The 55,678-nt window shown below is 56.3% G+C and carries 57 protein-coding genes and 1 tRNA gene (1 of these 58 running past the window's edge); 34 read left to right on the forward strand and 24 right to left on the reverse strand.

The genetic code is table 11. The features are described 5' to 3' along the window. Nucleotides 1-931, reverse strand: partial view of a uroporphyrinogen decarboxylase gene (hemE, locus tag HEQ34_RS02685; protein ID WP_296197009.1) — the 5' portion only. 101 nt of this gene lie to the left of the window's left edge; only the first 931 of its 1,032 coding nucleotides appear in the window; the start codon lies at nt 929-931; the stop codon falls past the left edge of the window. Nucleotides 932-1,233: 302 nt separating this feature from the next. Here hemE and HEQ34_RS02690 point away from each other — a divergent pair, with 302 nt between their 5' ends. From HEQ34_RS02690 to HEQ34_RS02735, 10 genes are all read left to right on the forward strand, one after another. Further along, a complete protein-coding gene (locus HEQ34_RS02690; protein WP_296197012.1) occupies nt 1,234-2,067 on the forward strand; it encodes a pyruvate, water dikinase regulatory protein in 834 nt (277 codons plus the stop codon). Further along, entirely contained in the window at nt 2,064-2,660 is a 597-nt protein-coding gene (locus HEQ34_RS02695) for a nucleoside triphosphate pyrophosphatase (RefSeq protein ID WP_296197014.1), read from the forward strand. Before HEQ34_RS02690 ends, HEQ34_RS02695 begins: the two co-directional genes overlap by 4 nt. Then, complete coding sequence (gene aroE / locus HEQ34_RS02700; protein WP_296197015.1) at nt 2,657-3,466, forward strand: shikimate dehydrogenase; 810 nt, start codon at nt 2,657-2,659, stop codon at nt 3,464-3,466. Before HEQ34_RS02695 ends, aroE begins: the two co-directional genes overlap by 4 nt. Next, a complete protein-coding gene (gene coaE / locus HEQ34_RS02705) occupies nt 3,463-4,062 on the forward strand; it encodes a dephospho-CoA kinase (RefSeq protein WP_296197018.1) in 600 nt (199 codons plus the stop codon). Before aroE ends, coaE begins: the two co-directional genes overlap by 4 nt. Nucleotides 4,063-4,093: 31 nt before the next feature. After that, nucleotides 4,094-4,801 (forward strand): DNA polymerase III subunit epsilon, encoded by a 708-nt coding sequence (dnaQ, locus tag HEQ34_RS02710; RefSeq protein ID WP_296197019.1) that lies wholly within the window; start codon nt 4,094-4,096, stop codon nt 4,799-4,801. An 18-nt stretch (nt 4,802-4,819) separates the two neighbouring features. Next, nucleotides 4,820-5,395 carry a ribosome-associated translation inhibitor RaiA gene (raiA, locus tag HEQ34_RS02715; RefSeq protein WP_296197021.1) on the forward strand — a complete coding sequence of 192 codons (576 nt, stop codon included), beginning with the start codon at nt 4,820-4,822 and terminating at the stop codon, nt 5,393-5,395. 88 nt (nt 5,396-5,483) lie between these two features. Continuing rightward, nucleotides 5,484-5,951, forward strand: a complete 468-nt coding sequence (locus tag HEQ34_RS02720) for a PTS sugar transporter subunit IIA (protein WP_296197023.1) — start codon at nt 5,484-5,486, stop codon at nt 5,949-5,951. Then, nucleotides 5,948-6,289: a DUF1491 family protein gene (locus HEQ34_RS02725; protein ID WP_296197030.1), complete on the forward strand. Its 342-nt coding sequence runs from the start codon at nt 5,948-5,950 to the stop codon at nt 6,287-6,289. The genes HEQ34_RS02720 and HEQ34_RS02725 overlap by 4 nt, the downstream gene beginning before the upstream one ends. Nucleotides 6,290-6,456: 167 nt before the next feature. Continuing rightward, nucleotides 6,457-7,170 (forward strand): cell wall hydrolase, encoded by a 714-nt coding sequence (locus HEQ34_RS02730; protein WP_296197032.1) that lies wholly within the window; start codon nt 6,457-6,459, stop codon nt 7,168-7,170. A 77-nt stretch (nt 7,171-7,247) separates the two neighbouring features. Then, the gene (locus HEQ34_RS02735) at nt 7,248-7,736 is read left to right on the forward strand and encodes an MmcB family DNA repair protein (RefSeq protein WP_366934838.1); all 489 of its coding nucleotides are present in this window, start codon (nt 7,248-7,250) and stop codon (nt 7,734-7,736) included. Nucleotides 7,737-7,745: 9 nt separating this feature from the next. Here the strand turns inward: HEQ34_RS02735 and HEQ34_RS02740 are convergent, their stop codons facing one another. The 3 genes from HEQ34_RS02740 to HEQ34_RS02750 all read right to left on the reverse strand — a co-directional run bounded on the left by HEQ34_RS02740 (nt 7,746) and on the right by HEQ34_RS02750 (nt 11,644). Beyond that, nucleotides 7,746-9,683, reverse strand: coding sequence for a DUF3604 domain-containing protein (locus HEQ34_RS02740; RefSeq protein WP_296197037.1), 1,938 nt, complete (start codon nt 9,681-9,683; stop codon nt 7,746-7,748). A gap of 66 nt (nt 9,684-9,749) precedes the next feature. Next, nucleotides 9,750-10,544, reverse strand: a complete 795-nt coding sequence (locus tag HEQ34_RS02745) for a sterol desaturase family protein (protein ID WP_296197038.1) — start codon at nt 10,542-10,544, stop codon at nt 9,750-9,752. A gap of 5 nt (nt 10,545-10,549) precedes the next feature. Continuing rightward, on the reverse strand, nt 10,550-11,644 hold the full coding sequence (locus HEQ34_RS02750; protein ID WP_296197167.1) for an alkene reductase: 1,095 nt from the start codon (nt 11,642-11,644) through the stop codon (nt 10,550-10,552). Nucleotides 11,645-11,717: 73 nt separating this feature from the next. Here HEQ34_RS02750 and HEQ34_RS02755 point away from each other — a divergent pair, with 73 nt between their 5' ends. The 7 genes from HEQ34_RS02755 to HEQ34_RS02785 are packed head-to-tail and all read left to right on the forward strand — an operon-like array spanning nt 11,718 to nt 18,162. Further along, nucleotides 11,718-12,590, forward strand: coding sequence for a DMT family transporter (locus HEQ34_RS02755; RefSeq protein WP_296197040.1), 873 nt, complete (start codon nt 11,718-11,720; stop codon nt 12,588-12,590). A 38-nt stretch (nt 12,591-12,628) separates the two neighbouring features. Further along, a complete protein-coding gene (locus HEQ34_RS02760; RefSeq protein WP_296197042.1) occupies nt 12,629-13,297 on the forward strand; it encodes a COQ9 family protein in 669 nt (222 codons plus the stop codon). A gap of 47 nt (nt 13,298-13,344) precedes the next feature. Next, the gene (locus HEQ34_RS02765) at nt 13,345-13,587 is read left to right on the forward strand and encodes a FeoA family protein (protein WP_296197045.1); all 243 of its coding nucleotides are present in this window, start codon (nt 13,345-13,347) and stop codon (nt 13,585-13,587) included. After that, the gene (locus HEQ34_RS02770; protein WP_296197048.1) at nt 13,584-15,437 is read left to right on the forward strand and encodes a ferrous iron transporter B; all 1,854 of its coding nucleotides are present in this window, start codon (nt 13,584-13,586) and stop codon (nt 15,435-15,437) included. Before HEQ34_RS02765 ends, HEQ34_RS02770 begins: the two co-directional genes overlap by 4 nt. 36 nt (nt 15,438-15,473) lie before the next feature. Continuing rightward, the gene (gene ssb, locus HEQ34_RS02775; RefSeq protein ID WP_296197050.1) at nt 15,474-16,001 is read left to right on the forward strand and encodes a single-stranded DNA-binding protein; all 528 of its coding nucleotides are present in this window, start codon (nt 15,474-15,476) and stop codon (nt 15,999-16,001) included. Nucleotides 16,002-16,031: 30 nt separating this feature from the next. Beyond that, nucleotides 16,032-16,709 carry a TVP38/TMEM64 family protein gene (locus tag HEQ34_RS02780; RefSeq protein ID WP_296197053.1) on the forward strand — a complete coding sequence of 226 codons (678 nt, stop codon included), beginning with the start codon at nt 16,032-16,034 and terminating at the stop codon, nt 16,707-16,709. Next, a complete protein-coding gene (locus tag HEQ34_RS02785) occupies nt 16,702-18,162 on the forward strand; it encodes an FAD-dependent oxidoreductase (RefSeq protein WP_296197055.1) in 1,461 nt (486 codons plus the stop codon). Before HEQ34_RS02780 ends, HEQ34_RS02785 begins: the two co-directional genes overlap by 8 nt. 2 nt (nt 18,163-18,164) lie before the next feature. Here HEQ34_RS02785 and HEQ34_RS02790 read toward each other — a convergent pair whose 3' ends face one another. From HEQ34_RS02790 to HEQ34_RS02800, 3 genes are read right to left on the reverse strand one after another with little or no spacing between them, the layout of a single operon-like run. Next, a complete protein-coding gene (locus HEQ34_RS02790) occupies nt 18,165-18,767 on the reverse strand; it encodes a CDP-alcohol phosphatidyltransferase family protein (protein WP_296197057.1) in 603 nt (200 codons plus the stop codon). 12 nt (nt 18,768-18,779) lie between these two features. Then, on the reverse strand, nt 18,780-19,310 hold the full coding sequence (locus HEQ34_RS02795) for a YceD family protein (protein WP_296197059.1): 531 nt from the start codon (nt 19,308-19,310) through the stop codon (nt 18,780-18,782). Then, complete coding sequence (locus HEQ34_RS02800; RefSeq protein WP_296197062.1) at nt 19,304-19,852, reverse strand: ubiquinol-cytochrome C chaperone family protein; 549 nt, start codon at nt 19,850-19,852, stop codon at nt 19,304-19,306. The genes HEQ34_RS02795 and HEQ34_RS02800 overlap by 7 nt, the downstream gene beginning before the upstream one ends. 88 nt (nt 19,853-19,940) lie before the next feature. On the opposite strand from HEQ34_RS02800, the gene bamE reads away from it, so the two are divergent. Beyond that, nucleotides 19,941-20,414: an outer membrane protein assembly factor BamE gene (bamE, locus tag HEQ34_RS02805; protein ID WP_296197064.1), complete on the forward strand. Its 474-nt coding sequence runs from the start codon at nt 19,941-19,943 to the stop codon at nt 20,412-20,414. Between the two features lie 304 nt (nt 20,415-20,718). Here bamE and HEQ34_RS02810 read toward each other — a convergent pair whose 3' ends face one another. Beyond that, nucleotides 20,719-22,980 (reverse strand): NADP-dependent malic enzyme, encoded by a 2,262-nt coding sequence (locus HEQ34_RS02810; RefSeq protein WP_296197068.1) that lies wholly within the window; start codon nt 22,978-22,980, stop codon nt 20,719-20,721. A gap of 101 nt (nt 22,981-23,081) precedes the next feature. On the opposite strand from HEQ34_RS02810, the gene mutS reads away from it, so the two are divergent. Continuing rightward, the gene (gene mutS / locus HEQ34_RS02815) at nt 23,082-25,685 is read left to right on the forward strand and encodes a DNA mismatch repair protein MutS (RefSeq protein WP_296197071.1); all 2,604 of its coding nucleotides are present in this window, start codon (nt 23,082-23,084) and stop codon (nt 25,683-25,685) included. A gap of 4 nt (nt 25,686-25,689) precedes the next feature. On the opposite strand, the gene HEQ34_RS02820 is transcribed toward mutS, so the two are convergent. Continuing rightward, complete coding sequence (locus HEQ34_RS02820; protein ID WP_296197075.1) at nt 25,690-26,955, reverse strand: NupC/NupG family nucleoside CNT transporter; 1,266 nt, start codon at nt 26,953-26,955, stop codon at nt 25,690-25,692. 85 nt (nt 26,956-27,040) lie between these two features. Between HEQ34_RS02820 and HEQ34_RS02825 the strand changes: the two genes are divergently transcribed. From HEQ34_RS02825 to HEQ34_RS02850, 6 genes are all read left to right on the forward strand, one after another. Continuing rightward, nucleotides 27,041-27,724, forward strand: a complete 684-nt coding sequence (locus HEQ34_RS02825) for a queuosine precursor transporter (RefSeq protein WP_296197077.1) — start codon at nt 27,041-27,043, stop codon at nt 27,722-27,724. Continuing rightward, complete coding sequence (gene argB, locus HEQ34_RS02830) at nt 27,714-28,604, forward strand: acetylglutamate kinase (RefSeq protein ID WP_296197079.1); 891 nt, start codon at nt 27,714-27,716, stop codon at nt 28,602-28,604. The genes HEQ34_RS02825 and argB overlap by 11 nt, the downstream gene beginning before the upstream one ends. A gap of 83 nt (nt 28,605-28,687) precedes the next feature. Continuing rightward, on the forward strand, nt 28,688-28,990 hold the full coding sequence (locus tag HEQ34_RS02835) for a YggT family protein (protein WP_296197082.1): 303 nt from the start codon (nt 28,688-28,690) through the stop codon (nt 28,988-28,990). After that, on the forward strand, nt 28,987-29,883 hold the full coding sequence (gene folD, locus HEQ34_RS02840; protein WP_296197087.1) for a bifunctional methylenetetrahydrofolate dehydrogenase/methenyltetrahydrofolate cyclohydrolase FolD: 897 nt from the start codon (nt 28,987-28,989) through the stop codon (nt 29,881-29,883). The genes HEQ34_RS02835 and folD overlap by 4 nt, the downstream gene beginning before the upstream one ends. Before the next feature lie 4 nt (nt 29,884-29,887). Next, entirely contained in the window at nt 29,888-30,571 is a 684-nt protein-coding gene (locus tag HEQ34_RS02845; protein ID WP_296197089.1) for a hypothetical protein, read from the forward strand. Beyond that, complete coding sequence (locus tag HEQ34_RS02850; protein ID WP_296197170.1) at nt 30,571-31,194, forward strand: MarC family protein; 624 nt, start codon at nt 30,571-30,573, stop codon at nt 31,192-31,194. Before HEQ34_RS02845 ends, HEQ34_RS02850 begins: the two co-directional genes overlap by 1 nt. Here HEQ34_RS02850 and HEQ34_RS02855 read toward each other — a convergent pair whose 3' ends face one another. Beyond that, nucleotides 31,195-31,812, reverse strand: a complete 618-nt coding sequence (locus HEQ34_RS02855; protein ID WP_296197173.1) for an LON peptidase substrate-binding domain-containing protein — start codon at nt 31,810-31,812, stop codon at nt 31,195-31,197. Continuing rightward, on the reverse strand, nt 31,809-32,717 hold the full coding sequence (locus tag HEQ34_RS02860; RefSeq protein WP_296197177.1) for a tetratricopeptide repeat protein: 909 nt from the start codon (nt 32,715-32,717) through the stop codon (nt 31,809-31,811). The genes HEQ34_RS02855 and HEQ34_RS02860 overlap by 4 nt, the downstream gene beginning before the upstream one ends. A 185-nt stretch (nt 32,718-32,902) precedes the next feature. On the opposite strand from HEQ34_RS02860, the gene HEQ34_RS02865 reads away from it, so the two are divergent. After that, nucleotides 32,903-32,977, forward strand: a tRNA-Gly gene (locus tag HEQ34_RS02865). A gap of 176 nt (nt 32,978-33,153) precedes the next feature. After that, a complete protein-coding gene (rhuM, locus tag HEQ34_RS02870) occupies nt 33,154-34,140 on the forward strand; it encodes a RhuM family protein (protein WP_296197093.1) in 987 nt (328 codons plus the stop codon). A gap of 65 nt (nt 34,141-34,205) precedes the next feature. Here the strand turns inward: rhuM and HEQ34_RS02875 are convergent. Beyond that, a protein-coding gene (locus HEQ34_RS02875) for an IS630 family transposase (RefSeq protein ID WP_296196779.1) occupies nt 34,206-35,269 on the reverse strand; the annotation gives its coding sequence in 2 pieces (ribosomal slippage) (nt 34,206-34,775 and nt 34,778-35,269; 1,062 coding nt in all). A 204-nt stretch (nt 35,270-35,473) separates the two neighbouring features. On the opposite strand from HEQ34_RS02875, the gene HEQ34_RS02880 reads away from it, so the two are divergent. Next, nucleotides 35,474-35,617 (forward strand): hypothetical protein, encoded by a 144-nt coding sequence (locus HEQ34_RS02880; protein ID WP_296197096.1) that lies wholly within the window; start codon nt 35,474-35,476, stop codon nt 35,615-35,617. 61 nt (nt 35,618-35,678) lie between these two features. Here the strand turns inward: HEQ34_RS02880 and HEQ34_RS02885 are convergent, their stop codons facing one another. Then, nucleotides 35,679-36,728, reverse strand: a complete 1,050-nt coding sequence (locus tag HEQ34_RS02885) for a fatty acid desaturase (protein WP_296197180.1) — start codon at nt 36,726-36,728, stop codon at nt 35,679-35,681. Nucleotides 36,729-37,008: 280 nt separating this feature from the next. Here HEQ34_RS02885 and HEQ34_RS02890 point away from each other — a divergent pair, with 280 nt between their 5' ends. Beyond that, complete coding sequence (locus tag HEQ34_RS02890; RefSeq protein ID WP_296197098.1) at nt 37,009-38,967, forward strand: beta-galactosidase; 1,959 nt, start codon at nt 37,009-37,011, stop codon at nt 38,965-38,967. On the opposite strand, the gene HEQ34_RS02895 is transcribed toward HEQ34_RS02890, so the two are convergent. Next, entirely contained in the window at nt 38,964-40,526 is a 1,563-nt protein-coding gene (locus HEQ34_RS02895; protein ID WP_296197101.1) for a peptide chain release factor 3, read from the reverse strand. The genes HEQ34_RS02890 and HEQ34_RS02895 overlap by 4 nt on opposite strands. Before the next feature lie 24 nt (nt 40,527-40,550). Then, entirely contained in the window at nt 40,551-41,174 is a 624-nt protein-coding gene (locus HEQ34_RS02900; protein WP_296197106.1) for a TetR/AcrR family transcriptional regulator, read from the reverse strand. A gap of 103 nt (nt 41,175-41,277) precedes the next feature. On the opposite strand from HEQ34_RS02900, the gene HEQ34_RS02905 reads away from it, so the two are divergent. After that, the gene (locus HEQ34_RS02905; RefSeq protein ID WP_296197108.1) at nt 41,278-43,638 is read left to right on the forward strand and encodes a TonB-dependent receptor; all 2,361 of its coding nucleotides are present in this window, start codon (nt 41,278-41,280) and stop codon (nt 43,636-43,638) included. A 52-nt stretch (nt 43,639-43,690) separates the two neighbouring features. Here HEQ34_RS02905 and pheT read toward each other — a convergent pair whose 3' ends face one another. The 8 genes from pheT to HEQ34_RS02945 all read right to left on the reverse strand — a co-directional run bounded on the left by pheT (nt 43,691) and on the right by HEQ34_RS02945 (nt 51,109). Beyond that, nucleotides 43,691-46,090, reverse strand: a complete 2,400-nt coding sequence (gene pheT, locus HEQ34_RS02910; protein WP_296197111.1) for a phenylalanine--tRNA ligase subunit beta — start codon at nt 46,088-46,090, stop codon at nt 43,691-43,693. A gap of 64 nt (nt 46,091-46,154) precedes the next feature. Then, on the reverse strand, nt 46,155-47,237 hold the full coding sequence (pheS, locus tag HEQ34_RS02915; protein WP_296197113.1) for a phenylalanine--tRNA ligase subunit alpha: 1,083 nt from the start codon (nt 47,235-47,237) through the stop codon (nt 46,155-46,157). Between the two features lie 51 nt (nt 47,238-47,288). Further along, entirely contained in the window at nt 47,289-47,612 is a 324-nt protein-coding gene (locus HEQ34_RS02920) for a GIY-YIG nuclease family protein (RefSeq protein ID WP_296197114.1), read from the reverse strand. A 135-nt stretch (nt 47,613-47,747) separates the two neighbouring features. Next, a complete protein-coding gene (gene rplT / locus HEQ34_RS02925) occupies nt 47,748-48,113 on the reverse strand; it encodes a 50S ribosomal protein L20 (RefSeq protein ID WP_296197116.1) in 366 nt (121 codons plus the stop codon). 98 nt (nt 48,114-48,211) lie between these two features. Next, nucleotides 48,212-48,412 carry a 50S ribosomal protein L35 gene (gene rpmI / locus HEQ34_RS02930; protein WP_125231188.1) on the reverse strand — a complete coding sequence of 67 codons (201 nt, stop codon included), beginning with the start codon at nt 48,410-48,412 and terminating at the stop codon, nt 48,212-48,214. 107 nt (nt 48,413-48,519) lie between these two features. Continuing rightward, nucleotides 48,520-49,407: an AraC family transcriptional regulator gene (locus HEQ34_RS02935; protein WP_296197118.1), complete on the reverse strand. Its 888-nt coding sequence runs from the start codon at nt 49,405-49,407 to the stop codon at nt 48,520-48,522. Beyond that, a complete protein-coding gene (locus HEQ34_RS02940; RefSeq protein ID WP_296197120.1) occupies nt 49,395-50,174 on the reverse strand; it encodes an inositol monophosphatase family protein in 780 nt (259 codons plus the stop codon). Before HEQ34_RS02940 ends, HEQ34_RS02935 begins: the two co-directional genes overlap by 13 nt. Further along, a complete protein-coding gene (locus tag HEQ34_RS02945) occupies nt 50,174-51,109 on the reverse strand; it encodes a ribose-phosphate pyrophosphokinase (protein ID WP_296197125.1) in 936 nt (311 codons plus the stop codon). Before HEQ34_RS02945 ends, HEQ34_RS02940 begins: the two co-directional genes overlap by 1 nt. 97 nt (nt 51,110-51,206) lie before the next feature. On the opposite strand from HEQ34_RS02945, the gene HEQ34_RS02950 reads away from it, so the two are divergent. The 4 genes from HEQ34_RS02950 to HEQ34_RS02965 are packed head-to-tail and all read left to right on the forward strand — an operon-like array spanning nt 51,207 to nt 54,927. Next, nucleotides 51,207-52,865, forward strand: a complete 1,659-nt coding sequence (locus HEQ34_RS02950) for an NAD+ synthase (protein ID WP_296197128.1) — start codon at nt 51,207-51,209, stop codon at nt 52,863-52,865. 59 nt (nt 52,866-52,924) lie between these two features. After that, entirely contained in the window at nt 52,925-53,332 is a 408-nt protein-coding gene (locus tag HEQ34_RS02955; protein ID WP_296197130.1) for a hypothetical protein, read from the forward strand. 23 nt (nt 53,333-53,355) lie between these two features. Further along, nucleotides 53,356-54,300, forward strand: a complete 945-nt coding sequence (gene ribD, locus HEQ34_RS02960; RefSeq protein WP_296197134.1) for a bifunctional diaminohydroxyphosphoribosylaminopyrimidine deaminase/5-amino-6-(5-phosphoribosylamino)uracil reductase RibD — start codon at nt 53,356-53,358, stop codon at nt 54,298-54,300. 18 nt (nt 54,301-54,318) lie between these two features. Continuing rightward, nucleotides 54,319-54,927: a riboflavin synthase gene (locus HEQ34_RS02965; protein WP_296197137.1), complete on the forward strand. Its 609-nt coding sequence runs from the start codon at nt 54,319-54,321 to the stop codon at nt 54,925-54,927. Here HEQ34_RS02965 and HEQ34_RS02970 read toward each other — a convergent pair. Further along, nucleotides 54,924-55,670 carry a DUF1134 domain-containing protein gene (locus tag HEQ34_RS02970; RefSeq protein ID WP_296197139.1) on the reverse strand — a complete coding sequence of 249 codons (747 nt, stop codon included), beginning with the start codon at nt 55,668-55,670 and terminating at the stop codon, nt 54,924-54,926. The two genes, HEQ34_RS02965 and HEQ34_RS02970, sit on opposite strands and share 4 nt — an antisense overlap. Nucleotides 55,671-55,678: the final 8 nt, after the last annotated feature.

Genomic DNA, 55,678 nt, shown 5'->3' on the forward strand with positions numbered 1-55,678 from the left:
AGGCGCTGAGGATATTCGTCACTGCATCCTTCAATACATCGCCGCCTGCGATCAACGCAAGCGGGTCAAGATTGCCTTGCACGGGAAGACCCTTGCGCAATTCGCGGTTGGCCCAATGTGGATCAACGGTTTCATCCAATCCTAAGGCATCCACGCCTGTCCCTTCGGCATAAGCCGCAAGCTTTCCGCCTGCGCCTTTGGGAAAGCCAATAATGACTGCATTGGCATTGCGGGCCTTTAACCGGCGGACGATTTCGGCATTTGGTGCAATGACCCATTTTTCAAATTGCGCGGGCGACAATGACCCTGCCCAACTGTCGAACAATTGCACAGCATCAACGCCGGCATCAATCTGATCTCCCAAATAATCCACGGTTGCGCAAATGATGGCTTCGATCAGCGCTCCAAAGCGCTCAGGCTCCGCATGCGCCATTCTACGGGCCTCCGCTTGGTCTTTGCTACCCTGACCATGGACCATGTAGGTAGCGACCGTCCACGGGCTTCCAGCGAAGCCCAGGAAGGTTGTTTCGGGTGGCAGCTCTGCCGACACCTTGCGCACCGTATCAATGACTGGGGCAAGCCGTTCAGGTGCTGGCACAAAATCTTCAAGCCGCGATTCCGCTAAGCGTGGAGCAAGCCGCGGACCTTCGCCCGTTTCGAACCAGAGGTCCTGACCCATGGCATGCGGGATCACGAGAATATCCGAAAACAGGATCGCACCGTCAAAACCAAAACGCCGGATCGGTTGCAAAGTGATTTCGCAGGCCGCATCGCTGTCATAAGCTAGCGCCAAAAACCCACCCTTTTTAGCACGCAACGCGCGGTATTCGGGCAGATAACGACCCGCTTGACGCATGAGCCACATGGGCCGGATAGCTTCTTGGTTGCCCCGCAGGACGTTAAGCAGTTTTTTCGGACTTTGCGCAGACATAGAAAAGAGAGAACCAATCAAAATATATATTTATATAAAGGATGATGAAAGATGATGCGCTGTTGATAGCTCAGGCCTTAAAAGCTTTTGCGGATATTGCCAACATCTTGACGCGTGTGAACAAAGGGGTGGAACGGGATTCGCAAATTTGTTCCCCATTATCCACAGCCTGTGCATATTAGATTTCCGTTGTGGACAGCCTGTGTCCGAATCGAGCGGTACATTCGGGGTAATAGCTAAGAATGCATGCCGCAAAACTTGTCCCTTGATTTATCCCCAGCCTGCCAACAAGACTGTCAGCCATGAGCCAGCGCTTTCATTTACATTTGTTATCGGACTCCACGGGCGAAACCTTGGAAAACATCGCCAAAGCGGCGTTGGCGCAGTTTGACGGCGCAGAAAATGTGGTCAAGCATTTCTGGCCCATGGTGCGTTCGGAAAGCCATTTGGACCGGATATTGACCGATGTGGCGGCTAATCCCGGACTTGTGCTGTTCACTTTGGTGAATCGGGATACACGGCGCAAATTGGAAACGCGATGCAGGGTTTTGGGTTTGCCTGCGGTTGCTGCGCTCGATGCGGTGAGTGATGCCATGTCGAACATGTTGGGCCAAGAGGCCAAGGCGCGCCCGGGTCGGCAACATGTGATGGACGCTGCCTATTTTGCGCGTGTTGAGGCCATTCAGTTCACCATTGCCCATGACGACGGTATTAATGCGCAAAATTGGGAAGAGGCGGACATTGTGTTGGCGGGGGTATCGCGGACCTCAAAAACGCCAACGAGCATTTATCTCGCCAACCGAGGATATAAGACCGCGAATATCCCCATCGTGCCGGAATCACCCCCACCAATGATATTGTTTCGACTGAAGCACCCGATGGTGATTGGCCTTGTCACGAGCGCGGAGCGTTTGATTCAGGTGCGACGCAACCGTCTGCTGTCCTTGAACCAGTCACCCGACACCGATTATGTGGACGAAGAAAAAGTGCGCGCTGAAGTCGCCCATGCGCGGCGTATGTTTGCGGACAATGGCTGGCCCGTATTGGACGTGACACGCCGGTCGATCGAGGAAAGTGCTGCGGCGATTATCAATTTGTTCAATGAGCGCGAACTGGCGCAAGTGGTTGATTCGTGAACCTTATCCTTGCGTCACAAAGCGCTGGGCGCATCGCGATGTTGAACGCAGCAGGGGTATCATTAGAAGCGGTTCCAGCATTGGTTGATGAACAGAGCATCAAAGCATCACTGGTTCAGGCTGGCGCCAAACCGCGCGATATTGCCGATGCCTTGGCAGAGGCAAAGGCGCGCAAACTGTCCCGCAAAATGCCCACCGCGATGGTGTTGGGATGCGATCAGATTTGCGTTGGTCCCGATGGATTTATTTTTGACAAACCCGAAACGCCTGATGACGCCCGCGCGCATTTGGCGCAGCTTTCGGGCAAGGTTCATCGGCTGATCAGCGCGGCAGTTATCTGCGAGCAAGGCGAACCTGTCTGGCGCGTTATAGACACCGCGCAGTTAACGATGCGCAACCTAAGTCCCCAGTTTATCGACGATTATGTCCGAACATATTGGGATGAAATACGTCACTGCGTCGGCTGCTACCGGATTGAAGCCGAGGGCGCGCAATTGTTCGCAAACGTCAGCGGTAGCCAGTTTACGATTATCGGGATGCCGTTGCTTCCACTGCTTGATTATCTGCGCATAAGAGGCCTTTTACCAACATGACATATTATGCCGAAGTGATCGGGCACCCGATTTCGCATTCCAAATCACCGCTGATTCACAATTTTTGGCTTCAAGTATTGGGATTGGTCGGTGATTATCGGGCGCATGCAGTGCAACCTGATGATCTGGAGCGTTATTTTGCCGAGCGCGCGGCCGATGCCGCATGGCGCGGGTGCAACATCACGATACCGCACAAGATTGCGGCGCTCGATTTTGTGGCTGACCCGGGTGATGTGCGCCACTCGATCGGCGCGATTAACACGGTGTTTCGCGATGACGCCGGCGTGCTTGTCGCGACCAATACCGACGTTGGTGGCTTTTATGGCCCCATCGCGGATATCCCCATATCGGGTGAAACGGCTGTCGTCATTGGTGCAGGGGGGGCAGCGCGGGCAGTGCTCTTCGCTTTGGCGCAGGCCGATATCGGCGAAGTCGTTTTGGTTGCGCGCAACGGTTTGAAGGCGGCGGGTTTGCTCGCGCATTTCGGGTTGAAAGGCAAAGTGATTGGTTTTGACGCGCGCGTGCCTGATGCGGCGTTGCTGGTGAATGCAAGCCCGTTGGGCATGGTTGGGCAGGAAGCGCTTGAGATTGACCTCTCCCCCTTGCCTGAACATGCCATTGTATACGACCTCGTCTATGCGCCGATAGAGACGCCTTTGTTAAAAGCGGCGCGCATGCGTGATTTGGAAACGGTCGATGGCCTGGAAATGCTGGTGGGACAGGCGGCAATTGCGTTTGAATTGTTTTTCGGCGTTGCTCCACCCGAAGATGATGAAGACGCGTTGCGGGCATATTTGTTGCAATGAAAAAGCCGATGATCATTGGCCTGACAGGCTCCATAGGCATGGGTAAATCGGCGGTTGCGGAAATGTTTGCCGACGAAGGCGTCCCGGTTTTTGACGCCGATGCCGTGGTGCACGACCTGCAAAAGGCGGGCGGTGCGCTTGTGCCCGCAATTGAATCGGCCTTTCCCGGAACGACGGGGCCGCAGGGCGTCGACCGTAAAGCGCTTGGTGCGGCTGTTTTTGGCGACCGCGACCGGTTGGCATTGTTGGAATCGATTGTCCACCCCGCTGTAGCCGAACGCCGAAGGGCCTTTCTGGCAACGCATCAAGACGCGGATATGATATTGTTCGACATCCCCTTATTGTTTGAAAAGGGCGGGCAAGCCGCCGTGGATATTGTCGTCGTTGTCAGCGCACCTGCCCCGGTTCAGCGCGAACGTGTGCTCGCACGGGTTAATATGACGCCAGACAAATTCGAACATATTTTGGCGTTGCAAATGGCCGATGCCGAAAAGCGTGCCCGGGCCGACCATGTGATCGATACGGGCAAGGAACTAGAGGCAACGCGCGCCGATGTGCGTGCCCTTGTGAAAAAGCTGCGGGTGGGACTTGCATAAGCGCTTAAACAGGCTCACATCTCATAATAGAATGCGTGAAATTATATTCGATACGGAAACGACTGGCTTTGATCCTGCAACCGGGGATCGGATGGTCGAAATTGGCTGCATTGAAATGGTCAGCCGGGTCATGACGGGCAAGCATTACCATGCCTATTTCAACCCGCAGCGCCCTATGCCGGCCGCCGCTGAACAAGTGCATGGCCTTTCGGACCGCTTTCTGTCTGACAAGTCGGCCTTTGGCGAAAAGGCGGATGAGCTGCTGGCATTTTTGGGCGATAGCCCGCTCGTTGCGCATAATGCCAGCTTTGACTTTGGCTTTCTCAATCACGAATTACAGCATTGTGGTCGTCCGCCGGTGTCTATGGACCGTATGGTTGACACAGTGGCGCTGGCGCGAGTCAAAAACCCCGGAGCAAAGCTGTCTTTGGACGCTTTGTGTACCCGCTATGGCATCGACCGTAGCCACCGCGTAAAGCATGGCGCGTTGTTGGATGCGGAATTGCTGGCGCAGCTTTATATTGAACTGACCGGCGGTCGACAGATTGGCCTTGGCCTGGCTGATGATAATAAAGCTGATAAAATGATGGGCCAAATGGACGTTAACAGCGTTCAGACAACGAAAACATTTCGGCCAGCGCGCGCGCATTCTGCCTCAAGCGAGGAATTGGCGCGCCATGCCGAATTTGTTGTAAAGATTAAGGATGCGCTTTGGCTCCAGCCGGGGTCAGCGCTTTAACAAAAAAGGAGACAGGCATTGGACATCAGGGTTTCAGGACATCAGGTCGACACCGGTGCAGCGCTTCAGACCCATGTGGAAAGACGGCTCGGGTCTATTTCCGGAAAATATTTCACCAAGGCCTTGTCATCCCATGCAACCTTTGGCCGTGCGCCGCATGACGGCTTCACCAGCGATATTGTCATGCATGTGATGCAGGGCCTCGTGCTCAAAGGCCGCGGCGAAGCGCAGGATGCACATGTTGCCTTTGACCGCGCCGCCGAACGGATTGAGAAACAATTGCGCCGTTACATGCGCCGACTGCAGGATCGCCATGTACAAACCGCTTATGCGATAGCGCAAGAAGAAGCCGCATATACTGTGTTTGATGCAGGTGATGGTGAGGATGAAATGCCATTGCCTGATGCACCAGTAATTGTTGCCGAAATGAGCGTAGATATTCCTGAATCGACGGTTTCCGACGCGGTTATGTTAATGGATTTACGCAATACACCCGCCTTGTTATTCAAAAACACTGGAACTGGGCGACATAATATGGTTTACCGCCGCGAAGATGGCACGATCGGGTGGGTTGAACCAAAATCTGCACCTTAGACCTCGGCTGACGTGAATTAATATTCTATATCATTTCAAATATTTAGGGGTTGCGCCGCCGGTCGCACCGGGCGCTTTTGAACAAAATATGATTCGACTTTCTACTAGGCTCGTTGAGGGGGCCGTTGCTGCTGACTTGCTATGTTCGGGGAAATCCGACTTGCTGGCGCAGCTATCGGTTATCGCGGCTGAAAATTATTTTGTCGACGCCGATGCCGTGCTGGACGGCATGATTGAGCGCGAGCGACTTGGCCCAACGGGTTTTGGCGGTGGAACAGCGATTCCGCATTGCAAGGTCTTGGGTATCGACATGCCCGTGGCCGTGTTTGTCCGGCTTTTGAAGCCGGTGCCTTATGATGCTGTCGACGACGAGCCTGTTGATCTGGTCTGCGCGCTTGTTTCACCGGCGCAGGACGGTGCATCGCATTTGCGCGCATTGGCAGAGGTTTCACGCCTGTTTCGCGATGAGAAATTCCGCGCGCAATTGCGTGGTGCCGCAGATTCGTCGGCGATGTTTGCGGTGTTAACCTTCTCTGAAGAGCGTGACGCAGCTTGATTGAACCACGGCTTGCCAGCGGTGTTCTTATCTCCGCAATCAAGCGCATATTAGAAGCCGAAGGTGACTTCGCAACCGTTCTGAAAAAGGGCGATGCGGTGTCCGGTGCCATATTGCTCATCGGCCAGGTTCGTGGCGCAGACCCCAAAGTATACGAACGTTATTCCGCATTAGACGGCCAGTCCGCATGGCAGACGATAGATTTGAAGGAATCTAGCGGTGTTGCGGTGCAGGATTATTGGAAAAAACGATGCGCGCGTGATCCGGATTTGTGGGTTTTTGAACTGGATGTCGCGTCCGGTGCACGGTTGGACCGACTTCTGACCATGTTTATTTGACTTTGCTGCGCTGCGCCATAGATGCGCAGCCATCGAGTAGCGAAGGTTGTCGTTTAGGGCACAAATGGGGTGGCCAGATAAACACGCGAGTCGGATGCAACAAAAGACGAACAACGATAAACTAATAGAGTTTCGTCCGCTGGTGCCGCCGCTTTAATGTATGTTTCATGTTGAAATTTTTTCGGGCTGCCTCTTTGGTAGCCGTATCTTTTACCCTGATTTCCGCAGTCATTACTGCGGATGCAGGATTTGCTTTTGGTAATGACCAAAGCACACAGTTAAGCGCCAACACCATCATCATTGACCCTACGCAGATCGCCGCCGAACAGGCGCAGTTGGATCTCGTGAAAAGCGGTAAAGTGACGGCGACGCTCGCTGACAATGGCGACATTATATATGTTCCAAGCAACGGCATAATGCCCAAATCGCTCCCAAACCCCAATAATGTTGACGCAGATGCGGCAACCATATCCTCACTCACTGACCTTGTGCGCACACAAGATGTCGATGACAGTTTAAGCAAGGAAGAGCGATGCCTTGCCAGCGCGGTCTATTTTGAAGCCAAGGGCGAATCGCTTGCCGGCCAATTGGCTGTGGCCCGCGTCGTGCTTGCCCGCGCCAATTCGGGTCGATTTGCCAGCACATTATGCGGCGTTGTCTTCCAAAAAGGTCAGTTTTCCTTCGTTCGCGGGGCAAGCTTGCCGCCGATCCGAACAGACAGCATGCATTGGCGCAATGCCGTCGCGATCAGCAACATTGCGCTGGACAATAAATGGAAAAGCCCCGTTGAAGGCGCATTGTTCTTCCATGCCCGCCATGTTTCGCCAGGATGGCGTCTGACGCGGATTGGCAGCGTAGACAATCATATCTTCTACCGCTGATCGGTGCGACAGGAATGAACGATAAGGGCCCCTCAAGGGGCCTTTATTTTGTTCCTATTTCGTTCTAAATGCGGATTATGACTCAGGCCCTTACACCTTCATCGATTTCCGGCGCGCCAGCGGTAGCGCGCGGTGTTTCGCGGTTGTTCTTGCGCAACCATATTGTGGTGCAACCTGAGGTCAGCCTGCGCAACAATCGCCGCGCGGATCTCATGGGCCTCAGCAACAAAAGCGAGATTATCATCGTCGAAATCAAATGTTCGCGCGCTGACCTTATGGGTGATCAGAAATGGCCGGAATATCTCGCATATTGTGACCGCTTTTTTTGGGCAGTCCCGGCTGGGTTTGACATCAGCCCGTTGCGAAACGTTGCGTTCATGCCCGAACGCGCCGGTTTGATCATCGCCGACGCTTATGATGCCGAAATCGCGCGGCCAGCCGCATTGGTGCCGCTCGCCCCGGCGCGCCGTAAAACCGAAACGCAGCGGCTCGCGCGGTTAGCCATGCGCCGCTTAATGGGGATATCTGACCCTGACTCCGCGCTATCCGGGTTTGAATTCGAATAGCGCCTGACCCTAAATGGCTTTTTTGGGGTTATACCAGATGGGCGACGAATACGCTCGCTCCTGCGCCTTTAACTCCGTCCCCGGCAGCAATTTGGCGCCATAGCGCAAGGCATCAAACAACACCCAGCGCGGGGTGGGGATTTCGATGACCCGGACATAATAAAATGCACGGATATTGGGGTTAAATTCGGGATCGGTCCACACCGTCCGCAATTCCGGATCACCAATGCTGTTGGTATAGCTCGCTTTCGCGATGTTTACGGTGTCGCCGACTATAGGGAGTTTGCCATTGGCGCCCTTGCGCCTTTTGTCGGCATCGCCCCAAACAACGTCAAAAATCTTTTCCTGCAATGCGCCGGAAGAATCTACCCAGCCTTTGACGACTTGAACGCGATCAAGATTTGCCCCTGCCGGGTCTTTCAACGCCGAAATCATGAACTTTGGCGCGCCGTTGCCGGGCTTTAGGTCTGCGCCCATGGGCACACCCTTTGCATATCCGGCCCTTACCCAGTCGCGTGCAAAATCCTTTTCATTGAAATCCCAACCGCCAAAGAAACGCAATGTCATACGCGGGCCAGTTGTGGCGTACACCTCGCGTCGCATCATTGCGTCAAATATCGCTGCGCGTGTATTGGCCGTGGCCCACACGGCGGCATAGCCGCCCGCCAGATAGTGCCAACCAATACGGCCTTTCCGGGTGCCAAGATTTTGGGCCTGCGAAGCACGGTTGGCGTTAGGCTCTCCACCCGAATGCTTGCCAAAAAAATTATCTTCGTCGCCAGTGGCCAACGCAGTGTGGCTGTCGGTTGAACCGATAACGCCGAATTTATAGGGGTTCACGCCAGTACGCGCCTCGATCGCTAGGCCACGCTTCAACGCCTCACGAATATATTCGCCCGCATAATCCTGCGGCTTTTTCGCGGCCTGCATGGTCAAATTGCCAAGGTCCCAGCCCGCGGTGCCGAAGCCGGAGAATTCGTCGTTCGGCGACAAAAACGGGTGCGATTCACTATCGCCCTTGATTTGCGTGATTTCGGTCACTGGTTCGCGCGCGGCCCGCCGCCGTGCATATGCTGCGGTCATGGGGCCACCATCCGGGCCAACCAATTCGAACATCAGGCCATTGGACAGGTTGCTATTATGCGGGATCGCCAGCACCTTGCCGCCAGTGACCTTCTCATAATTGTCCATATAGTCCCACAATTGGCTGACCGGCGTGTCGCCTTGGCCAGGGTCGTAAGGCAGGACCTTGTCGGTGCGGCTTTTGCCGTCACGGAACATGACGACGCGGTGTAAATTATTGCCGCCGGGCATCAACGTATATTCAAAACCCATGAAGGCGGTGAACTTTCCGGGCTCATTATAGCGTTCGACAAGCGTGCTATGACCCGTCCAGATGTTGGTTGCCGTCTTGCGTTGCTTTTCGGGATTGGTCAGCGCAGCGGGAAGTGTGTTGCGGCCCGCACGGTCGATAAGCTCGCCGGTCACGCGCTGCATGCCCTCAGGCCCCTTATGCATTTCGGTGTGCCAACGCTTCAGCGTGGGGTCGCGAACAAGAAATCCGGGCGCGTCGTATAGAGCCTTGGTTGCGCCAAGTCCGCCCGAGTGGTCAGCGATCACAAGAAAATCAAGCGGTCGTTCCAACTTGGCCTTCATCCCGCCAGTCGACGTAACCTCTTCTCCCCGTGCAAAACGTAGCGCCTCTTCCGGTCCAAGCTTTACGCCAAAGCCAAAGGCATCAATGGAATTGGAGGTATGGAGATGGGTATCGCCCCACAGCAAGGTATTGGCGGGACCAGATGTGACTTCAGCGTCCGATGACATCTGTGCCACGCGCGAATCATTTATGATGCTTTTCTCGCGATATTGCTGCCACCCGTAGGTAAGCCCAGCACCAATCGCAACGACGGCAACACTGCCCAATATTATCTTGCGTATTCTGGCCATTTTATACTCTCCCTGCATTAAAAATGCTCCGGAAAATCACGCCGGTCAAGGCGGCCTTGAATTCCGCTACGTTAAGGGTTGCTTCATGCTCCAAATGAAGCCTGAAGGGCGGCCATCGTCAATCATCGCCAGACCTATTTTCTGGTTTTCGGCACCTAATATCGACTCTGCGCGATAGGTGCCGAGCGCGCGATCCCAAAGCGTCAGCGCGAAACCGAAATTATGTTTCTGTTCCTCGACCAAAGTGCTGTGGTGCACCAGATGCATGTCAGGTGTCACCAAAAGCAGCCGCAATATGCGGTCAAGCTTGCGTGGCAGGCGGATATTGCTGTGGTTGAACAGCGCGTTGGCATTGAGCCATACTTCAAATGCCAATGCGACCAGCAGGGGCACGCCAAGCAAAGCGACGATGGCGGATTTATAGAATGTCGACACTATCAGTTCAAACGGGTGGAACCGTAATGCCGTGGTAACGTCCAGATCACGGTCGCTGTGGTGGACCGCATGCATGCGCCAGAGCAACGGGGTGCGATGCATAAAAAAATGCTGCAACCAGACTGCGAAATCAAGGACGATAAAGGCAATGGCGGCCTCAACCCAAAAGGGCAAGGCGACCAAATTCAGTACGCCAAACTTGTGCGTATCGGCCCAATTTGCGGCCATCCCGACCACGACCAAAAAGGACAGTAGTCGGCCGATAACGGCGTTGCTGACGAAGAATAATGCATGTGTCCGCCATCGTGGGTTTCGGCCCAACACCAACGCACGGCGCGGCCATATCGCTTCGGCGCTTGCGAGCAGGACAAGCAGCAAGGCGGGGATAGCTACCGCATAGTAGTGGCCAAGCCCCGCCTGTATCATGCGCGTTATGCGTTCGCCTGTGCCAAGAAGGGATAATCGGTATACCCTTCCGCATCGGGCGAATACCAGGTTTTGAAATTGTCCGGCGTTAATGCCGCGCCAACGCGCAACCGTTCCACAAGGTCTGGGTTGCTGATATAAGGACGGCCAAAGCTGATCGCGTCGGCAAGGCCCGAGGCAAGATCGGCATCCGCCAATTCCTTGGTATATTCTTGGTTAAGCACCAGCGGCCCTTTGAATATCTTACGGATCTCAGGCGACACGCGCGGCACTTCGGTTTGTCCGAAATTGCCATAAGGTTTGATTTCGCGCAGTTCGAGGAAGGCGATGCCGATATCTTGCAACGCGGCGGCCGCAGCGGTGAACAATGCAACAGGGTTACTGTCGTCCGCGCCTTGCGTTTCGCCATTGGGGGACAGGCGCACCGATGTCCGATCCGCGCCCACAGCGTCCACCACGGCTTGCGTCACTTCGCGCAGCAAGCGGATGCGGTTTTCGATCGCGCCGCCATAATCGTCGGTGCGCAAATTGGTCTTGTCGCGCAGGAACTGGTCAATCAGATAGCCATTTGCCGCGTGAATCTGCACGCCGTCAAAACCTGCGGCCATCGCGTTTTTCGCGGCATGGACATAATCCGCCACAATGCGCGGAATTTCAGAAATATCGAGCGCGCGGGCTTCGGTATAATCTTTCTTACCCTCTGCCGTATGTGCATAACCGGGTGCAGTGGTGGCCGAAGCCGAAACGCATGGCGCGCCGCCCAAGAAATCTGGGTGCACAAGACGGCCCATGTGCCATAATTGCAGGATAATCCGTCCGCCCGCGTCATGCACAGCCTGAGTCACGGGTTTCCAAGCCTTGATTTGCGCGTCGGACCAGATTCCGGGCGCCGATGGCCAGCCAAGGCCTTCTTGGCTAATGCCGGTCGCTTCCGCGATGATCAGGCCTGCGGTGCTGCGCTGGCTGTAATATTCTGCCTTCAGGTCGGACAGGGGCACATGTTCGCCCTCGCTCCGCCCGCGCGTCAACGGGGCCATCAATATGCGATTAGGCGCGGAGATGGCACCAAGTGTAATCGGGTCGAACAAAGTTGCAGTCATGCGATTTCCTGTCATTAAGGCGTTTCTTTGCCGCCTAGATGCGGATGAAAGTTGCAAATTGCAACGGGGGTTTATGCAGCAGAAGATTTTCCATCAGCAATCGCCGAGTCTGCTTGCCTTTGCCGCATTGCTTGCGGGCAATGTTGCGATTGCCTTTGGCCCACTGCTTGTGCGCTATGCTGATAGCGGTCCGATAGCGACCGGATTCTGGCGGCTGGCGCTGGCCACGCCCTTTTTGCTGTTCGTGGGCTATCGTTTTGGTTTTCGCCTCTCGGCGGTCAGCCGTCCGACCTATTGGCTTGCGCTTGTTGCGGGCCTGTTTTTCGGCGTCGATATCATCTTGTGGCATATTGGTATTTTTCAGACAAAAATGGCCAATGCAACGCTGTTCGCCAATTGCGCCAGCCTGTTGCTGGTAATTTATGGCGTCATCATAGCCCGCAAAATGCCGTCGAAATGGGAAAGCATGGCCGTTCTGTTCGCATTTGTCGGCGCGGCTTTGTTGATGGGGCAAAGCCTTGAGCTGTCCCCGCGCCACTTCTCCGGCGACCTTTTGTCGCTTGGTGCCGGGCTTACCTATACCGTCTATTTGGTGCTGATGATGAAGATGCGGCAAAACACCGAAAGCTGGGGCGCGCTTGGCATGGCGAGTGCCATTGCGGCGGTCGTACTGTTGGCCGCTGCTGTCTTTGCAGGCGAACAGATCATCCCGACGGCATGGTGGCCAGTTCTCCTGCTCGCCTTCACCTCGCAATTTTTCGGCCAGGGTTGCCTCACATATGCATTGCCGCATTTCAGCCCACTGGTGATCGGCCTTGCCCTGTTGTTGCAACCCGCCTTATCGGCCTCCGCTGGCTGGCTGGCCTTTGGCGAAACGCTGACGGCGATGGATTTTACGGGCAGCGCCCTCATTATGGTCGCGTTGGTGCTCGTGCGTAAGCAATAGACCTTTTCTTGAACGCGGCGAACGCCTACATATCATATATGTCCGAAAACGCCCTTCCTGCTGACCCGACGATTGATGAAATTCGCGTCGCCCTTGCCCCTGTCATCGGCCGCCATGCTGGCTTTGACGGATGGTCCGTCGCCGCCGTCCATGCCGCCGCTGATGAGATGGGGGTTGACCGCGACGTTGCGATGCTGGCGTTCAAGGGCGAGGGCGTCGACATGATCGACGCATGGGTCGAAGGCGTTGATCTGGAACTTGCCCACCGCCTGCCACTGGAAACGCTGAACGCGATGAAGATCCGAGACCGGATTACGGCATTGGTTGCGACCCGGCTGGAGATTATGGCCCCGGACCGGGAATCCTTGCGCCGTGCGCTTGCCATCATGGCGATGCCGCAAAATCTCCTGAGGGCCGCAAAAATGGGCTGGCGTTCGGCGGACCGCATGTGGCGACTGGCGGGCGATACCGCCACTGACCTGAACCATTATACAAAGCGCATGACGCTGTCGGCGGTCTATGGAAGCACTTTGAGCGTTTTCGTCAATGATGACAGCGAAAATTTCGCCGACACTCGGGCCTTTCTGGACCGTCGGATCGACAATGTGATGCAGATTGAAAAGATGAAATATCAGGCGAAACAGCGCAAGGAATATGCGCCAAGCCTGTCACGTTTCATCGGTCGGCTGCGCTACCCGGCACGTTAATATAAATCCCTATTGATGTTATTGCGAATCGGTTGCAAATAGCGCCCGTGCAACTTGATCATCTTCCGTTGAACCAAATCGCCGTCATTCGGGCGATTGATTGGGAATCCTTGCCCGATCAAGAGGGTCATCGTTTGCGCTCGCTGGGTTTTGAGCCAGGGGTGACAATCGAGGCGTTGCATAAGGGCATATTGATGTGGCGTGACCCATTGGCGGTCCGCGTTGGCCGCATGACGGTGGCTTTGCGCAGCAATGTCGCCGCGGCGATTGATTGCACGTTGCCCGCATGACGCAAATGCCGCCTCTGGTCGCATTGGTCGGTAACCCCAATGCCGGCAAAAGTGCGCTGTTCAATGCATTGACCGGCGCGCGGCAGAAAATTGCCAATTATCCCGGCGTGACGGTGGAGCGTAAATCTGGTCGCGCCGCCTTTGCCGATGGGCGTCCGGTTGAAATGATCGACTTGCCCGGCGCGTATAGTCTGGATCCCGACAGCCTCGACGAAGCCGTCACGCGCGATGTTGTCTTGGGCAAATTGGAGGGGCACCGCCGCCCTGACGCATTGCTGATCGTGCTCGACGCGGGCAATCTCGACAATCATTTGCGCTTTGCGCTTGAACTGATTGCGCAAGGCCTGCCGACGGTTGTTGCGCTTAATATGATTGATCTGGCAGAGCGCGATGGCCTTCGACTCGATGTGCAAATACTGGCCCGCGCGCTTGGTGTGCCGGTGATTGAAACCGTTGCGGTGCGCCGTCGCGGGCTCGAACCATTGATGACTGCGCTGGACCAAGCGCTCAACTATCCGCGCCCGGTGACGGAACCCGTTGCCGCATCCTTTGGCGCCCAGAATCAGCGCGCGCGCGACATTGCCCGTTCGGCCATCATCAGCGAAACCACTGGCCGCCAATGGACACGCAGGCTGGACGCCGTTCTGCTGCATCCGGTCGGCGGCGTCGTCATATTGCTGGGGCTATTGTTCCTGATGTTTCAGGCGGTCTACGGCTGGTCCGAAGCGCCGATTGGTTGGATTGAAAGCGGCTTTGCTTTGCTCAGCGATGGCATCAAAAATGTCCTACCCGACGGATTGCTGCGCTCGTTTCTAACAGATGGCGTCATCGCCGGCGTCGGTTCTGTCATCGTGTTTTTGCCGCAAATTCTGATCCTGTTCCTCTTCATCTTGTTGCTCGAGGCATCGGGCTATATGACCCGCGCGGCCTTTGTGATGGACCGCCTGATGGCGGCAGTCGGCCTGTCGGGGCACAGCTTCATCCCCTTATTGTCATCCTTCGCTTGCGCGATTCCGGGTATCATGGCGACGCGGACGATCATGGATCAAAAGGAGCGATTGGCGACGATCCTGATTGCGCCGCTGATGACCTGCTCGGCGCGTCTGCCGGTCTATACCGTCATCATTGGCGCGTTTATTCCGGCGTCGAGCGTTGGCCCCGGCATCGGCCTTCAGGGTCTTGTCCTTTTCGGCCTGTATATAGCCGGTATATTAGGCGCCATGCTTGCAGCAGCGGTCATCCAGCGCTTTGTGACGCAAAGCCGGACGAGCAGTTTCCTTATCGAAATGCCACGCTACCAATGGCCACGCCCCGGCGACATTGCGATCAATCTGTGGCAACGCGCTTGGGTGTTTTTGCGCCGCGCCGGGACGATCATCTTTGCCGCCACTATTATCTTATGGGCGCTGTTAAGCTTTCCCAAGGCACCCGAGGGCAGTAATGTCTCGCAGGTTGAATATTCGGTCGCAGGCCGCATAGCCGACGGGCTTGAACCGATTGTTCGCCCCATTGGTTTCAACCATGATATTGCGCTGGCGCTCATTCCGGCGATGGCCGCGCGCGAAGTTGCGGTATCGGCGCTCGCAACAGTCTATGCCATTGACGCGGCGGATGAAGACGCCGCAGCGACCAGCCTTGGGCCAAAGCTTGCGGCGGATTGGTCGCTGGCGACGGCCTTGGCCTTCCTCGCCTGGTTCGTATTTGCGCCGCAATGCATCTCGACCATTGCTGTGACACGGCGTGAAACCAATGGCTGGAAATGGCCCATCTTCATGGTCAGCTATCTTTTTGCGCTGGCATATGCGGCTGCTGGGATTACATATTGGACAGCGCGTTCCTTCGGCTTATAGCGGCGCAACAGAAAATTTTATTCAAAGGACGGGAACATGGCGGGAAGCGTCAATAAAGTCATCATCGTTGGCAATTTGGGCGCGGATCCTGAAGTCAAATCATTCCAGAACGGCGGACGCATCTGCAATTTGCGCATCGCAACGTCAGAAGATTGGAAAGATCGCACCACGGGAGAGAAAAAAGAACGTACCGAATGGCACAGCGTCGTGCTCAATTCCGATGGCCTGGTCGGCGTGGCCGAACGTTTTTTGAAAAAGGGCAGTAAGGTGTATATTGAGGGCCAATTGCGCACGCGTAAATGGCAGGACGCCTCTGGCAATGACCGTTACACCACCGAAGTTTCGGTTGCCGGTTTTGATGGCAAGCTGGTGATGCTCGATGGTGCCAAGGGCGGTTCAGGCAGCGGCGAAGGCTGGAGCGGTGGTGGCGCATCGTCAGGCGGCGCGTCTGGCGGCAACAATTGGGGCGCAGGCGGCGGCGGAAGCAGCGGCGGTAGCGGAAGCTCGGGCGGCTTTGGTGGCGGCGACTTCGACAATGATCTTGACGACGACGTACCCTTTTGATCGCACATGAGGGGGCATATAGCAGGGGCCATGATTAAAAAGGCGATCTTGGTCCTTGTTTTGCTCGGCGCGATTGTCGCTTATTTCGTTTTCGATCTTGGCCAGATTCTGAGCCTCGAAAACTTTAAGGCCAGCCAATCAGAAATCGTCGCGGCGAAGGACTCCAATCCTATCCTTTATATAGCGGGATTTTTTATCCTATATGTCGCGGTGACGGGGCTTTCGATTCCCGGCGCGGCGATTATGAGCCTTGTTGCGGGCGCTTTGTTCGGTGTGCTCGTTGGCACAATCATTGTTTCCTTTGCCTCTACCCTGGGTGCGACTTTGGCGTTTTTAAGCGCGCGTTTCGTGCTGCGCGATTGGGTGCAGGGCAAATTTGGCGAACGTCTGCGTGCCGTTGATGAAGGCCTGGAAAAGGATGGCGCTTTCTATCTCTTCACGCTGCGCCTGATCCCTGTGTTTCCGTTTTTCGTGATCAATCTTTTAATGGGCCTGACGCGGATAAAAACACGGACATTTTTCTGGGTCAGCCAATTGGGCATGCTGCCCGCGACCATTGTGTTCGTAAATGCGGGCACGCAGATTAGCCGTATCGAAAGCACCTCTGGCCTATTGTCGCCAACGCTGATCGCGTCCTTTGTCGCGCTCGCTTTCTTCCCTTGGGCGGCAAAGGCTATTGTCGCCTTGGTTAAGCGCAGCCGTGGCTGAACGCTGGCAAAAACCCAAAAGGTTCGACTGCAACCTGATCGTCATTGGCGCGGGTTCTGCGGGCCTCGTGTCGGCCTATATCGCGGCCATGGTGCAGGCCAAGGTGACGTTGATTGAGGCGCATGCGATGGGCGGGGATTGCCTGAACACCGGATGCGTGCCGTCGAAAGCGCTGATCAAAAGCGCGAAGGTTGCCCACCAGATTGCCGATGCCGCGCGCTTTGGTATTGACGTTGGCGCACCCGTCATTGACTTTCCCGCCGTCATGCGCCGCGTGCGGGACGTTATCACTGCCATTGAACCCCATGATAGCGTTGAACGCTTTACGGGCCTTGGGGTTGATTGTGTGCAGGGTTACGCGCGCTTCATCGACCCATGGACCGTCGAGATTGATGGCGCACGGCAGCTGACGGCGAAGTCGTTCATTATTGCCACGGGCGCAGCGCCGCTTATTCCGCCGCTACCCGGTGTCGAGGATAGCGGCTATCTGACCAGCGAAACTTTGTGGGACGCCATGGCCACGCGGCCCGCCGCGCCGACCAGGCTCGTCATCTTAGGTGGCGGGCCGATTGGCTGTGAACTGGCGCAGGCATTTCAGCGGCTTGGATCGAATGTCACCATAATCGAAATGGCCGAACGTTTGCTGATGAAGGAAGATGCAGACGCCGCTGCATTAATCACGACGCGTCTTGAAGCCGAGGGCGTGTCGGTCCTTAATAACCATCGCGCAGTGCGGTTTGCAGCAAGCAAGGCGCTATATGTGGCGGGGCCGGACGGCGAGGTCGAAATTGCCTATGATGACATCATCATTGCGGTTGGACGCAAGCCCCGCATCGCAGGCTTTGGTTTGGAAGAGCTTGGGCTGATCGTCGATGGACGGCTGGACAATGATGCATTTTTGCGCACCAACTTGCCCCATATTTTATGTGCAGGCGATGTGGCGGGGCGTCAGCAGCTTACCCATGGCGGTAGTCATGAGGCATGGTATGCCAGCGTGAATGCGCTTGCGCGTCCCTTCAAAAAATACCGCACCGATTATCGCGTCCTGCCGCGTGTGACCTATACTGAGCCAGAGTTGGCGACCGTAGGCCTGACGCAAGCCGAAGCCGAAGCGCAGGGCCTTTCCTTTGATCTCACGCGGTACGATCTGGATGATCTTGACCGCGCCATTGCCGAAAGCGAGGCGCATGGTTTTGTGAAAATCCTGACCGCAAAAGGCAGCGACCGGATATTGGGCGCGACGATCATTGGTCAGAATGCAGGCGAAATTCTCGCTGAGGTCACCTTTGCCATGAAGCACAATATGGGCTTGCGCAGTATCCTCCAGACCATTCACCCTTACCCCACTTGGGCGGAAGCGAATAAATATGCTGCGGGGCAATTTGGCCTCGCGCGCAAGCCTGAGGGCTTGTTGAAATGGGCAGAACGCTGGTTCCGCTGGCAGCGCGGTTAGGTCTAGTCGAAGCTTTTTGCCGCGAGGATGAAGCGCTGGGCGACCGTCAGTAGGCACAATGCAGCGAACACAATCGCCAGCGTCGGGAAAAAGCCTGGGAACAGGCAAAATAGCACGAAAAACGCGATTGTCTCGCCGCCCTCCATCAACCCAGTTGAATAGATAAATGCCTTTGGCCCATGCGCGCCATCATCGGATGTCTGGCGCGCGATAATGGCCGCAAAGGCCAGAAAGCTGACCGCGGTCAGAGTGAAGCTGGCGATCAGCAGCAAAGCGGGCATTTGGTTGACGGAGTTCATCAACCCGAACGCGATAGGGATTGAGAGATAGAAAACATAATCGCAAATGGTGTCGAGATAGCCGCCAAATTCGGTCGGCCCATTGATGCGGGCAATGGCGCCATCGAGTCCGTCGAAAATCCGGTTGAGCAGGATAAAGCCCAAGGCCGCGGCGAAATTTGACTGGGTGACAAAAAAAGCAGCGCCTAGCGCAAGCCCTGCGCCGCTGATCGTCATCATATTTGCCGAAATGCGCGTGTCCGCGATCCAACCCGCCATGCGGATAAGTGCAGGGTCGACGAAACGGCGCAGTGCCACGTCAAACATGGCGTGCGCCCATCATTTTTTCGCCAATAGGTCCTTAAGGCCAGCCAATGCACCAGTCGGGGCCACATCTTCCTCGCTCTTTACGCCAGCGGCCTTGAGCATTTTCTCCGCCTCTGGACTGCGCGGATAGGGGTTAAGCGCCAGGCCAAGCGACTGAGCCACTGCCTCGCCCAGATCAATAGTCTGGCCATCGTGGAACATTGTGTCGCAATCGTCGGCTTCCAATTCCAGCTCAACTTCACCGCTTATAACGGGTTCGGCGATGAAACGGATATGCACAGCCTCATCCATTTGGGCGGGCACAGGGTCATGCGATGCAATGCAGTATTGCGCGAGGTCAGCGGCGAAGCGGCCAGTTGCCACCACGCCTTTAGAATCATGCGCCAGCGAAATCTCCGCCTTTAGGCAATCCAGCGCAGCCAGATCAAAACGCGCCATCAGGCCAGCGCGCGCGGCCTCATCCGCCGACAGTTGGATATTGCGGCTATGGCTGCCCACTTCAGAAAGCTTGATGACATGGCTGAACTCATTCGCGGTTACCATTTGGCGCCGCCCTCCACCAACTTATCCGGCAATATTGCGCCAAGTGCACGTTCGACATCAAGCAAACCCTGGCGTGTATGCGCAAGCGCCTCTGGCGATGGCGCAACGCTGCGATAGAGGTTACGGAGCAAGGCATCGTCAAGGGCGCTGTGATCGTTCATAGCATTCCGCAGCGCGCCGAGCCTGCCGCCGACGGCGCTCATAATCTGACCGATATGCTTTCCGACAATCATGTCGCCAATGCCGACTTCGCGCAGCTGACCGTCCATGTCGTCGACAAAAACCTCCGTCAGCCGTGCCATATCAAGGGCGTGGGCCTTGCTTTCTTCAAGCCGCAGAAGCACGAGAGACAATATCGTTGCCACCATGTCGAACCTGCCATCAAGGCTATCGGAAACCTGGCCTTCGACATACCAATGCGGCGCGCGTGCCTTGGCAACAATTTGGTTATACAAAGGGACAAGCTTCATTTTGGGGTCAGGTTGCCCGTTGCCGAATAGTCGTTTCAATAATGTCATAACGGCTTTTTTATCCTTACTCATCGGGCGTTCATCTGGGATTGCATATTGATATTGCGCCTTAAGGATGCAATGGCAAAGGCCCAAGTTTAGTGGATTAGCGGAGAAGTCTATGCGCGCGTCGCAAATTGCCGGTCTTGCAACATTGATTGCCGCATTGACACTGTCCACTGGATGCACGCGGCTGCGCTCGCATCAGGGGTATATTGGTGATCAGACTTTGCTGAATTCGGTTCAGCCGGGTGTCGACAATAAGGAATCGGTTCAGGCATCGCTTGGCCGCCCAACCTTTGTCGGCCAGTTTGACCAGAATGACTGGTATTATTATTCGCGTGACGCCAAGCAATTGGCGTTTTCGCAGCCAAAGGCCGACAAGCAATTTGTCCTAAAGGTCCGTTTTGACCCCGCAGGCAATGTCGCGTCGATTTCCCAAACGGGAACGGAATTGATTTCGAACATCAGCCCGATAGGCGACAAAACGCCGACATTGGGCCGGAACACGAGCTTTTTTGAAGAAATTTTCGGCAATATCGGTGCCGTTGGCGCCGGTGGCGCTCCAAGCGGGACGCCGAATAGTCCGAACTGAAAGTAATGTCGGTAAGGGTGCGTCACCATCCAATTGACGTCCCTGAATGATCTCGCCTTGTAAAATCTTCGTCACCCTGAACTTGTTTCAGGGTCCATCTATCAGTCGAGATTTTAGGTTTGTTAGGCGAGATGGATGCTGAACCAAGTTGTGCTGCGCACGCCATCGGCCCCAGCATGACGGTTTTGGATAGGTCTTTGTGTCTTCGTGCGAACATTCAAAGCTTTTTGGTTCGCACGAAGACGCAAAGACACGAACATCCAATAGCGGCAAGTTGCAAGCCGCCTGAACCGACGTCAAATATTTACTCTGCAATCCCCGCAGCCGCCAGCACCGCGAGCGTTACCAAATCACTCGTGCTTGACGCCATGGTCGCCACTTGCACTTGGCGCTCAATGCCCAGCAACATGGGGCCAATGACCTGATCCCCGCCCAATTCGCGCAGCAACTTGGCCGAAAGGTTCGCGGACTGAAGCCCCGGCATGATGAGAACATTCGCGGGGCCAGACAGACGGCAGAACGGGTAGTTTTTCATCAGCGCCGGGTTCAACGCAACATCGGGCGGCATGTCGCCTTCATATTCGAAATCGGGCCGACGTGCGTCCAATATGGCAACCGCATCGCGGATATTGTTGAGCCAGGTTCCCGCAGGATTGCCAAATGTTGAAAAGGACAGAAACGCAACGCGCGGCACATGACCCATACGGCGGGCGACGGCGGCGGTCTTCTCTGCGATATGCGCGAGCTCCTCGGCGCTTGGGCGCTCGTTAACGGTGGTATCGGCAATAAACACGGTATGCGTTTTGCCGACCATGACGTGAATACCAAAGGGGACCGCATCCTTTTTTGCATCAAGCACGCGGCGCAGTTCGCGCAGTGTCTGGCCAAAGGTGCGGGTGACACCCGTGATCATGGCATCGGCCTGATCCATTTGTAGCAGCAACGCGCCAAAGATATTGCGGTCACGGTTGACCATCCGCTGAATATCACGGCGCAGATAACCGCGCCGTTGCAGGCGGCTGTACAGCCGATCGACCATTTTATCGACGAGTGGGCTTGTGGCGCTGTTATGGATCTCATAATCATCGGGATCGGCACCAAGTTCCATCAATTTCTCGGTCACGCGGGCATCACGGCCAATCAAAACCGGAATGCCATAGCCGTCCTGTTTGAACTGGACCGCAGCGCGCACGACGACATCTTCTTCGGCCTCGGCAAAAATCACGCGCTTGGGTTTCGCGCGCGCCGCCTCATAAACTTGGGTGAGCGCCGATGTCGTCGGGTTCTGCCGCGCGCGCAGGCTGGCGCGATAGGCCTGCATATCCGCAATCGGCTTTTGCGCGACGCCCGAATCCATCGCGGCCTTGGCAACGGCGGAGGCAACAATTTCCATAAGGCGCGGGTCGAACGGCGACGGAATGATATAATCCCGGCCAAATTTGTGCATGAGGCCGCCATAAGCCGCTGCGACCTCTTCGGGCACAGTTTCGCGCGCCAGTTGCGCCAGCGCATGTGCGGCGGCAATCTTCATCGGCTCGTTGATGGTGGTCGCCCGCACATCCAACGCACCGCGAAACAGGAACGGGAAGCACAGGACATTGTTGACCTGATTGGGGAAATCGGAACGACCCGTCGCAATAATCGCATCCGGCCGCGCGGCCCGCGCTACGGGCGGCGAAATTTCGGGATCTGGGTTCGCCATCGCGAAAATGATCGGCTGATCTGCCATGGATTTCACCATATCGGCGCTCAAGGCATTTGCCGCCGAAAGTCCCAGAAACACATCCGCGCCAACAATCGCTTCTGCGAGCGTGCGCGTGCTGGTCTTTGCGGCATGCGCGGATTTCCACTGATCCATGCCTTCGGTCCGGCCCTGATAGATGACACCTTTCCGGTCGCACATGATGACATTATTGTGCGGCACGCCCATGCCCTTGATCAGCTCGGTGCAGGCAATTGCCGCAGCGCCAGCGCCGTTGCACACAACCTTGATGTCTTGCAGCGCCTTTCCGGTGAGCGCGCACGCGTTGATCAACCCGGCGGCGGCAATGATCGCCGTGCCATGCTGATCGTCATGAAATACAGGGATGTTCATCCGTTCTTTCAATGTTTGTTCAATGATGAAGCAATCGGGTGCGGCAATATCTTCCAAATTGATGCCGCCAAAGGTCGGCTCCAACAATTCAACCGCGTCGATGAAGCGTTGCGCATCTTCGGTATTCACTTCGATGTCGATGGAGTCGACATCGGCGAATCGTTTGAACAAGACTGCCTTGCCTTCCATCACTGGCTTTGATGCCAAGGCCCCCAAATTGCCCATGCCAAGAATAGCGGTGCCATTCGAGATGACCGCGACCAGATTGCCTTTGGCGGTGTAGTCGTAAGCTGTGGCAGGATCATCATAAATGGCCTGCACCGGCACGGCAACGCCAGGCGAGTAAGCAAGGCTAAGGTCACGCTGAGTCGCCATCGGCTTGGTCGCCACGATTTCGATTTTGCCGGGGCGTCCCTGCGAATGGAAATCGAGCGCTTCCTGCGGGGTGATTTGGACGTCGCTATCGTTCATTCTTGGCCCTGACCATTTATCATCAATTTTTAAGCCCTAACGCGCTGCTGACGCAAGGGCAAGCATTGCCCCGCCCGACGGGCTTCGCTAACGCACTGTTTATGGCGGGGGACAACACACCGACACCCATGATGGTGCAGTATCTTGGTTTGAAGGCCAAGGCGGGCGATTGCCTGCTGTTTTACCGCATGGGTGATTTTTTCGAATTATTCTTTGATGATGCACGCGCGGCGGCAGCGACGCTCGACATCGCTTTGACGTCGCGCGGGGAACATGATGGCAAACCAATTCCCATGTGCGGCGTGCCTGTTCATGCCGCCGAAGGTTATTTGGCGCGGTTGATTAAGGCGGGGCATCGCGTCGCGATTGCCGAGCAGACGGAAAGCCCGGACCAAGCCAAAGCGCGTGGTGGAAAGACGTTGGTCACGCGCGACATTGTGCGGTTTGTGACCGCAGGGACGCTGACTGAGGATAGTCTGCTGGATAGCTGGGCATCCAACATGCTCGTGGCAGTTGCGCAGGTCGGAGAGTTTTTTGGGATAGCCGCCGCCGACATCTCGACAGGCTATTTTGAACTGGTCACAGTGACCGGTGGCGCGCTTGAGGCGGAGTTGGCACGGCTTTCCGCCAGCGAGTTGGTTGTGCCCGATGGGTTTGCAGAACTTCCAGGTGCCATTCTACGGCCAAGGGCAGATTTTGACAGCGTTGTCGGCGGCGATGTGTTGCGGCAGCATTTTGCGCTCAATACGCTCGATAGCATTGGCCCCATCACGCGGGCCGAACAAGCTGCGGCTGGTGGCCTGATTTCCTATCTCGCGCATGCCGGACAGGGCAAAATGCCCTTCCTAAAACTCCCCGTCCGCCGCGAGGTGCACGAACATCTTTTGATTGATCAGGCCACGCGCGACAGTCTGGAGATCAACAGCGCTAGCAAAGGTGGGCGCACGGGGTCTTTGCTGGCTGAGGTTGACCGCACGATTACAGGCGCAGGTGCGCGGCAACTGGCCGCTGATCTTGCTGCCCCCCTGATGGACAAAGCGAAAATAGATGCGCGCCTATCGCTGGTGCAATGGTTTCATGATGCGCCGCTGACCCGCGATGCGGTGCGGGCGGCATTGCGGCAACTGCCCGATATTGCGCGCGCGCTTGGCCGTGTTGTGGCGGGGCGGGGCAGCCCAAGGGACTTGGGCCAGATTCGCGACGGGTTGGATGCGGCGCGGGCTTTGCGCGAGCGTCTGGGCGCAATGGCGGACCGTCCAGAGCTGCTTGATCAACTTCTGCCCGCATTGGATGGCCATGGCCATATTGTCGACCTGCTGGCGCGCGCTTTGGTGACTTCTCCGCCCACCGATACGACGCAAGGCGGCTATATCGCCGAAGGCTATGACGCCGCTTTGGATATGCTGCGGGTGGCGGGGCGCGATGGACGACAAGCGATCGCGCAGTTGGAAGCGCGTTATCGCGATACGACGGGCATATCTGCGCTCAAAATACGGCACAATGCCGTTCTTGGCTATTTTGTCGAGGTGCCTGCCAAGCATGGCGATGCATTGATGGCCGCCGGGACAGGCTTTACCCATCGGCAAACGATGGTGGGCGCGGTGCGGTTCAATTCGCCAGAATTGCATGAAGAAGCGGTCCGCATCACGCAAGCCGGCGGCCATGCGTTGGCCGCCGAAGCGGCGCATCTGGAAGAGCTGATGGCGCTGATATTGTCCCGCCGCGATCCCATTGCCACAAGCGCCGATGCTTTGGCGCGTATTGATGTGTCCGCCGCGCTCGCCGAGCGCGCTGCGCAGAGCAATTGGTGCCGCCCAAATTTTGTTGCCCACCCCTGCCTTGAGATCGAAGGCGGACGTCATCCCGTCGTCGAAAGCGCGCTGGCAAAGTCGGGCGACCGGTTCATCGCCAATGACTGCAAGCTGTCGCCTGAAAAGCGATTATGGCTGGTTAGCGGTCCGAACATGGGCGGTAAGTCGACCTTTTTGCGACAAAATGCGTTGATCGTTTTGCTGGCGCAGGCAGGCAGCTATGTGCCCGCAACCTCGGCGCGGCTTGGCCTTGTCGACCGATTGTTCAGCCGCGTTGGCGCGTCGGACAATTTGGCACGCGGCCGGTCAACCTTCATGGTCGAAATGGTCGAAACCGCCGCGATTCTTGCCCAAGCGACCGAGCGCAGCTTCGTCATATTGGATGAGGTTGGGCGCGGTACGTCGACCTATGATGGCCTTGCCATTGCTTGGGCGGTGGTGGAGGGCATTCATGAAACCAATCGTTGCCGATGCCTGTTCGCGACGCATTATCACGAACTGACGCGGCTGGCGGACAGCCTTGATGCGCTATCGCTGCACCATGTCCGCGCAAAAGAATATAAGGGCGATCTGGTGCTGCTGCATGAACTTGCCGATGGCCCGGCGGACCGCAGCTATGGCATTGCGGTGGCAAAGCTTGCCGGCCTTCCGCCGCAGGTTGTGGCGCGCGCAAGTGCCGTGCTTGCCAAGCTTGAAAAAGGCCGCGTTGAAACCGGCGGGCTGGCGGCGGGGCTTGGCGATTTGCCTTTATTCAGCGCCGCCATTGATGCCGCCGAGGCGAAAGTCGATGCGCTGCGCGAAAAACTGTCCGGCCTCGACATCGACGCACTGAGCCCGAAGGCCGCGCTTGATTTATTGTATGAACTCAAGCGCACGGCTGGCGAAAACGGATGAAGTCCTAGGTCAGGGACAGAAACAGTCCCGCCAACGCCGCGCTCATCAGGTTCGACAGCGACCCTGCGGCAAGTGCCTTGAGTCCAAGCTTCGCAATCATGGGACGTTGATTGGGTGCTAGGCTGCCGGTTATTGCGATCTGAATTGCAACCGAGAGGATATTGGCAAAGCCGCATAGCGCGAAAGTGACAATAGCTACTGTCGATGCCGAAAGCGTCTTTTCGGCCCCGAGATCAATAAAAGCTACAAACTCGTTGATGACGATCTTGGTACCAAATAGGCCGCCGGCCTGAATGGCTTCGTTCCAGGGCACGCCGAGCAGGAACATCAGTGGTGCAAAGACATAACCGACGATTTGTTGGAAGCTAAGATCCGGCTGCCCAAACCAGCCGCCAACGCCACCCAATATGCCATTGGCGAGCGCAACAAGGGCGACGAAGGCCAATACCATTGCGCCAACGGCGACCGCCAGCTTAACGCCGGTTTGCGCGCCTTGCGTGGCGGCCATGATGATATTGGCGGGCTTTTCTTCGCCGTCGTCATATGCGATTACTGGCTCATCATCGGGATGCGGGTTGGGCAGCGCCGGGTCGCTTTCACTGACCGGCATCGGCGGGATGTCCGGCATCATCAGCTTGGCCATCAATATGCCGCCCGGCGCCGACATGAATGCGGCGGCAAGCAGATAATCAATGCGGATGCCCATTGAGGCATAAGCGGCCAATATGGTTCCGGCTACGCCCGCCATGCCGACGGTCATGACGCAAAATAATTGTTCAGGCTTCAGCCCAGCGAGATAGGGTCGAATGACCAAGGGTGATTCCGATTGACCGACAAAGATATTGGCGGCGGCACACAGGCTTTCCACTTTTGAAATGCCCGTGATTTTCTGCAGCCCGCCGCCGATCCAGCGGATGACATATTGCATGATGCCGAGATAATAGAGGATCGATATCAACGAGGCAAAGAAGATGATCACTGGCAGCGCTGCAATGGCAAAGCTGTTCCCGCCAATTTCGGGGGAAGCTAAAGGACCAAAGATGAACTTTGTCCCTTCACCTGCGTAGCCCAAAAGGTTGGCAACACCGTTGGACATGAACGCAAGCACAGTTTTGCCCCAAGGCACGTACAACACCAAGGCCGCCAAACTTGCCTGCAGGGCAAAAGCCGCACCGACGACACGAAACTTGATCGCACGGCGGTTGGACGACAACAAAACCGCAATCGCCAGAATGACGACCATGCCCGCGATACTCATTAAAATCTGCATAAAGTCCCGACCCCAGAATAATGAGGCGACACCTAGCGCCATCGTTGGCCTTGCGCCAATAAAATTAGACGCTAGTCAGTTTTGGATGACTGATCAAACCACATCACATGCGACGAGCGGGGGCATCCCTAAATCGCTTTTCATGTTTTCAATCATTTATGGCGGCATGGTGTGCATTGCCGGTGTGCTTGGAAATAAGCAGGTTTCTTTAGGGCCGCTGGCTGTTGAAGCGGGCATTTTTCCGTTTCTTTTGCTGGTCATCCTTTCCAGCGCGGTAGCAGCCTTGCACGGTAAGATTATTGCGGATCGATTGGTCAAATATGGCTTCATTCCGCTCATTGCGTCGATATTGCTCGCGTTGCTGGTGCTTTCACTGCCGCCGTCGCCGAAGATGGACGCCAAAAATCTGGATGCGTTCAACACCATGATGGGGCAGACGCCGCGCATTTGGCTGGCAGGCATAATCGCTTATGGCGTGTCGCAAATGCTCAACGTCTATCTGTTTGATCGTTTGAAAGATACTGTGGGCAAATATGTGGCGTTGCGCGGCGCCATCGCTGCGGTTTTATCGCAGATCATTGATACCTTATTGTTCGTAAGCATTGCCTTTTACGGCGTGTTCCCCATCATGGACTTGCTGTTCGGCCAAATGCTGGCGAAGGTTGTTCTGAGCATGATCATGGTGCCGTTGCTCATCACTTTCTTTGTCAGCTACGGCCATAAGCTGGACGGCACAGACCCCAAAGCAGTTGGTGCGCATGACCATTGATCCCGCCAATCTCGCCAAGGCCGAAACGCTAACCGAGGCGCTGCCTTATTTGCAGCGTTATGCGGGTAAGACCTTTGTCGTCAAATATGGCGGCCATGCGATGGGCGATGCCAGCCTCGCGCGCGATTTCGCCGACGATGTGGTGTTGTTAAAGGCTGTCGGCATCAACCCTGTTGTCGTTCATGGCGGCGGGCCGCAAATTGGCGCAATGCTGAAGAAATTGGGCGTGGAGAGCGAATTTGTGGATGGCCTTCGCGTCACCGATGCCGAAACCGCAAAGATTGCCGAAATGGTGCTATCGGGCGCGATTAACAAGGAACTGGTCGGCTGGATCAATGCCGCCGGTGGTAAGGCGCTGGGCATATCGGGCAAGGATGGCGGGTTCGTGACCGCCACCAAGGTGCAACGCACACAAAAAGACCCCGATAGCCATATCGAACGGAATATCGATCTTGGCTTTGTCGGCGAACCAACCACCGTAGACCGCAGCATCATTGATACGATTAGCGCGGCAGGCATGATTCCTGTGATCGCGCCGATTGGTGTTGGTGTAGATGGCCATACGTATAACATCAACGCCGACACCATGGCTGGCGCGGTGGCGAGTGCGCTGGGGGCCTCGCGGCTTTTCCTTTTGACCGACGTTGCTGGCGTACTGAACAAGTCGGGCGAATTGCTAACAGACCTTGACCCTGCGGCGATTGCCGCGTTGCAAAATGACGGCACGATCAGCGGCGGGATGATCCCCAAAATCCAAACATGTGTCGATGCGGTGCAAGCGGGCGTGGATGCGGCGGTTATCCTCGATGGTCGCACCAGCCATGCCATGCTCATCGAAATGTTCACCGTAAAGGGTGCAGGAACCCTGATTCACAAGTAAACCGCGGCCTGCACTGTTTTGGGCAGTTGATACAGCGCGCTGCCTCGGCTAATCGCTTCGACAAACTTTTTTCGGAGAATTCCATGCTTCTCGCGCTTATTTCCATAATCGGATATTTGATGACGATATTGTCCACCGTCGTCATCATTCAATTCATCCTGAGCCTGCTGATTTCGTTTAATGTCGTCAGCCTGTCGAACAACATCGTCGCCTCCATCTGGCACGCGCTTTCGGTTATCTTGGATCCGTTTCTAAAGCCTATCCGCAAGATCATGCCTGATACTGGGATGATCGATTTTTCGCCGATGGTGTTATTGATCGGTCTGCGCATATTGCAGATGCTGTTGGTGGGTGTGGCCAATGATATTTCTGCGGCGGGCATGTGAGCAACGCAGTGATTATTGATGGCAAGGCATTTGCAGCCCAATTGCGTCTGCGCGTGGCCGCTGCTGTTGAAAACTTTGTAGCGTTAACGGCCCATAAGCCGGGCCTTGCCGTTGTGCTGGTGGGTGAAGACCCGGCCAGTCAAGTGTATGTGGGTTCCAAAAAGAAAGCGACGGTCGAGGCGGGCATGAACAGCTTCGAACATCGCCTGCCCGCGTCGGTTTCGCAAGGCGAACTCATCGCGCTGGTCAAAACACTCAACGCCGATGCTGCCGTCGATGGCATATTGGTGCAATTGCCCTTGCCACCGCATATCGACGATAAAGCCGTGATCGCCGCGATTGATCCGGGCAAGGATGTTGACGGCTTTCATGTCGTCAATGCGGGGCGTCTCGCGGTGGGTGAGGAGGCGTTTGTCCCTTGCACGCCGCTTGGTTGCCTGATGCTGTTAAAGGACCATATGGGTGATCTGTCCGGCAAGAACGCCGTGGTTATCGGGCGGTCGAACATTGTCGGTAAGCCGATGGCGCAATTGCTGTTGGCCGAAAATTGCACTGTGACAATCGCACATAGCCGAACGCAGGATTTGCCAGATGTTGTGCGCCGTGCAGACATCGTTGTGGCTGCTGTTGGCCGCGCGGAGATGGTGACCGGCGATTATTTGAAACCCGGCGCGGTGGTGATTGATGTTGGCATCAACCGCTTGGAGCCCGAGGCGGGCCAAAGCAAAGGTCGTTTGGTCGGCGACGTTGCCTTTGACGACGCGTTGCGCCATGCTGGGGCCATAACCCCTGTCCCGGGCGGGGTCGGGCCCATGACCATTGCCTGCCTGTTGCGCAATACATTGGTTGCCGCGCACCGCCGGGCAGGAGTTGCCGCACCAGAAGGAATATGACGCGATGAAAGCATTTCCTGTCCTTCTTGCTGCCGCAGCGCTTTCGGCTTGTGCGTCGTCGCCAAGCCGCGAATATTATGAATTTCAGCCCAAAATCGCCAACCCAAGCGCGATTATTGCGGCAGACATTGGTTTTAATCAGCTTGCACAACAAAAGGGGCAATGGACCGCTTTTCGTGAAACAGCCGCTAAGGACGCCGTAATTTTCGTGCCGCAACCCACGCTTGCGCTCGAATGGCTGAAGGGCAAGGCGGACCCCGTTGCTTCGGTAAAGTGGCAACCGCATAAGGCGGTCATGTCCTGCGATGGCAAAACGGGTGTAACGACGGGCGCGTGGGAGAGGCCGGATGGCGCGGTCGGCTATTTCACCAATGTCTGGCAATTAGTGGAGAAAAATGCGCGCGGTGACGGGGAATGGAAATGGGTGCTACACCATAACGACACCCTGACCGTGCCACGTGCCCCCAAAGAGATGATTGAAACGAAGGTCGCCAGTTGCAAAGGCCGAGCGTCCGCGACGTTCACTACCCGGCCTCAGGGTGCAACAATAAAAACCGGCTATGCGGGTGATCAATCGTTGCGCTACACCTATATCGTTCAGCCAAGCGGCGCACGCACCGTCGAAATAACATTATGGAATGGCGCGGCAACCGAGACTGTCATCATGGATGAGGTTGCGCCGCAATGATGATTGAACTGTTTCTTTCGGCCTTCATCACTTTTTTCGTGGTGATCGACCCGCCGGGCTGTGCGCCGATTTACGCCAGCCTGACCAAGGGCGCCAATGCAACCCAGCGCCGCAATATGGCGTTGCGTGCCGTCATGGTTGCGTCGGGGATATTGCTGGTTTTTGCGTTGTTCGGCGAACAATTGCTGGGCGCGTTGCATATTGAATTGAACAGCTTCCGGATTGCAGGCGGGATCATGCTGTTCCTAATCGCCATCGACATGGTGTTTGAAAAGCGCACGTCACGCCGCGAGGAACGCGCGCAGAAAATCATCGACACGCCCGAGATTGAGGACGTTTCTGTCTTCCCCATGGCCATGCCGATGATCGCAGGGCCAGGGTCCATTGCCTCGGTCATGCTGCTTATGTCGCAAAATAGCGGGATTGACCGCGCTGGCGTCATTTTGGCGGCATTGGGAACCGTGCTTGTCCTGACCTTATTGGCGCTGCTCGCCGCTGGCCCCATCATGCGCGTTCTAGGTGCCAATGCTGAAGCCGTGATCACGCGGCTGTTGGGTGTGCTGCTCGCCGCGTTGGCCGCGCAATTTGTCATTGATGGCCTGAGGGCGAGCTTTCTGGACTGATTATTGAAGCGTGACGCGGTCGTCGGACCCGTCATGGCGTCCGAAAAAATGCATCAATTGCACAATAGTGTCGGCGCGGTCGGATAGCCCGCGCGCTTCCAACAAGGCTTGCTTGGCTGCAAAATCAAACGGCGCGATTTGGGCAATGGCATTAACCAGAGAATAATCGTCCAGCTGCGACACCGCCGCCCAATCGACGCTATACCCTTGCGATTCGGCAAAGCGGCGTGATTCGATTTCAATCGACGCGCGTTCGGCCAATGACAGCGCTTCGCCCATCTCATCTTCGTCCCACAATTCGGCCTCAACTTGGCGAAAGCTTGTGGTCACATTCAATTCCTTGATCACCGAAAAGCGTTGCACGCCTTCAAGAATGATATTGTATCGCCCATCGTCTAGCGCCTCCACATCGTGAATCCGTGCAAGACAGCCGACGTTGAACAAAGGCGGCTGGTTGCCTTGCCCCTTGGGCTGGATCATACCGATCTTGCGGTCACGGGCCAGCGAATCGCTTACGAGATCGCGATAGCGCGGTTCAAAAATATGCAGCGGCAGTTGCATGCTCGGGAAAATAATCGCGCCGGTGAGCGGGAAAATCGAAATCCGTTGCGCGGTCATCCGAACAGGATCGCTGACAATTTTCGGCGTGTCGCTGCTACCCATGAGTCTTCCAATCCAATTAAAGCAAATATTTCGAGGAGCCGCGCCTTGGCTGCGCCGTCATTCCATTCGCGGTCCGCTGCGATGATATGCAGTAACGCTTCGGCGGACCCGTCACGGTCGCCCCCTGCCATCAGTGCATTGGCAAGTTCCAAGCGCACAGCATGGTCATCAGGTGACGCTGCAACGGCGGCCTTTAACCGCGCCAATTCTTCCGGCGGGACGGCCGCGGCGGCAATGCTCAAGTGCGATCCTGCCTTTTCCAGCGCTGGATCGGCGCGGAGTTCCTCGCTGAGGCTGTCAAAAATAGCCTGCGCCTCATCCTGACGTCCCAATGCGGCCAATGCACGGATCAGCCCGGACACAGCGGCAGGATGTTCGGGCAATACCGAAAGCACTTGGGCAAACAGGGCATAAGCTTGCTCGGCGCTGTCCTGCACCAAAAGGGCCTCAGCCTCTTCCACAAGCGGTGCGTATTGCACGGCTGGGTCGGTAACGGCCCCACCAGCGGTGATCGGCAGCTTCTCCAACAATTGGTCAAGCATTTGCCGCAGTTGCGGTTCCGTGCGTGCCGGCGACAGGTCCGCAACGGGCTGCCCCTGGAATATCGCGTAAACCGTTGGAATGGACCGTACCTGAAATTGCGCGGCGATAAACTTGTTCTCGTCGACATTGACCTTGGCCAGTATTACGCCGCGATCGGCATATTCCGCCGCGATCTTTTCCAATATCGGCGTCAGTTGCTTGCACGGTCCGCACCATTCGGCCCAGAAATCGAGGATCACCAAATGCTCCATCGACGGCGCGACAACGTCGGTCCGAAATTGCTCAACGGCTTTTTGTTCGTCGGTGGTCAGGCCCATCGTCGCCAAGTTCAGTCTCCAATCTTCAGGATTCGTTTCATCCCTTATGTGGGCACAGCGATAGCTTTCACAAGACAGGCTTTACCCCGTTTTCGTAAAAAGGCGGCATTTGGGGCTTGCGGGGGGATATACCCCATGCTAACGGCGCGCCTCACCCGTCAGGAATTAGTTGCCTGACCGCCAGAGCGGGCGTAGCTCAGGGGTAGAGCACAACCTTGCCAAGGTTGGGGTCGAGGGTTCGAATCCCTTCGCCCGCTCCATTTTTCGATAGCTTTGATGACTGCCATCGCGGCCCTTGGGGGAAGCGAAACAGGGTATTTTTAAGTATACTAATGCGTTGAGAGTGATTGCCACTCTGCGGGTAGCTATTGGCAACCTCCGCACGAAATGCTATTTGTTCCCTTTACGTTCAAATCGCGCTTTGAGGACTGCATTAATGTCAGAATTGGAGCCTGTGCATCTGCAAGAGGATCAGGCGACGGGTGATCGCTTCCTTGTTTATGGAACCGATAATGGACCTAAGGTAGAAATCTATTATCAAGGTGACGAACTTTGGATGACACAGGCCCAAATCGCCGACCTTTACGGTCGTGATGTTTCGACAATATCGCGTCATATCAACGGGATATTAGAAGAGGGTGAATTGGACGATAATCATTTGCAGAAAATGCAAATGAATCCGCGAGGCGGTCCGACGACATTGTTTAGCTTAGATATGGTGATCTCTGTCGGCTACCGCGTCTCGTCAAAGCAAGCCACCTTGTTTCGCAGATGGGCGACAGACAAACTTGTACAATTCGCCACGAAGGGATTCGTCGTAGATGCCACTCGGCTCAAGAGTCCCGATTATCGTGACCGCGTTGCTGAGCTACGCGATATCATCAGGGACATCCGTTCGGACGAAGCCAATGTCTATCGCGAGCTACGTTCTATCTGTGCAATGTGCCAGGATTATGATGGCACTTCAGACGAGTGGCACGAATTCTATAAAAACACGCAAGCCAAGCTAATTTATGCGGTCGCGTCACATACCCCTGCCGAAGTTCTCAAAATCAGAGCCGACTCCAATGCACCCAACATGGGGCTTCAAACATGGCCTAATGACAACATCAGCAAAGCTGACGTCACTACGTCTAAGAACTATCTGGCAGACCGAGAAATAAAGGAGCTTAATCGTCTTACGACTATTCTGCTCGATATATTTGAAGATCAACTGGACATTGGGCGGTTGAAGACGATGGTTGAAGCAGGGCATTTACTCGACAAACAGCTAAAGGATTTAGGGTCAGGACCTATTAAATCCACCTTCGCGGCGTCAAAATGGCAAAGATATCGAAGGAAAATGGCCGCCGCAGGCAGTAATTCTGCCTGCAAGGGCATTTTGTTTCGAGATCAAAGCCATTTTGGCGTCCTTCGGATTTGACCCATTTTGTCCATTGCCGCGTTGGCAAAGCTAGACTTAGAACCACTAATACCAACCTGCAATGATCATAACCCACTGGCCCATTTGCGGTGCCCGATGGTCATAATGCGCCAAGGCTGATCTATGAGTTTGTTCCACGCCTCGCAGCAGAGGTCGACGATATTGTCGTGGGAAGTGAACACCCGGTTGGAGAGCCAGTTGTCGCGCATGAACTGCCAGATATTCTCAACCGGGTTGAGTTCAGGACATTTGGCCGGAAGCGCGATGATGCTGATATTGCCGGGAACATCCAGCTTGTCAGTCATATGCCAACCGGCTTGATCCATCAGTATAACAGCGTGAGCGCCAGGAGCGACGGCGAGCGCTATTTCTGTCAGATGGAGTGTCATGGTTTCGGTATTGCAGAACGGCAGCACCAGCCCCGCGCCCTTGCCGTGCTCCGGGCAGATTGCGCCGAAGATATAGGCCGATTTGGTCCGCTGGTCTTTGGGTGCCGATGGCCGCGTCCCGCGTCTGGCCCAACGCCGCGTGATCTTGTTCTTCTGGCCAATCCGCGCTTCGTCCTGGAACCAAATCTCTATCGGCGTGCCCTTCGGGAGAGTTGCTCTGACCTTTGCAAGCTCGGCGGCAAAGCCCCCTTTTTAAAGGCCTCCATCGCAAGCTCGTTCTGGGCGTAGTGGCGAGGCCGCGCCGTCAGCTTGACATAGCCCAGTCTCTTTAGCTCACGCCCCACGGTCGTTGCATCAAGCGAGACAGCAAATTCGTAATGAAGCCACTGGACCAAGTCGACCAGCCGCCAGCGAACGACGCCATGGATCGCCGGGATCGGGCCGCACTCGACCATTTCGACAAGCGCGCGGCGCTGGGCATCATTGAGCAGCGACTGTCTTCCCGGGGCCTTGCCATCGAGCAGCCCATCGGGACCTCGGGCGTTGAACCTCACCACCCAGTCACGCACGATCTGTAAGCCCACCCCGCCGATCCGCGCCGCCCTTGTCCGGCTGCCACCGTCGTAGATCTCGGCCAATGCCAAAAGCCGGCGGGCCTGGTTCGCACTTTTCGACTTCCGCGCCAGTCGCCTCAAGGCAGTGCCGTCAAAATCATCCCGCAAGCTAATCGCTGATCCCATGTCACGTCCTCCAAATGAAGAACAACATAGAATCAGACTTTCCACCGTTTGGGAATCCCAAATCTGAGTCAGCCTCACCGCAGCTTGGTATAAGCCTGCGCTTTGCCGCCTTGCACTGAACAAAATGGCCTCAAACCGCGAAGGTGGATTTAATAGGTCCTGACCCTAGGTCGGTCAGTGCTGCGTTCGGGTGGACGTGTATCCATGCAGGATGCCAAAAGACACGCCGAACGTGAATATGACAAGTTTAAAGCAAAGGTTAAAGCGTTGCGCCATGAAGCGGCTGACAAGGTAATTTCTGAAATTAAAACTGCGCAAAAAGGTCTTCCAAGAGGCACGAAGAAATAGCGATGGCCTACCGGCAGACTTTAAAGCCATGCCGGAAAAAGCGGTGTTTGGGCGTCATATCTTAACCGCCCCGCACGAACGTGCTGCGCGTCAATCGCGTCACCAACCCTGCCAAACCATCATAATTTGCGCGGTGATAGGCGGAGTCCGGGGCCAATTGTGCTGTTAGGCGGCGGTGGGCTTCGCCTAAGGCATGATAGGGTACGCTGGGGAGTAAATGGTGCAGCGCGTGGTAGCGCAGTCCTACGGGTGCCCAGATTGATGCCAGCATACCGGGTGGCGGCACGTTGACGCTGTCGAGGAACTGCGCAGTGACGCTTAACGGCTCCCCGTCATTTTCCCATAAATGGGCCACAAGTGTGCGGACCTGATTCAGCACGGCAACGCTGGAGACGATAGCCAAAAATATCAGAAAGGCATTCATCGGAATATAGCCGCTGAACACGCCGCCCAGCAGAACAATCGACCAAATGCTCGCGGCGGTTTCTTGTATGATCCAGTTGCGACGCGCTTCGCCCTCGGCCGGACGGCGGCGGAAGGCGGGATTGATTGCAAGGCCTGAATATCGTTCCACCACAATCTGGCGAAGCCCGGGAATGAACAGCGAAAGCGGCGCAAGCACGGCGTTGCGGAACAGCAATGCAAAGGGTGCGAGCAGAGAGGCGAATATGAACAAGGGTAATGTCCAAGGCTTCATCAACGCCAGCGGCAGATATTCAGGATCCTGATCGGTACCGTATCGCGTGCGCGCATGGTGGAGATTGTGAATGCCTTCATACATGTACGACGGCACGAGCAGAGGCACACCAATCACCGCGTTAAAGCCAAAGCGGAAACCGGGTAGGGCCGAATGCTTTACATGGCTGACTTCATGGATGAAGCCGCCGGCGCGATAGAGCGCAAGCACCGATATCAGAGCTGCGACACATTGCAGCCAAAGATTGCCGGAAAGGATTGTTACCGCAAGGCCAGCATAACCCAAAAAGGCGGACGCCAGAAAGTCAGACCAGAAAATGCGTGGGTTGGGCGTGCCCAAGTCGCGCGTCAATTCAGCCACAGCGCGCAGCATCGCCTTATCATCGGGCACGCGCTTGAGCGCAGCCGCGCGCATCGCAACATCACTATCCGGCTGGACATCTGTTGCAGGGGTATGCGCGGTCAGAGTGCTGTTACGCAGAGGCGAATCAATGGGGCCAGCTATTGTCATGCACCTTAGATAAGCGCCAGTCATGGCGAGAAAATGGCAGAATGCAAGAATTATGGCGCTGTTGTCTCCCTTACGTCCATCGCATGCGTCATGACCGCCGCCGCAGTTTGCGGGTCTATGCGCGTTCCTAAAGGCACAACGTCTACAGGCTTGTCAGGCGCTCGGCGTCCGCTAAATACGCCGTATGTTAGGTGTTTGCTATTATCCCGAACATTGGCCGGAAGAATTTTGGCCGCGTGACGCCCGTCGGATGCGTGCGCTTGGGCTGACCTATGTGCGCATCGGCGAATTCGCCTGGGGGCGGATCGAAAAAAGCGAAGGCGTTTTTGATTGGGCGTGGATGGACCGCGCGATCGAAACCCTCGGCGCTGTGGGCCTCAAGGTCGTGTTGGGGACACCGACCGCAACACCGCCCAAATATTTGTGCGCAAAATATCCTGATATTCTGCCGGTTGATATTCACACCGGCCAGGTCCGCGGGTTCGGGTCGCGGCGACATTATGATTTTTCGAGCGAAACCTATTTGATGCAGGCGGAACGCATTACTGACGCAATGGCGCGGCGATATGGCGGCCACCCCCATGTTGTGGGTTGGCAGACGGACAATGAACTGTGCTGCCACGACACGACAATGAGCGCATCGCCAGCGGCGTTGGAAAAGTTCCGCGCTTATTGCGCGCAGCGTTATGGCGATATCGAAACGTTGAATGCGGCATGGGGCAATGTGTTCTGGTCGATGGAATATGATGGCTTCGACCAGATCGAGCTTCCCTTTTTCACGGTGTGTGAGACGAACCCGGCGCACCGTTTGGCCTATCGCCGTTTTGCATCGGAACAAGTCGTACATTTTCATGACGTCATGATATCGGCCATTCGCCGTCATGCCCGGCCGGACCAATGGGTGACGCACAACATCATTCCGCCGGCTACAACTGGCGTTGATAATGCCGCTTTGACGAAGGCGCTCGATTTCGTGAGCTATGACAATTATCCGCTCGGCTTTTCGGATCAATTGATGGCGAAGGCGTCGGCGGAGGAATGGAAGCCGTTTATGCGCACGGGACATCCTGACCTGGCCGCGCTGAATTTCGATTCGGTGCGCGGCCTGTCCAAGGGTGCGTGGTGGGTGATGGAGCAGCAGCCGGGTCCGGTAAACTGGGCACCGCATAATCCGCGCCCTGCACCCGGTATGGTGCGCCATTGGACGCTGCAGGCCTTTGCCCATGGCGCAGGCTGCGTTGCCTATTTCCGCTGGCGGCAAGTGCCATTTGCGCAGGAACAAATGCATGCAGGGCTATTGCGGCCCGACGATATGCCCGCGACGGCATGGGCGGAGGTCGAGCAGGTGGCGGCAGAGATGCAGTTGCTGGGCGACATGTCGGCGGTGGCGCCCAAGGCCCCTGTGGCGATCATCATTGATCCGGTGTCGGGCTGGGTCGATGATATTGAGCGTCAAGGCGCGGGCTATCGATATGATGCCGTCATCTTCCAATATTATTGCGCGCTGCGCGGCGCTGGCGTCGATGTGGACTTTGTGTCGGCAGGCGAAGCGCGGCTGGATGGTTATCGCCTGATTGTCGTGCCAACGCTGGCGGTGCTCGATGATGCTGCGTTCGATGCGTTGAAAGCGAGCGAGGGCCTGTTACTATTTGGTCCGCGCTGCGGCGCAAAGACGGAGGAGTTTTCTATTGTTGACGGCCTGCCGCCGGGACGATTGCGTGAATTTGTGCCGATCAAGGTGACGTCGGTAGAAACGCTGCGTCCAGATTGTAACGGGACCATCACGTACAAGAATTCGGTGCATGAAAGCGGACGTTGGCGCGAAACGATCGAAGTCGGCGCGGCGGATATCATCGCCACTTATGAAGATGGCGCACCCGCGGCGGTCCGGTCAGGACGGAGCGTGTATCTCGCGACGTTGACCGACGACGCGTGTGTCAAAAACATGCTGGTTGATTTGTGTGCTGAGGCTGGGGTCGCCATAACGCTGCTGCCGCCGACATTGCGCTTGCGCCGCCGGGGTGATCTGACCTTTGCGTTCAATCTTGCCGAAACGCGCGCGAATGCCCCTGCGCCAGACGGCGCAGTATTCGTCATCGGCAGCCCCGAAATTGAACCCTTTGGCGTTGCTGTCTGGCGTTAGCGCTCTTTGGTTGCGCTAAATTTCAGGTCCGGATGCTTTTCCTGTTGATACCCCACATCCCATGACGAGCGCGCCATAAACACAGGGTGGCCATCGCGATCCTTGGCCATATTGCCGCCGTTGAACGACACAAATTGCGCCAATGCGCTTTCCGAACCGATCAGCCAGCGCGCCGTGTCATATGGCGCAGCTTCCAAGAAAGCATCGACCTTATACTCCGCCTCAAGCCGAGAGATCAGCACGTCCAATTGCAATTGCCCGACAACGCCAATGACCCAATTGGAACCGATTTCAGGGTAGAATACCTGAATGACGCCCTCTTCGCTCAAGTCATCGAGCGCCTTGCGCAATTGCTTGGTCTTGGTGGGGTCGCGCAACACGACACGGCGCAAGATTTCCGGTGCAAAATTCGGCAGGCCCGTAAAGCGGACATCATTGCGTTCCGACAAGGTATCGCCAACACGTAGCGTGCCATGGTTAGGAATACCGATGATGTCGCCGGGTTCGGCGCTGTCGGCAATTTCGCGGTCTTGGGCAAAAAACAGGATTGGCGAATGAATCGCCACCGGCTTTCCAAGCCCGGATGGCGTCAACTTCATGCCACGCTTGAACGTGCCTGAGCACAGCCGCATGAATGCGATACGGTCACGGTGCTGCGGGTCCATATTGGCCTGCACCTTAAAAATAAAGCCGGTGACTTCCTTTTCCGACGGATCGATATTGCCCTTTGAACTTGGCTGTGGCCGGGGTGGGGGGGCGAAGGCCGCAATGGCGTTGATCAGCTCGATCACGCCAAATTCTTTCAACGCAGACCCGAAATATACAGGCGTCAGGTCGCCGTTCTGGAACGCGGTCAGGTCAAAGTCCGCATATCCCGCTTGCGCAAGTTCCGCTTCCTCGCGCAGTCGGTGTACGCCCGCTGGCGTTAGCACCTGTTCCAGCGTGGCCGCGTCAAGCCCGCTATGATCGCTAATTTTGCCTTCAAATGCCTTGCTGTCGCCCGACGGTTGGCTGAGGCGGCCGCTATTGAAATCATATAGGCCTTCAAATTCACCGCCCATGCCAACGGGCCAATTCATCGGGCAGACATCCAGCGCGAGTGCGTCGGCGACCTCGTCAATCGTTTCAAACGCGGCGCGGCCTTCGCGGTCTACCTTGTTGACGAAGGTGATGATCGGCACGCTGCGCAGGCGGCAGACTTCAAACAGCTTGCGGGTTTGCGGCTCAATACCTTTGGCCGCATCAATGACCATGATGGCCGAATCGACCGCCGTCAGCGTCCGGTAGGTATCTTCGGAAAAATCCTCATGCCCCGGCGTATCGAGCAAGTTGAAAACAATGCCATCTTTCTGGAACGTCATCACCGATGATGTAACCGAAATTCCGCGTTGTTGTTCGATCTTCATCCAGTCCGAACGCGCGCGCCGGGCTTGCCCGCGTGCCTTGACTTCACCGGCCAAGTGAATCGCGCCACCTTGCAGCAGCAATTTCTCCGTCAGCGTGGTCTTACCCGCATCAGGGTGGGAAATAATGGCAAAGGTCCGGCGGTTCAGCGTCATACCGCGCGGCTTAGGGGCGATTGATTAACGCTTCAACCCGTTTGTCAGCAGATCAGTGGCAATGTTGGCCACATCGGCCACGTCGCGATCTTCGCCCATGACGCCGTAGCGTAGGCCCAGAAACACGTTCATGCCGACAATGGCCCAAGCGTGGACTTCCTCGACATCATCGCGCAACTGGCCCTTGGCGGCGGCGTTTTTCAAGCTGGCGAGATAGCCCTTTACCGTGTCTTCATAATGCGCGCGATAACTTGGCGGATCGACAAACTCGGCTTCATCGATAATCCGGTAAAGCTCTTTATGCTCGCGCACGAATTCTAGGAATTTGGCAAGGCCTTTGCGCTCGCCCTCCATCCGGTCGGGTTCTGCTGCCATCACTGGACCAACATTATGGCGCACCTGAGCGGACATATCGCGCACGAGCGCACGGAACAGCGAATCTTTCGAATCAAAATAGGTGTAGAAACTACCAAGAGCTGCGCCCGCACGTTGCGTAATCGAGACAACAGAACTGTCGTGAAACCCCTTTTCGCCGAACTCCGCTGCCGCCGCATCTAGCAAAAGACGCAGAGTCTTACGCCCCCTTTCGGTGCGCGGCGTTTTTCCTGCCGGTGTCATTGTTGCTGATATGCCACGTTCGGCAGACATTCGCTACGCTTTCTAAATCCATTAAGTTGAAACATGGTTCAACTTTCACTATAAGGCAATTTGCAAGCGGGTAAAGACCCGCAATATTGGAGGAGAGTGAACAATGAAATCCCCTAAAACTGCGATAATCCGCGCCGCCTTATTCGCCAGCATCGCATCGTCGGGTGTGGTCTGGGCAGCGCCTGCGTTTGCGCAAGAGACTGCGCCCACCATGAATGAGGCCGAAGGCAGCGGCGAAATCATCGTTACTGCTCGCCGCCGTGAGGAAAATCTTATCGACGTGCCAATCGCGGTGAGTGCTTTTTCTGGTGAATCGCTTGAAATGCGAGGTGCGCTTGACCTCACCGACATCGGAAATATCACACCAAACACCACGCTTGAAACGTCGCGCGGCAGCAACTCGACATTGTCCGCTTTCATCCGCGGCATTGGGCAGCAGGACCCTGTTTCCGGTTTTGAACCGGGCGTCGGTATCTATCTCGACGATGTCTATCTGAATCGTCCGCAAGCTGCGGTGCTGGACATATATGAAGTTGAGCGCATCGAAGTGCTGCGCGGCCCACAAGGCACATTATATGGCCGCAACACCATCGGCGGCGCGGTCAAATATGTAACCAAGCGGTTGCCGCAAGACTTTGCACTAAGTGCACGCGCTACCGTTGGGACATATGACCAAGCCGACGGCGTCTTGACCGTTTCGGCACCCCTTGGCGACATTGTCCGCGTCGGCGGCAGCGTCGCGCGGCTCTCGCGTGGTGGCTTTGGCGACAATCTGACCACGGGTCTGGAAAACTATAACAAGGACGTCTGGGCGGCGCGTGGCACGCTTGAAATGGGCGGCTATGGCGCGCCAGTTTCGGTTCGCATCAGCGGCGATTACAGCCATGACAAAAGCAACCCGCGCGGTGGCCATCGCTTGATCCGGGGCCTGCTTTCGGGCGCGCCTGTGCTGGAAAATGTCTATGACACACGCGGCGGGCTTGTCGATCCAAAGCAGGATATTGAGGCTTTTGGCTTTGCGATGAACATTTCGGTCGATCTGTCGGACAGCCTGACGCTGCGTTCTATCAGTGCATGGCGCAAGGATGACAGTCTGACCCCAATCGACTTCGACGCATTGCCTGCGGCGGACGTTGACGTGCCCGGTGGCTATTTCAACGAACAGATTAGCCAAGAGGTTCAATTACTCGTTGATGCGGGGCCATTTAGCGGCATGGTCGGTGCTTATTATCTTGATGCAACGGCGGACACGTTGTTCGACGTTCGCCTTTTCAACACTTTGGCGGGACTGACAGCCTTTACCAATGCTGCGGTCGACACTGAAACCTACGCCGTGTTCGGCGATTTCACTTATGATTTTTCCGAACAGTTGAGCCTGTCATTTGGTGGGCGATATACGTGGGACGAGCGCAGTGCAAACATCCTGCGCCAGAATTATCTGGGCGGTGGTTCCCCATTTTTTGGTGGAGCAGGCGTGCCCTTTGGCGCACCAAGCACCAATTTCAACGGCAGCCGCAGCTTCAAAAAATTCACGCCACGCATATCGCTTAGCTTCAAGCCAGCGCCAGATCACAATATCTACGCCAGCTTTAGCCAGGGCTTCAAGGGCGGCGGTTTCGACCCGCGCGGTGTTGGCACCAACGCGCCTGATTTGAACGGCAACGGCATTCGGGGCGAAAATGAAGAAGTCGCGGCGTTTCTGAGCTTCCGCCCTGAAAGCGTCGACAGTTATGAAGTTGGCTATAAGGGCAATTTGTTTGATGGCGGTCTGACCTTTGCCCTTGCTGGCTTCTACGCCGATTATAAGGATGTCCAAATCCCCGGTTCGGTTGCCTGCATCGTGGGCGGCTTGCCATCTTTCTGTGGCGTTACGTCAAACGCGGGCAAGGCAACTTTCAAGGGTGTCGAGCTGGAATTCAACGCACGTTTGGCTGAAAGCTTCGCGAGCGATGGCGACCGCCTCAACCTGCTGGGTGCGGTGGGGTATATCGACGCACAATTTGACGAATATATAACCAACATTGCAAGCGTTCCGACCGATGTGGCCCAATATCGCGATGTGCAGAATACGCCATCTTTGACGGCAAGCGCGACGCTTGCTTATATGACGCCCGCCGGTGCTGGACGTTTGAATTTCGGCACAACGGTTTCATACCGCAGCAGCACCTCGCAGTTCGAAATTCCAAATCCGTATATCGATCAATCCGGCTATGCCTTGGTGGATGCGAGCCTGGTCTACACATCACCTGATGATCGTTGGAGCATAGGCCTGCATGGTAAAAACCTTACTGACAAGGAATATAAGACCTCGGGCTATAGCTTCATCGTGGGCAATGCGACCACGGGTGTGCCAACGCTTGGCGGTGGTGGCTTGCCGCTCGCGTCGTTAGGCCGTGAAGGCACGCTGACGGCGTTCTATGGCAACCCACGCCAAGTATTTCTAACTGCGGGTGTGAAGTTCTAAGCACGCGTTTCGACGCTTATGTAAAAAAGGCCGGGCAATCGCCCGGCCTTTTTCATCCGCGCAGCACGGCGCCCAATTTTGTGGCCGCGGCGATGACCTTGTCTGAAATGGCTTTCAGTTCATCATCGCTATAGCTTTTTTCCGTCGGCTGAAGCGTAACTTCAACCGCAAGGCTCACTTGCCCTTCAGGCACGCCTTGTCCGGCGAAGCGGTCGAACAGGCGGACCGCCACGATATCATCCTTGTCGCAACCCTTTATGGCGCGAACCAGATCATGCGCAGGCATGTCTGCTGCGACCAGAAACGCAAAATCGCGCGTCACCGCTTGCAATGCTGGTGGTGTGAACGCTGGCCGCATGAAGCCGCTCGCTTTCTTCAACGGTATGGCATCCAAAAAGATTTCCGCCGCCACGACAACGCCATCAAGGTCGAACGCCTTTGCAGTTGCCGGGTGTAAAGTGCCAAAGGCCGCCAATATGTTCTTTGGCCCCATGCGCAAGGTGGCCGACTGCCCCGGATGATAATGCGCGCCCGCATCGTCCATTACCAGCAAGCCGTCGGTGGCGACGCCTGCGGCCTTCAGCAAGGCAATCGCTTCTGCCTTTGCATCGAAGGCGTCAAAGCGTGCGGCCTTACCCGCTGCCCAGTTTCGCGCCGAACGATCCCCCGCCAGCACGATTCCTGCGGTTGCGCGCTCGTCGCTCGTGCCGTCAGTGCCAACGAAGTAGCGCCGCCCAATCTCGAATAACCGAACCGAAGATGCGCCGCGATCCATGTTGCGCTGTGCCGCCGAAAGCAGCCCAGGCAACAAAGAAGGTCGCATGACCTTCATGTCCTCGGAAATCGGGTTAGCTAGGCCCCATGCGCCACCACCAAAGGCGTCGGCCGCCTTTTGCGGCAGAAAGGACCAGTTGATGGCTTCATTGAGGCCGCGTGCCGCCGCCGCGCGCCGGACTTTGCGTTCCAAGGATTGCGCGGGCGTCGCGGTGGGCTTGGCCACGCCATCGGCGCGGGGCAATGGCACCGACACGACATTGTCGAGGCCAACCATGCGCACAACTTCTTCCACAATGTCGGCGGGTCCATCGACGTCACGACGCCATGACGGCACAATTATGCTCCAGTCCGATGTGACCGAAAAGCCAAGTCTTTCAAGAATGTTGCGCTGTTCCTCTGGCGCAACATCAACCCCGCCCAGGCGGCGGCAATAATCGGTATCATAAGAAAATATGCGCGGCGCAACGGGCGCTTGGCCAGCGCGGGTGATGGCGCTTGCCGTGCCGCCGGTCAGCTCAAGAACAAGCTTTGTGGCAATTGCAAGCCCGTCGTCGAGAAATGCCGGATCAACGCCCCGTTCAAAACGCTGGCGCGCATCGCTGGTCAGGCCAAGCTTCTGTCCCGTGCGGGCAATATGTTCAGGATCGAAAAACGCGCATTCGATGAGGACATTCACTGTGCCTTCCGAAACACCGCTATGTTCGCCGCCCATGATGCCGCCAATGTCATGCACCATCGCGTCGTCGGCTATGACGGTCATGCTGGCATCCAACGTGTAGCTTTTGCCGTTGAGCGCAACCATCTGTTCGCCGTCTACGGCTTTGCGCGCTACCAGCGCACCATTTAGCTTGTCTTGGTCATAGACGTGTAAAGGGCGGCCAAGGTCAATCGACAGGAAATTGGTGATGTCGACCAAGGCAGAAATCGGCTTTTGGCCAATCGCTTTCAACTTGGCGCGCATCCATTCAGGCGAATCCATATTGTGCACGCCCAAGACCGATTGCGCATAAAATGCCGGACAGCCGGCTACGTCATCGGTGCGGACGTTCGGCGCGGCGTCGGTGCCCTCCAAGGGCGCGGACAGATCAATTTTATACACCTCGCCCAGCGGCTTTAGCGTGCCCAGCCCTGCCGCCGCCAGATCGCGCGCAATGCCACGCACGCCCATGCAATCCTGCCGATTGGGCGTAATGCTGACATCGATGACTGGGTCGTCAAGACCCGCCCAATCAGCATAGACTTGCCCAACTGGCGCATCGTCTGGAAGCTCGATAATACCATCATGGTCATCGCCAAGTTCAAGCTCAGCAATGGAACACATCATGCCGTTCGATTCGACGCCGCGGATGGCCGCTACCTTCAGTACCATGCCATTGGCGGGTACGACTGCGCCAGCCGGACCAAAGACGCCAAGCATGCCTGCGCGCGCATTAGGCGCGCCGCAGACGACCTGAAGCGGTTCCCCGCCTGCGTCAACCGACAGGACTTGCAGCTTGTCCGCTTGCGGGTGCGGGGCGGCGCTGATGACCTTTGCAATACGGAAGGCGGACAAGGCGTCAGCCGGGTTTTCAATACCTTCGACTTCCAAACCAATGCGGTTCAGGCAGTCAGCGACGGCTGGCATATCCGCGTCGGTGTCGAGATGCTCTTTAAGCCACGAAAGGGAGAATTTCATTGGAAGTATCCCTTTCGTGCCCCGGACAGCGATCCGGGGCCCAGAATCAAAAGAGTTGAGAATTTCATGCGCCTACGCCTCCGCTTAGCGTCGGTACATCGAGCGCATTGAACCCATAATGTTGCAGCCAGCGATTATCGCCATCAAAAAACGCACGCAGATCATCCATGCCATATTTCAGCATCGCCAGACGATCGACGCCTGTGCCAAAGGCAAAGCCCTGCCACACATCGGGATCAAGCCCGCAGGCCGCAATAACCTTACGGTGGACCATGCCCGAGCCGAGCACTTCCATCCAGCCTTCGGCCCCACCGATAACCCGTTTGCCGTTAATGACGGAATAGCCGACATCAACCTCCACCGAAGGTTCCGTGAATGGGAAATAGCTTGGGCGCAGACGCAGGACGACATCCTCGCGTTCGAAATAGGCCTTTAAAAATGTCTCCAGCGTCCATTTCAGATGGCCCAGATGGATGCCCTTGTCGATGACAAGGCCTTCAATCTGGTGGAACATCGGCGTGTGCGTTGCATCGCTGTCGCTGCGGTAGACGCGGCCCGGCGCGATGATGCGGATGGGTGGTTCCTGTGACGTCATGGTGCGGATTTGCACGGGCGATGTGTGCGTGCGCAGCACCATTTTTTGGCCATCGCGGGCCATGTCGTCGGGAAAATAAAATGTGTCGTGCATGGCGCGGGCCGGATGCGTTTCGGGGATGTTGAGCGCGGTGAAATTGTGCCAGTCATCCTCAATTTCGGGCCCTTCGGCCACGGCAAAGCCCATATCGGCGAAAATCTCTGCCAGCTCGTCCATGACCTGGCTAACGGGGTGGATCGTCCCACGCGGGGCGTCTGGCGCAGGCAGCGTCATGTCGACACGCTCGGTGGCGAGGCGTGTTTGAAGAGTGGCTGTTTCAAAGATTGTCTTTTGAGCCTCTATTGTGCCGATTATTGCAGCCTTCCACAGATTAATCTTGTGCCCTTTTTCGACGCGCTCCTCGGGCGACATTGAACCGAGCGTCTTTAACAGAGCAGTTAACTCGCCGTTTTTTCCCAGCACCGCAATGCGTGCGGATTCCAGCGCGTCCATGTCTTTCGACCTCTCGACCAATTGCATCAGTCGTTTGCCGATTGCCTCAATATCACTCATTTTCGTCATTCCCGCGAAGGCGGGAATCTAACTCCCGCGTGTTCCTAAATTTCACAACTTCCGCGATGGCAGAGTTGGAAAGCCCAAATCAACCGCCAAATCGCGCCAATTCGGGTTTTCCATCTCGATCAGGTTGATTTTCCACTGCCTATTCCATTTCTTGATCTGCTTTTCCCGCAATATTGCCGTTTCCATTGTGGCATGCTGTTCATACCAAATAAGCATCTTTACATTATGGTTGGCGGTAAAGCCTTCAAATATGTCTTCGCGGTGCTGATGCAGTCGTTGCATCAGATGCGACGTGACGCCCACATATAGCGTCCCGTAGCGGCGGCTTGCCAAAATATAGACTGTTGGTTGGAAGTCCGCGTGCATAAAGATGTCCGGAGTTGGATCCCCGCCTGCGCGGGGATGACGAGGGTAAAATTCACTGCCTGAACTGCATAAGCAAAAGGGCGCGAACGGCAAGTGCCGCCCACGCCCTTTTGCGCATGTATCGAAGTGAGAGGCTTAAGCTGCCTTAGACAGCGCCGCTTTCGACTGCGCAATGATGGTGCTAAACATCGCCGCCTCGTTCATTGCCAGGTCGGCAAGGACCTTGCGGTCGAGTTCGACATTCGCCAGCTTCAGGCCGTGCATGAACACGCCGTAGGTCATGCCTTCGGCGCGGACTGCGGCGTTGATACGCTGGATCCACAATGCGCGGAAGTTCCGCTTGTTTACCTTACGGTCGCGATATGCATATTGGCCGGCCTTTTCGACGGCCTGGCGTGCAACGCGGATCGTATTTTTGCGACGGCCATAATAGCCCTTCGCCTGCTCTAAAATTCTTTTATGTTTGGCTTTGGTGGTCACACCACGTTTGACGCGTGCCATAATCTATATCCTTTATTTTTTCGTGGTCGCGTGGCTTAACCGAAAAACCGGTTCCCACTTTTTCGCACCACGCTTCGTCTGAAAACGTACGCGCAGTCTTACAGACCGTAGGGCGCCCATTTCTTGATTGTCTTGGCATCGGGATCAGAGATCACGCTGGTGCCACGGTTTTGGCGGATATACTTGGCATTATGGCTGCTCAAACGGTGCCGCTTTCCAACGACGCCATGTTTGATCTTGCCTGTTGCGGTGATTTTGAAGCGTTTCTTCACACCGCTCTTGGTCTTGAGCTTGGGCATTTTGGTCTCCTTTGTTGAGTCCGTATCAAGCCGACATGGCAGCCCTATTGGCCAGCCTGCTTATTCGGAAGGCGCGCGACTAGCGGGATTCGCATGCGAATGCAAGTCTATTGCCCGTACGAAGGCTCCGGAAGCTGCAATGCTTGCAGCGGCTGACCCACCTGCTGCGCGCGTGCATGGATCGATGCGCTGCTGATCGCGCGCGGCATGGCGAGATAATGGCCAGGGGACATGCCCATGAATTGATGGAATTCGCGATTAAAATGGGCTTGGTCAAAATATTGTCCGTCCATCGCATCGGACCATTTCAGATCCGGATGCTGCATGGCATTGGCCAATGTTCGCAAAAAACGTTGGCGACGCAGCATGAATTTGGGCGGGAAACCGAAGATCCGGCGCGCGAGCCGCTCAAGCCGTTGTTGGCCCATGCCAGATGCTTCTGCAAGGTCGCGCACATTGCTGATCTCGGGATTGGCTATGGCGTGGTGGATGTTGTCAATTTCCGCCTCCAGCGGGTCGGGGTCGCCAAGGGATTGCAGCATGACGTGATCGAACAGCGCTGCAATTTGCTCCGGATCGGTGATACCATCTATTTCGCGCCTTAACTGCGCAAGCCGCGCGAATTCAGGGGCTGCATCCACCGCATGTACTCTGTTGGCCCAGCGATCTGCCGGACAGCCAACGATCCGATACCAACCCAAAGGCAATAATCCCAGCCCGACAAGCTGTATGTTGCGAAAGCGCACCAATGCGGCCCGGCCCGTTGGCCCAGTAATGCTGTCGGCGGGAATATCGAGCGGATCCAAGCCCACAGTGTTGCCCCTTGCCTGCCCGCGCAGGGCAAAACGCACGGTTGCCCATTCAGGATAGAGGAAATCCTCCTGCTCCGAACCATTGCTGCCCGTATCAAGGAAATAATAAGTGGAAAGATAGCGCCGAAGCGGCTTGGCGGGTAAAATGAATTGAATGGTATCTGCGATCGCTAATGATGGCATGCAAGTGCCTCAAGTACATCGTCAAGGCGCGCCGGATCGCCCACCGCAATTACCTGTCCATCCGAAGCTCCGTGAAGCGGCTCCCCCGACCAGTCGCTCATCATGCCCCCTGCGCCCGTTACCACCGGAATCAAAGCAGCAAAGTCATGAAGTTTCAAGCCTGCTTCCACAACGAGGTCGATATGGCCGCTGGCGAGCAATGCGTAATTATAACAATCACCGCCAAACAGCATTTTTTTATGCGCCGTTCGGGCGGCAAGCTCCATAAAATGGTCGCCGTCATGCTGACTGAAATATTGCGGTCCAGACGTTGCTAGGGTCGCTGCGGCAAGCGCCCTGCACGATCGGGTTTGCACCGGCGCGCCATTCAGCGTGGTCGGATAGCCCGCCGCGCCAACCCAGCGTTCGCCGTTTATGCATTGGTCAATGACGCCAAGCACCGGCCAATTATCCTCTAGCAAGGCAATCAGCGTTCCGAATATTGGCCGCCCGGCCATGAAGCTGACTGTGCCGTCAATGGGGTCGATAATCCAGCTTCGGCCAGAAGTGCCGCTTTTTTCGCCAAATTCTTCGCCAATGATACCGTCGCGCGGGCATTCAGCATCCAATATCCGGCGGATGGCGCTTTCGCCTGCGCGGTCAGCCTCAGTAACGGGCGAGGCATCTGACTTTGTTTCCTGGGCGAAGGTTGACCGGAAAAACGGGCGGATTGCTTGCCCGGCCGCATCCGCCAAGCGATTGGCAAGGAGGATATCGGCAGGTGTCATCAATCGAACAAGGAGCTAACCGAGCTTTCGTCCGTAATCCGCTTGATCGCCTCACCCAACAAGGGCGCAATCGGAAGCTGGCGGATTTTCGCGCTCGCATTGGCTGCATCCGACGCCATAATCGAATCGGTGATGACCAACTTTCGTAACGACGATGCGTTGACGCGGTTGACGGCTTCACCAGACAATACGCCATGCGTGATATAGGCAACAACATCGGACGCGCCCGCCGCTTTCAAGGCGTCGGCGGCATTGCACAATGTGCCAGCGCTGTCGGCAATGTCGTCGATCAGGATGCAGAAGCGGTCTTTTACGTCGCCGATGATGTTCATAACTTCGGATACACCTGCTTTTTCGCGTCGCTTGTCGACGATTGCAAGCGGTGCGTCGTCGAGGCGTTTGGCGAGCGCGCGCGCGCGGACAACGCCGCCAACATCGGGGGATACGACAGTGATGTTTTTGTTGCCGTGCCGCTCCAATATGTCCGCGCTCATGACGGGCGCGCCATAGAGATTGTCAGTGGGAATATCAAAAAAGCCCTGAATCTGGCCAGCGTGCAAATCAACGGTCAACACCCGGTCGGCGCCCGCCTCGGTAATGAGATTGGCAACGAGCTTGGCAGAAATGGGCGTGCGCGGTCCGGGCTTCCGATCCTGACGCGCATAGCCGAAATAAGGCAAAACGGCTGTAATGCGCTTGGCCGACGCACGGCGCAACGCGTCGATCATGATCAGCAGTTCCATCAAATTGTCATTTGCGGGATGGCTGGTGGATTGAATCACAAACATATCTTCGCCGCGGACATTTTCGTGAATTTCTACGAAAATTTCATTGTCGGCGAAACGCCGGACGCTGGCGTTGGTCAGCGGCAATTTCATATAATCGGCAATACCCTGCGCCAGCGGCAGGTTGCTGTTGCCTGTCATTAACTTCATATGCGTGTCCCCGAAATCTCTTATGACGCTCTAGCGATGCGAGGCTGGCCTGACAATCGGCTTGCTCCGCTAGTTTGTGGACAATAAGGGTGGAGACATGACAAACCAGCTTAATATTGCAATGGCGCAGCTTAATCAGCGCGTCGGCGACCTTGCAGGTAACGCGGCCGCAATGCTGGAGTGGCGCGTAAAGGCCGGGCCAGCTGATCTGATCGTGTTTCCTGAACAGCAACTGATTGGCTATCCGGCCGAAGACCTGGTGCTGAAGCCTGCATTTGCGGCACGTGCCGCCGAACAATTGGCCAAACTCGCGGCTGCAACTGCGGACGGCGGGCCAGCGATGCTCGTTGGCTCGATTTTTGTGGATGATGGCGCGTTGTATAACGGCATTGCCTTGCTGGACGGCGGGCGGATTGCCGCTGTGCGATACAAGCATGAATTGCCCAATTACGGGACTTTTGATGAAAAGCGGATTTTTGCGGCGGGTCCGTTGCCAGAGCCTGTCGAATTTCGCGGTGTGCGTCTGGGTGCGCCGATTTGCGAAGATGGCTGGTTGGCACCCGTTAGCCTGCACTTAAAGGAACGCGGCGCGGAACTGCTGATTTCGACCAATGGGAGCCCCTATGAAATCGACAAGGATGACCGGCGGCTGGAGGAAGTGTTTGCGGCGCGGGTTCGCGAAACCGGATTGCCATTAATGTTCCTGAACCGCGTCGGCGGACAGGATGAGCTGGTCTTTGACGGCAGCTCATTCGTGCTGAATGCCGATGGCGCAGTTGCGCACCGCCTGCCTGACTGGGAAGAACATCTTCGCATGACGCATTGGCACCGCAGCGCGGGAGGCTGGGAATGTGCAGATGGCCCCAAGGCGCTTTGGGAGGAGCATCCCGCAGATATCTATAGCGCGATGGTCGTTGGCTTGCGCGATTATGTCGACACCAATCGCTTTCCGGGCGTGGTGTTGGGCATGTCGGGCGGTATCGACAGCGCATTATGTGCCGCTATCGCCGCAGACGCGCTTGGTCCGGATCGCGTCTGGTGCGTCATGCTGCCCAGTCGCTACACCAGCCAATCGAGCCTACATGACGCCGCCGAATGCGCCGCGATGATCGGGTGCAAGATCGACACTATCCCCATTTCGCCAGCGGTCGAGGCGTTCGATGACATGCTGTCGGACAGTTTCGCCGACCGCGATGTCGACATTACAGAGGAAAACATCCAGTCACGAATCCGTGGGCTCACGCTCATGGCCTTGTCTAACAAATTTGGTCACATGCTGCTCACGACAGGCAACAAGAGCGAGATGAGCGTTGGCTATGCGACGATCTATGGTGACATGGCGGGCGGATATAACCCATTGAAGGACGCGTATAAAATGACCGTCTTTGCCATTTCAAAATGGCGGAATGGCCATAAACCAAGATTTGCCCTTGGCCGTGACGGGCCAGTGATTCCCGACAATATCATCACCAAGCCACCCAGCGCAGAATTGCGACCGGACCAGAAAGACAGCGATTCGCTGCCCGATTACCCCATTCTCGATAAGATGCTGCATGCATTGGTGGAGGAGGAGCGGTCCGTGGATGAGGTTGTCGCGCTTGGCTTTGATAGGGACGCGGTCACGCGGATCGAACGTTTGCTCTATCTCGCCGAGTATAAACGGCGGCAGGCACCGCCGGGCGTAAAGCTTGGGACCCGCAATTTTGGCCGCGACCGGCGTTACCCGATCACCAACGCCTTCCGCAGCGGCGGATAATCTGCGCGTCCTGTAAGTGGACACTGGAAATCGCGCATCGTGCGCCTTATTGGAGTGCCATGGCGTTTTTCAAAGATGTATCGTTCCGCAACGCAGGCAGCGACCTGGTGGGGTTTCTGCGCACGTCAGGCCGTCACAGCCCTTGGCTGTTTTTGGCGGCCTGCGTGCCCACGGCGATCATCATGTACACATTTTATCTCGATTCTATCGAGAAGGCTACGCCACCGCCGCGCGAGATCATTTATATTGAAAGCTGGCCCGCCACACGCTCGCTTGAAGAAACTAAGGCAGCAATTGCCGAACGCCAAAAGTTGAAAGACGAAATGCGCGCTCGTGAAAAGGAGGCGTATAAGGCATTTGGACGGGCGGTCGGGATGGACGTCGACAAGATAGATCGCGATGCACAAAGCGCGCAGGAGGCAAAGAAAGCCGTTGCGGCTCCGGCTTCTGTAGGAGCAGGGCAATAGCTCTCGCCAGCGACCTTCGGTTCATGGCGGTGGCTTTGTCGCTCGCTGAACGCGGTGTTGGGCGAACCGGCCTAAATCCTTCCGTTGGCTGCATCATCGTGAAAGACGGCCGGGTCATAGGACGCGGGTGGACGCAGCCCGGTGGCCGTCCACATGCAGAGGCCATGGCACTGGCGCAAGCTGGAGAAGCGGCGCGCGGCAGTACAATCTACGTCACGCTGGAACCCTGCGCCCATATGTCACAACGCGGCCCGGCTTGTGCGCAATTATTGACCGAAGCAGAGCCCGCGAGGGTTGTTATTGCATTGCAAGACCCCGATCCACGCACTTCTGGCGCTGGCATGGAGGCGCTCAAAGCTGCGGGAATTGGGGTCACCACTGACGTCATGGCATCCCAAGCGCGGCAAAGCCTGGCTGGCTTTATGAGCCGGATAGATCGCGGGCGCCCTTTTGTAACCTTGAAGATCGCAAGCTCGCTAGACGGCCAAATCGCGATGGCGGATGGCAGCAGCCGGTGGATCACTGGCGACGTTGCGCGCGCGCATAGCCATGTCGAACGGGCACGCACAGACGCAATATTATTGGGGGCAGGGACCGTCCGTGCCGATTCACCGCAATTGAACGTCCGGCTCGCCGGGCTGGGTGCATACCAACCCCGCAGGATCATGCTTGGCAGTGCCGATGCGCCGCAGGGTTGGGAGGTTATTCGCACGCCGCAGGATATTGCAAAATTGGGCTGCAACACTTTGCTGATTGAAGGCGGCGCTGCGACAGCGGCCGCTTTCTTGCGTGACGGCCTGGTCGACAGGCTCATGCTGTATCGCGCGCCAATATTGCTTGGCGCTGGCAAGGCATGTTTGAACGACATCGGGCTTACCCAACTTCAGGATGCCCATGGAATTTGGCAGCTTTCGGACGCCCGAAGTCTTGGCAAGGACCGTCTCGAAGTCTACGAAAAAACGAATTAGGAAAAGGGTGCAGCATATATGTTTACAGGTATCATCACGGACGTCGGCAGCATTCGGACATCCGAACAGCGCGGCGACCTGCGCCTCGTCATATCCTGCGCCTATGATACGGATAGCGTTGCCATTGGGGCCTCGATTGCCTGTTCGGGTGTATGCCTGACTGTCGTTGATAAAGGCGATGGATGGTTCGCGGTTGACGCATCAGCAGAAACCATTTCGTGCACAGCAGCCGGTATGTGGGAACAAGGTACCCGACTGAACCTCGAACGCGCCTTAAAAGTCGGCGATGAACTGGGCGGGCATATTGTTACTGGCCATGTCGATGGTGTTGGACACATCGTCGCCAGCGAAACCATTGGTGACAGTTGGAAAGTCACGGTTGCGGCTCCGTCCAGCCTTGCGGCTTATATCGCGGCCAAGGGCTCGATCACCGTCGACGGCGTATCGCTCACCGTCAATGACATTGCAGATCAAGCCGATGGTTCTGCGCATTTCATGCTGAATATCATTCCGCACACGGCGCAGATGACGACATTAGGCACGCTTGATGTCGGGCGGCACGTCAATTTGGAAATCGACGTGCTGGCCCGCTATCTCAAACGGATGGAGGATATCCGCGCGCGTTAAAAGGGTAGCCAGCGCTGCTTTTTGGAAAAGCGCATATACCCTACATTCGCGCCAAGCCGAAGTCCTGCACCGACCCGGATTGGGATCAATACTACATCGCCGCGACGCAGGTAGCTGGCGTTAAAACCGCCACCCAGATAGGCAACGCCCTCGGCCGCTGGGAAGCGTTCGTAGATGTCTTCTGTGTCGTACAGGTTATAGACCAAAATGAACGTGCTTCCTGCATTTGCCCCTGCGTCAGGACCAATGGAGGGGCCGGTCCAATAGACCGGTTTTTCGCCTTCCACGCGGTGGTTTAATGTGCCGGACCCATAACGAAGGCCGACTAAAAAAGCGCCGCCGCCTTCACGTCCCACAATATATCCATTGGGGCGCCCCTGTTTTTTGAGGATATCCTCAATCAGCAAAGCGAGTCCTTGCGCGCCTTTTCCAAACACGCCTTCAGCGGCGCCAATGAGGTCGTCCTGTTGATATGTATCGCCTGCCGGCACAGCCATTTGCGCCACTTCAACGCCGGGTTGGGTGCCAGAGCCGTCTGCGGGCATTGCGTCGGTTGGCACACCATCTTGCACGACCGTTTTGCCTTGCGCTATTGGCGCAGCTTGCGTGCTGGCATCTGGGCCAGCGGGCGGCGTGCCAAGGTCCGCGTCAATCGCGTCATTCGGATCAACATTACTGATCTGTGCATTTACGGGCGAAGCAAAAAGCGTGCCTGCCGCCAGCAGCACCAACAGGTAATGCATCGGTTTGT

Origin of the sequence: Sphingorhabdus sp. (genome assembly GCF_023910635.1) — a bacterium.
Taxonomy (GTDB): domain Bacteria; phylum Pseudomonadota; class Alphaproteobacteria; order Sphingomonadales; family Sphingomonadaceae; genus Sphingorhabdus_B.

Excerpts from the sequence above, each read along its gene's own strand:
- HEQ34_RS02735 (WP_366934838.1), top strand. The coding sequence starts at position 7,248 with ATGACTCAGGCCCTTACACCTTCATCGATTTCCGGCGCGCCAGCGGTA.
- HEQ34_RS02950 (WP_296197128.1), top strand. The coding sequence starts at position 51,207 with ATGACAAACCAGCTTAATATTGCAATGGCGCAGCTTAATCAGCGCGTC.
- HEQ34_RS02935 (WP_296197118.1), bottom strand. The coding sequence starts at position 49,407 with ATGCCATCATTAGCGATCGCAGATACCATTCAATTCATTTTACCCGCC.
- aroE (WP_296197015.1), top strand. The coding sequence starts at position 2,657 with ATGACATATTATGCCGAAGTGATCGGGCACCCGATTTCGCATTCCAAA.
- HEQ34_RS02770 (WP_296197048.1), top strand. The coding sequence starts at position 13,584 with ATGACGCAAATGCCGCCTCTGGTCGCATTGGTCGGTAACCCCAATGCC.
- rplT (WP_296197116.1), bottom strand. The coding sequence starts at position 48,113 with ATGGCACGCGTCAAACGTGGTGTGACCACCAAAGCCAAACATAAAAGA.
- HEQ34_RS02795 (WP_296197059.1), bottom strand. The coding sequence starts at position 19,310 with ATGGTAACCGCGAATGAGTTCAGCCATGTCATCAAGCTTTCTGAAGTG.
- bamE (WP_296197064.1), top strand. The coding sequence starts at position 19,941 with ATGCGCGCGTCGCAAATTGCCGGTCTTGCAACATTGATTGCCGCATTG.
- HEQ34_RS02690 (WP_296197012.1), top strand. The coding sequence starts at position 1,234 with ATGAGCCAGCGCTTTCATTTACATTTGTTATCGGACTCCACGGGCGAA.
- HEQ34_RS02755 (WP_296197040.1), top strand. The coding sequence starts at position 11,718 with ATGCAGCAGAAGATTTTCCATCAGCAATCGCCGAGTCTGCTTGCCTTT.
- HEQ34_RS02920 (WP_296197114.1), bottom strand. The coding sequence starts at position 47,612 with ATGCACGCGGACTTCCAACCAACAGTCTATATTTTGGCAAGCCGCCGC.
- HEQ34_RS02965 (WP_296197137.1), top strand. The coding sequence starts at position 54,319 with ATGTTTACAGGTATCATCACGGACGTCGGCAGCATTCGGACATCCGAA.
- rhuM (WP_296197093.1), top strand. The coding sequence starts at position 33,154 with ATGTCAGAATTGGAGCCTGTGCATCTGCAAGAGGATCAGGCGACGGGT.
- argB (WP_296197079.1), top strand. The coding sequence starts at position 27,714 with ATGACCATTGATCCCGCCAATCTCGCCAAGGCCGAAACGCTAACCGAG.
- HEQ34_RS02835 (WP_296197082.1), top strand. The coding sequence starts at position 28,688 with ATGCTTCTCGCGCTTATTTCCATAATCGGATATTTGATGACGATATTG.
- HEQ34_RS02940 (WP_296197120.1), bottom strand. The coding sequence starts at position 50,174 with ATGACACCTGCCGATATCCTCCTTGCCAATCGCTTGGCGGATGCGGCC.
- HEQ34_RS02800 (WP_296197062.1), bottom strand. The coding sequence starts at position 19,852 with ATGAGTAAGGATAAAAAAGCCGTTATGACATTATTGAAACGACTATTC.
- HEQ34_RS02970 (WP_296197139.1), bottom strand. The coding sequence starts at position 55,670 with ATGCATTACCTGTTGGTGCTGCTGGCGGCAGGCACGCTTTTTGCTTCG.
- HEQ34_RS02945 (WP_296197125.1), bottom strand. The coding sequence starts at position 51,109 with ATGAAGTTAATGACAGGCAACAGCAACCTGCCGCTGGCGCAGGGTATT.
- HEQ34_RS02905 (WP_296197108.1), top strand. The coding sequence starts at position 41,278 with ATGAAATCCCCTAAAACTGCGATAATCCGCGCCGCCTTATTCGCCAGC.
- HEQ34_RS02890 (WP_296197098.1), top strand. The coding sequence starts at position 37,009 with ATGTTAGGTGTTTGCTATTATCCCGAACATTGGCCGGAAGAATTTTGG.
- dnaQ (WP_296197019.1), top strand. The coding sequence starts at position 4,094 with ATGCGTGAAATTATATTCGATACGGAAACGACTGGCTTTGATCCTGCA.
- HEQ34_RS02730 (WP_296197032.1), top strand. The coding sequence starts at position 6,457 with ATGTTGAAATTTTTTCGGGCTGCCTCTTTGGTAGCCGTATCTTTTACC.
- coaE (WP_296197018.1), top strand. The coding sequence starts at position 3,463 with ATGAAAAAGCCGATGATCATTGGCCTGACAGGCTCCATAGGCATGGGT.
- HEQ34_RS02850 (WP_296197170.1), top strand. The coding sequence starts at position 30,571 with ATGATTGAACTGTTTCTTTCGGCCTTCATCACTTTTTTCGTGGTGATC.
- HEQ34_RS02885 (WP_296197180.1), bottom strand. The coding sequence starts at position 36,728 with ATGCGCGCGGCTGCGCTCAAGCGCGTGCCCGATGATAAGGCGATGCTG.
- rpmI (WP_125231188.1), bottom strand. The coding sequence starts at position 48,412 with ATGCCCAAGCTCAAGACCAAGAGCGGTGTGAAGAAACGCTTCAAAATC.
- HEQ34_RS02790 (WP_296197057.1), bottom strand. The coding sequence starts at position 18,767 with ATGTTTGACGTGGCACTGCGCCGTTTCGTCGACCCTGCACTTATCCGC.
- HEQ34_RS02810 (WP_296197068.1), bottom strand. The coding sequence starts at position 22,980 with ATGAACGATAGCGACGTCCAAATCACCCCGCAGGAAGCGCTCGATTTC.
- HEQ34_RS02760 (WP_296197042.1), top strand. The coding sequence starts at position 12,629 with ATGTCCGAAAACGCCCTTCCTGCTGACCCGACGATTGATGAAATTCGC.
- ssb (WP_296197050.1), top strand. The coding sequence starts at position 15,474 with ATGGCGGGAAGCGTCAATAAAGTCATCATCGTTGGCAATTTGGGCGCG.
- HEQ34_RS02955 (WP_296197130.1), top strand. The coding sequence starts at position 52,925 with ATGGCGTTTTTCAAAGATGTATCGTTCCGCAACGCAGGCAGCGACCTG.
- HEQ34_RS02820 (WP_296197075.1), bottom strand. The coding sequence starts at position 26,955 with ATGCAGATTTTAATGAGTATCGCGGGCATGGTCGTCATTCTGGCGATT.
- HEQ34_RS02900 (WP_296197106.1), bottom strand. The coding sequence starts at position 41,174 with ATGTCTGCCGAACGTGGCATATCAGCAACAATGACACCGGCAGGAAAA.
- pheS (WP_296197113.1), bottom strand. The coding sequence starts at position 47,237 with ATGAGTGATATTGAGGCAATCGGCAAACGACTGATGCAATTGGTCGAG.
- HEQ34_RS02750 (WP_296197167.1), bottom strand. The coding sequence starts at position 11,644 with ATGACTGCAACTTTGTTCGACCCGATTACACTTGGTGCCATCTCCGCG.
- mutS (WP_296197071.1), top strand. The coding sequence starts at position 23,082 with ATGGCGGGGGACAACACACCGACACCCATGATGGTGCAGTATCTTGGT.
- HEQ34_RS02860 (WP_296197177.1), bottom strand. The coding sequence starts at position 32,717 with ATGGGCCTGACCACCGACGAACAAAAAGCCGTTGAGCAATTTCGGACC.
- ribD (WP_296197134.1), top strand. The coding sequence starts at position 53,356 with ATGGCGGTGGCTTTGTCGCTCGCTGAACGCGGTGTTGGGCGAACCGGC.
- HEQ34_RS02745 (WP_296197038.1), bottom strand. The coding sequence starts at position 10,544 with ATGATACAGGCGGGGCTTGGCCACTACTATGCGGTAGCTATCCCCGCC.
- HEQ34_RS02855 (WP_296197173.1), bottom strand. The coding sequence starts at position 31,812 with ATGACCGCGCAACGGATTTCGATTTTCCCGCTCACCGGCGCGATTATT.
- HEQ34_RS02825 (WP_296197077.1), top strand. The coding sequence starts at position 27,041 with ATGACTGATCAAACCACATCACATGCGACGAGCGGGGGCATCCCTAAA.
- HEQ34_RS02895 (WP_296197101.1), bottom strand. The coding sequence starts at position 40,526 with ATGACGCTGAACCGCCGGACCTTTGCCATTATTTCCCACCCTGATGCG.
- HEQ34_RS02880 (WP_296197096.1), top strand. The coding sequence starts at position 35,474 with ATGCAGGATGCCAAAAGACACGCCGAACGTGAATATGACAAGTTTAAA.
- pheT (WP_296197111.1), bottom strand. The coding sequence starts at position 46,090 with ATGAAATTCTCCCTTTCGTGGCTTAAAGAGCATCTCGACACCGACGCG.
- HEQ34_RS02780 (WP_296197053.1), top strand. The coding sequence starts at position 16,032 with ATGATTAAAAAGGCGATCTTGGTCCTTGTTTTGCTCGGCGCGATTGTC.
- HEQ34_RS02845 (WP_296197089.1), top strand. The coding sequence starts at position 29,888 with ATGAAAGCATTTCCTGTCCTTCTTGCTGCCGCAGCGCTTTCGGCTTGT.
- HEQ34_RS02720 (WP_296197023.1), top strand. The coding sequence starts at position 5,484 with ATGATTCGACTTTCTACTAGGCTCGTTGAGGGGGCCGTTGCTGCTGAC.
- HEQ34_RS02740 (WP_296197037.1), bottom strand. The coding sequence starts at position 9,683 with ATGGCCAGAATACGCAAGATAATATTGGGCAGTGTTGCCGTCGTTGCG.